Below are 57671 nucleotides of genomic sequence, written 5' to 3' on the forward strand. Positions count from 1 at the left end.
CGGCAAGGGCGAAGGCTGGGCCGAATGGACGGATCCGTGGCCCAAACCCGCCTACCTGTTTGCTCTGGTCGCCGGAGACCTGATCGCGCATCCGGGCCAGTTCACCACCATGTCCGGTCGCGATGTCGAACTGAACCTATGGGTTCGCCCCGGCGATGAAGGCAAGTGTGCCTTCGGGATGGAGGCGCTCAAGAAGTCCATGAAATGGGATGAGGACGTCTACGGCCGCGAATACGATCTGGACGTGTTCAACATCGTCGCCGTGGATGATTTCAACATGGGCGCGATGGAGAACAAGGGGCTGAACATCTTCAACTCTTCAGCCGTTTTGGCCAGCCCGGAAACCTCGACCGATGTGAATTTCGAACGGATCGAGGCGATCATCGCGCATGAGTATTTCCACAACTGGACCGGCAACCGCATCACCTGCCGCGACTGGTTTCAGCTGTGCCTCAAAGAGGGCCTGACCGTTTTCCGCGATGCGCAGTTCACCTCGGACATGCGCTCGGCTCCGGTCAAGCGCATCCACGACGCCATCGACCTGCGCGCACGGCAGTTCCCCGAGGACAATGGCCCGCTATCGCACCCTGTTCGGCCCGAGAGTTTTCAGGAAATCAACAACTTCTACACCTCAACCGTCTATGAGAAAGGTGCCGAGGTCATCGGCATGTTGAAACGTCTGGTCGGGGATGAGGCCTATGGTAAGGCACTGGACCTCTATTTTGACCGCCATGACGGGCAGGCCTGTACGATAGAGGATTGGCTGCAAGTCTTCGAGGACACAACAGGCCGCGACCTGAGCCAGTTCAAACGCTGGTACAGCCAGTCCGGCACCCCGCGCGTATCCGTGGCGGAGGAATGGGCGGATGGTACCTACACGCTGACGCTGAGCCAACGCACCGACCCGACTCCGGGACAAGAGGATAAGCAGCCTCAGGTCATTCCCGTCGCTGTCGGCTTGCTGGGCCCGAACGGCGACGAGGTTCACGCAACCCAAGTGCTGGAGCTGACCGAGGCCGAGCAGAGCTTTTCCTTCGCCGGACTTGCGACCAAACCCGTGCCCTCAATCCTACGCGATTTCTCGGCCCCTGTGATCCTTGAACATGACACGTCGAATGCTGAGCGCGCCTTTCTGCTGGCCCATGACACCGATCCATTCAACCGCTGGCAGGCCGGGCGCTCGCTGGCCGAGGACACTCTGCTGCGCATGATCACCCAAGAGGCGACGCCGGATTCCGACTATCTGGATGGCCTGTTGGCCGTGCTGCGGGACGAAACACTGGACCCGGCCTATCGGGCGCTAGTGCTGGGCCTTCCGACCCAATCCGAACTGGCCGCCGCCCTGCATGACAAGGGTGTCACGCCCGACCCGATGGCCATCTGGACTGCGGTCGAGACTCTCCGTCAAGCCACTGCGCAACACGTACAGGACCTGCTTCCCAAACTGCACAGCGAAACACTTGTGGACGCCCCCTACCAACCGGATGCGGCGCAATCCGGCAAGCGGGCATTGTGCGGAGCAGCGCTTGCTCTCACCTCGCGGCTGGACGGCGGCAGCAAGGCGGCAGACGCGTACCAAACGGCCGACAATATGACCCTGCAACTGACCGCCCTGTCCTGCCTGTTGCGTGCGGGCAAAGGTGAGGCGGAACTGAGCGCCTTCTACGACCAGTGGAAACATGACCGGCTGGTGGTCGACAAATGGTTTGGTCTGCAGGTCTCGATGGCCGCCCATCAGAGAACAGTAGAGGCCGCGCGGACCCTGACAGAGCATCCCGATTTCAATTGGAAAAACCCCAACCGATTCCGCGCCTTGATGGGATCTCTGGCCATGAATCACGCGGGTTTCCATCAGGCAGACGGAGCGGGCTATGCCCTACTTGCCGATTGGCTGATTCGGTTGGACCCGGTGAACCCGCAGACCACGGCGCGTATGTGTTCAGCGTTCCAGACGTGGAAACGATATGACGCCGACCGTCAGGCGCTGATGAGCGCGCAGCTGCGCCGGATCGCAGACACGCCCGACCTGTCACGCGACACGACCGAGATGGTCTCACGCATCCTCGGCGTATGACTTCGTTCAGCTTTACACGGCAAAACCGGAACCCGCGTGTGGTGATCTTGCTGATCTGCATCTACGCTGTGCTGATCGGTCTGATCATTTTCCTGAACGCGGCTTGGTGGTTGATGGCGTTGCTGGCGCTGGCGACGCTGCCAGCGGTCTGGGATATCGTGAAAGACACTAGCGCCGGGGTCGAACTGACCGGCGAGAAACTGCGGTGGTTCACGGGCCAACGTAGCGGTGAACTGGACCTGTCCGAGGTGGAGCGGTTCCGATTTGACACCCGCTGGGATTTCTCGGTTCGCGTTTCGGCAGTGCTGAAGTCAGACAAGCGCATCCGCCTACCGGATGAGTCGCTGCCCCCACACAAAGAGCTTGAAGACGTGTTGCAGCAGGCGGGATTTACCGTTGAGCGTCATCATTTTAGGGTTTTTTGAAACAATACCAAGCCCATCGGCTAATTGATCACACCTCGGACTTGCGCGCGCAACGACTCCTTGAAATAGACACAGTTTTTGGCAAACTGGACGCGTTACACGTTTGTTACAGTTCGAGTTTTGCCATGTTTCGGTCTTTCAGGGCGGCTGCCGCCCGTATTTTCGGCTCTTCCAGTCCCACCTCTACGCCTTTGCCCGCGTCTGTTGCGGATGCAACGGCATGGCTTGTCGCCTCGGGGCAGTTGAACATCCCTATCGCGGAAACAGATGACACCGCCGGTCATCAGGTTATTGAACGCGGACGCCATCTGGCGCGTCAGGATATGTGGGGCGAACTCTCAAAAGAGATGCGGGCCGCGGATGACGCACGCGAAACAACACCCTGCGGCCAACCGGTTGCCGACCTGTTGGGGTTCGGGGCCCGGGCAGATGTTGTGCTGGCTGCGGAACATGCCCTGTCGGATGGCAGAACTCAGTCGGACTATGATTTTCTGGCGGGCATCTCTGAACTGGAGGGTGAAATTCAGAACCACCCCGATGATCCTATGATCGCCCTTGTGGTGGCATTGGCTCATATTGATTTGGCTTGGGCATGGCGTGGGACAGCAGACCCAAAAGACCTGCCTGCCCTGCATCAATCCCGGTGCGCCGCGCATTTCGACCGCGCTTCCGATTTGCTGAAGGACTGCCGCTCTGCCATGCCGAACAGCCCAGCGATTGCCGCTGCGGATTGTGCCCTTTTGGCGGGCCATGTCAGCCCACGCACCCGTGTAGCAGACAAATACGAAGAGCTGATCACGCTTGACCCGCAAAACCATCGCCACATGCGCGCCATGGGCAGTCATCTGTTGCCACGCAGGTTTGGAACCTACGACCAGCTAGAGGTGCAGGCCCTACGCAACGCCGCGCGCACTCAGAAAACATGGGGTGCTGGCGGATATACCTGGGTCCAGTTCGATGCCATTGCATTGGATGACGAAGCCTGCGCGCGCGTGGATGTTGAGTATTTTCTGGAAGGTCTGCAAGACATCGTCGAACGCCGTCCCGACCAGCAGACGATCAACCTGTTGGCGGCCTACTGTTCGGTCACGCTGCAAAACGGGATGGGCCGCAACCCAAAGGCTGACATCGCCCGCAAACAGATTTGCGAGGCCGCAAATTGGTTGATCCGCGATCACCTGACCGAGCTGCACCCCCTGATCTGGGCCCATGCGGCGAACGGGTTCAGCAACAGCCTTCGCGTCAACTCGACCGAGCGCTTCGCCGCTCGTGGCCGCCGAGATGCGCTGCGCGCGATCGCCGATCAACTGCGCGAGGAACTGCGCGATGGTCAAAGCGTGACCTTCACGCCGACGGGGTTGCAAGTCTCAGGGAACTAACCCCTTGCCCCTTTGGCGCGCCGGGCCTAATACGCAAGCCTAGACTTCTGCGGAAATTAGAGGCGCGCCATGCTCGACCTGACATACGAAATGCCCAAAGTTAAAACCATTGCCGGGGCCAAGCACGATTGGGAACTGGTGATCGGGATGGAGGTGCACGCTCAGGTCTCGTCCAATGCCAAGCTGTTTTCCGGCGCGTCGACCCAATTCGGGGCCGAACCGAACTCGAACGTGGCCTTCGTGGACGCGGCGATGCCGGGCATGCTGCCGGTGATCAACGAATATTGCGTGGAACAGGCCGTGCGCACGGGTCTTGGCCTGAAAGCGGATATCAACCTGAAATCGGCTTTTGACCGCAAGAACTATTTCTACCCTGACCTGCCGCAAGGCTACCAGATTTCGCAGCTGTACCACCCCATCGTGGGCGAAGGTGAAGTGCTGGTTGAGATGGGCGACGGCACCGCACGCATGGTTCGGATCGAACGCATTCACATGGAGCAGGACGCGGGCAAATCGATCCACGACATGGACCCGCATATGTCCTTCGTCGATCTGAACCGGACGGGCGTTTGCTTGATGGAGATCGTCTCGCGCCCCGACATCCGCGGCCCCGAAGAAGCCGCCGCCTATATCGCCAAGCTGCGTCAGATCATGCGCTATCTGGGCACCTGTGATGGCAACATGCAAAACGGCAACCTACGGGCGGACGTGAACGTCTCGATCTGTTTGCCGGGCGCATATGAGAAGTACCAGGAAACGCAGGACTTCTCGCATCTGGGCACCCGCTGCGAGATCAAGAACATGAACTCGATGCGCTTTATTCAGCAGGCGATTGAGGTCGAAGCCCGCCGTCAGATCGCCATCGTCGAAGCTGGTGGCAAGGTCGATCAGGAAACCCGCCTGTATGACCCGGACAAGGGTGAGACCCGCTCGATGCGGTCCAAGGAAGAAGCGCATGATTACCGCTATTTCCCGGACCCCGACCTGCTGCCTTTGGAGATCGAACAGGCATGGGTCGACGACATCGCCGCCAAGCTGCCTGAGCTGCCCGACGAGAAAAAAGCGCGGTTCATTGAAGCGTTCGGCCTGACCGACTATGACGCCTCAGTGCTGACAGCCGAGGTCGAAAGCGCCGCCTATTTCGAAGAGGTCGCAAAAGGCCGCAACGGCAAACTGGCCGCGAATTGGGTCATTAACGAACTGTTTGGCCGCCTGAAAAAAGATGATCATGACATTACCGACTCGCCTGTATCTCCGGCGCAGTTGGGTGGGATTATCGATCTGATTTCCTCGGATGCCATCTCGGGCAAGATCGCCAAGGATCTGTTCGAAATCGTCTACACCGAAGGTGGTGACCCGGCGCAGATCGTCGAAGAACGCGGCATGAAGCAGGTCACCGATACCGGCGCGATCGAGGCTGCTTTGGACGAGATCATCGCCGCCAACCCGGCGCAGGTCGAAAAGGCCAAGGTAAATCCCAAGCTGGCAGGCTGGTTTGTCGGTCAGGTGATGAAAGCCACCGGCGGCAAAGCCAACCCCAAGGCCGTTAACGAGCTGGTTGCCCAAAAGCTGGGCTCATAAGCCCGTTTTCACAGTTATGCGACGGAGTCAGGCCACCTGCTTGACTCCGTTTTCTTTTGCGCCCTTTCTTTCGCGCAGGAGAGGTGCCATGACCAGAAAATTCGATCAGGAACTTGAAAACCGTCTGATGCGCTACGCGGCCATCGACAGCCAGAGCGATGAGACATCACCTTCGACCCCAAGTACGCCCATTCAGTTCGACATGCTGAACCTGCTGCAGCAGGAGCTGACTGAAATCGGTGCGCAGGATGTCGAGATGACTGGCGACAGCGTCGTTGTGGCGACCATTCCTGGCACCGCCGAAGGGCCGACCGTGGGGTTCCTCGCCCATGTCGACACCGCCCCTCAATTCAACGCAACCGGCGTCAAACCGCGCGTCATCAAAGGATTTAACGGCGGTGAGATCACCTTTCCCGACGATCCCGATTTGGTTCTGTCCCCGGAGGAACACCCTTATCTGGCCGAGAAGATTGGTCATGATCTGGTCACCGCTTCGGGCACCACTCTATTGGGGGCTGATGACAAGGCCGGCGTGTCCATCCTGATGACCATGGCGCGGCACCTGATCGAAAATCCAGACATTCCACACGGGCCCATCCGCATTGCCTTCACCCCGGACGAAGAAATCGGACGCGGCGTGACCGAGCAACTGCCCAAGGATTTAAAGGCTGACTTTGCCTATACGCTGGACGGGCAGGAAGTGGGCGAGATCGAATATGAAAGCTTCTCGGCCGACCGTGCGGTGATCAAGATCACCGGCGTTTCGATCCATCCCGGTTTAGCTAAGGAAAAGATGGTCAATGCCACCCATCTTGCCGCAAAGATCGTACAGACCCTCCCGCAGGCCACACTGACCCCCGAAGTCACCGACGGACGCGAAGGCTTCATCCATGTCACCGACATGAATGGCGGCTCGTCCGAGATGGAGATCAAGCTGATCCTGCGGGATTTCGAGATGGAAGGTCTTGAGGCCCAGCGCGATCTGGTGCGCAAGGTCTGCGACGCCGTTCAGGCCTCCGAGCCGCGCGCGACCATCACCTGCGACATCAGCCATCAATACCGCAACATGCGCTATTGGCTCGAGAATGACATGACCCCCGTCGATTTGGCGCGCGAAGCCTGTCAGGAGCTGGGGATCGAGCCGCTCTCGGTTCCGATCCGCGGCGGCACCGACGGCTCTCGCCTGACCGAATTCGGCACACCCTGCCCCAACCTGTTCACCGGCATGCAGTGCATTCATGGACCGTTGGAGTGGATTTCGGTGCAGGACATGGCGCTGGCGACCGAGCTTTGCCTCTCGGTTGTGGCCAAGGCGGCGCAGAGAACCGGCTGATTTGCGCCACTCTTGCAACGTCTCTTTCACCCGGCGACCTGCGTGATAAGTTGACGGCCAAAGGTACAAGGGAACAGTCGATGCCGCGCTACGAATACAAAGTCATTCCGGCCCCGCAAAAGGGCGCGAAGGCCAAGGGCGTCAAAACGCCCGAGGGCCGCTTTGCCACCTCGGTCGAGCAGGTGCTGAACGAGATGGGCCAACAGGGATGGGAATACCAGCGCGCCGAGTTGCTGCCCAGCGAGGAACGCTCGGGTCTGACCGGATCAACCACGAACTGGCGCAACGTGCTGGTGTTTCGTCGGGTGATTGAGGCCGAGGCCACTGAGGCAGTAGCCCCCGTGGCCACACCATCGCCAAGCGAAACGCCCGAGGGGGTGCCCTTGGCTCAGCCCGTCCCCGGGCCGGATGTGGTTCAGGCCCCGGAACCAATTTCAGCCGAAGTAGATGAGCCGCCATTGACTTTGAAGCCGAGCGAGGAGGCCAAGTAAAACTCAACAGAACTACATGGGCCAGAGGGTGTGGTCTAGAAAACACGGATTGAGCCAACGAGACTCAGGCGGTCATCCGTTACTGGGTTCTGCTCGTATCGTCCCAAGATACACTTTGTCACAGAACAGGGCCCCGGCCGCGATGAAACCTTGCACCGCTCTTCTTTTTTTCCTCTCCGCAATCGCCTGCCAGATCGCGCTGCCTGCCGCCGCACAACATCGTCTGGGTTGGGTTAGCCAGATCGACGGGCTCGCCGCATATCAGGGCAGCGCCGATCTGGATCAAGGCGGAGACTTCAGCGCGACGCGATCGTTCCTGCGGGCCACCGGACTGTACCGATTTGATAGCGATACGTCGCTTGGCATTTCGGTCAGCTACGGGCAGCTGGACTATGACTTCAGCGCGGCAGACAACCAGCCTTGGAACGACATTCGTGACATCCGCATATCGGCTCCTCTGCGGATTCAAGCTGGACAGCGGGCTAGCGTGTTCGTGTCGCCTCAGGTCAGGTGGGACTACCAAAAAGGCGCGGCATCTTCGGATGGTCGTACCTATGGTGTTTTTGCGGGCGTTGCGTGGCAGATCAGCGAAAGCCTGACCATAGGACCTGCTTTTGGAGCCTTCACGCAATTGGAGGATAGCGGTGTTGATTTCTTTCCCGCGCTTTTGGTGGATTGGGACATCAATGATCGCTGGAACCTGAACACCGGCTCCGGAATCGGCGCGACTCGCGGGCCGGGTCTGACCCTCAGCTACGCGCTGAATGACGATTTCAGCCTTTCACTGTCGGCCCGTTCCGAAAAAATTCGCTTCCGGCTGGACGACGCGGGGTTGGCTCCGAGCGGGATCGGCGAAGACAAAAGCCTCCCTGTGGTTGCGTCGCTCAGCTATAATCCCAATCCGGGCGTGTCCTTAACCGTTTTTGCCGGGGCCGAATTCGATGGCCGACTGACACTGGAGGACGAAAACGGCAACGAAATCACCCGCCAGAGCTATGACACAGCACCTTTGGTCGGCCTCGCTTTTCGACTCCGGTTTTAAACGAGATTAAACGCCAATATCCAACGTCAAAGCATGGATACGCGGCACAACGTCCCCTAGCGCTTTGTGAACCGCACGATGTCGAGCCACACGAGATTGGCCCTCGAATGCAGCGGCGCGGATGCGGACGTTGAAATGGCTCTCTCCACCTTCCTGAAACCCTGCGTGGCCCCGGTGGCTTTCACTGTCATCCACCACCTCAAGCTCACGCGGATCAAAGGCGGCCTGCAGTCGGGTTCGGATTTCGTCAGTCACAGTCATTTTTACGCTCAGCGGCAAAAAAACTTGCCGCCCCCCTCTTCTACTTTCGGCTGCTTAGACTAAACTGCTGCCTCCGAGTCGAGAAGATGCGTTCTTAAGGATCACAGCATGACGAAATCAGACCCTTTCGGATTCGATATGTCCGTCTCCAGCGCCAAGAAAAAGAACCCGCGCGGGCGTCGGGGCATGTCAGGTGCTTCTGAAACCTCGGTGCGAATCTGTGATCACCCGGGCTGTGAAGAGGCGGGCAAGTACCGCGCGCCCAAGGCCCCGGACGTTCTGGATGACTTCTACTGGTTCTGCCAGCAGCACGTGCGCGAGTACAATCAGAAGTGGAACTTCTTCGACGGCACGACCGAGGCTGAACTGAACGCACAACGCACGAAGGACAAAGTCTGGGAGCGTGAAACCAAGCCCATGGGCGACCCCGAGGCCCGTGCGTGGGCGCGTCTGGGTATCGAAGACCCACACCAGGTTCTGGGGGCAAACAGCACCCAGAACAAAGGCCGCACCTCGGGTGGCGGTGGCCGTCGCCTTCCGCCCACCGAACGGCGCGCTATCGAGATTCTGGAGGCCAATGACAGCTGGTCCAAAGCCGAAGTTCGCAAGGCCTACAAGAAGCTGATCAAGGTGCTGCACCCGGATATGAACGGCGGTGACCGGTCTCAGGAAGAGCAACTGCAAGAGGTCGTCTGGGCCTGGGATCAGATCAAGGACAGCCGGAACTTTAAGTAAAACGCTCTTGCCCTGGCAACAAATCCCGCAATACTTCTGCTTCGGGTCGCTTCAGACAACGCAAGTGTGTCCGCTGTCGTTGCGCCGAAGCCGGATTACTAAGCTCGGGAAACAAGGCACGCAATTCCTCGACGTCTTCGCGTTGGAATGATTTCAACGCAAGATCACCGAGAAACAAGCTTTCGCTTTGCAAACCATGTGACGATAGGACCACATGTCGACTACAGGCAAAGTGGAAATAAGTTACAGGTGCCACAGGCGGCATTTGACGGATCAAACCATCGTTCACCAAGTGTATTGCGGCACAAAAAACCCGTGGCTCGCCAAAAAGAAGCTCGGCCCGCCAACCTTCCAGCACAATCCGATGCTGGGGAGAAACAAATAAGTCTTGGCTGGGCAGGTCATCACCCAAAGCGCCGCGCTGAATCCGGACGGGCCTGAACTTTGGATTTTTGCGCAACGCGTTCGCGCTGAGAGTTCTTTTGCCTATCCAGATGATCGGCAGTGTTTGCCCGCCTGCCACACAGACCCGATCCCCAGCCATCAAAGAGTCTACAGGGCGTGGCCCTCCATCTGTGTCAATCAGCGTTCCAGCTACAAAACAAGGCGGGTTGACCGGGTCGAGGTCACTCACGGTGATCTCCCAATTCCCGGTGCTGAGAGACCCGGTCGGATCGACACTATTGAAAGCGTAAATCTGCCCGCCTACTTGGATAAAATCCGCGGTTTCACTGGTCCCGCGGTAATTTCCCTGACCAAGATAGGTGTAGGGCACGAAGGTCGTGCCGCCATCGAAAGAAACCGTTTGCCCTGAGATAATCGCAGGTGTCGTTGATCCCTGAACTATGAGGTTACCAGTGCCGCCGGTCTCAGTCACCGTGTAGAGGAGCGCGTCAAAAGGCATTCACTGCACCTTGCCGGTCGCCAACAGGTAACAGTTGAAGCCACCCAGACTTAACAAAGGATGTCGCGAACACCTTAACCCCCTACATATAGCCCATTACACATGCGGGCTTTGCTCATTTTACCCTTCAAATAGGCCCATTCAAAGAAATATTTAATTTCGTGAATTTAAATCCCGATTAGTCTCAGAGTGAGGCGTCCCCTGAACGGTAATTGAATGAACGGACTCTCAAACTTGTCGTTGAGCAGGAGCTCAAGCCCGAGCCCAGACCGCGACTTGCCGTAGTTGCCGCGCGAATAGAGACATCAGGTTTTCATAAGGTTGACGATTTATTGAAGAACCCAACCCAAGCCGCTTGCTCAAGGCTACTCTAACACGACCCCGCCCTTCCCGCAGATAAGGCCAGTTGATAAGAAACATCCTGTCAGCGTTTTTAGCGCGCGGCTTTCCCTTGCCCTTGGTCGGAATATGTTGCACCACACACGGGTTCAAACCCGGCAAGACGGGCCTAAGGATAAGGACAAGGCGAATGGCTGACGGATCGATTGATATCAACGCAAAACCCACCGAAGAGATCTCGGTCCGTGACGTGTTCGGCATTGATACCGACATGGCGGTCAAAGGTTTTGCGGAACGTAGCGACCGGGTGCCCGCGATTGACCCGACCTACAAGTTCGACCCAGAGACGACTTTGGCGATCCTGGCAGGGTTTGCACACAACCGCCGAGTGATGATCCAAGGCTATCACGGCACAGGTAAGTCGACCCATATCGAACAGGTTGCCGCCCGCTTAAACTGGCCCGCCGTGCGTGTGAACCTGGACAGCCACATCAGCCGGATCGACCTGATCGGTAAGGATGCGATCAAGCTGCGGGATGGCAAGCAGGTCACCGAATTCCACGAAGGCATCCTGCCTTGGGCCCTGCGCAACCCCGTCGCCATCGTGTTCGACGAATATGATGCGGGCCGCGCGGACGTGATGTTTGTGATCCAGCGCGTTCTGGAGCATGACGGCAAACTAACCCTGCTGGACCAGAACGAGATCATCACGCCGAATCCGAATTTCCGCCTGTTCGCCACAGCAAACACTGTGGGTCTGGGTGACACGACCGGCCTTTATCACGGCACGCAGCAGATCAACCAGGCTCAGATGGACCGCTGGTCGCTGGTCTCGACGCTGAACTACCTCAGCCACGATGCCGAGACGATGATCGTGCTATCGAAAGCACCGCTGTACAACACGGCTGAGGGCCGCAAGACAGTCAGCCAGATGGTCACAGTTGCCGACCTGACCCGGACCGCCTTCATGAATGGCGACTTGTCGACCGTGATGAGCCCACGGACCGTGATCAACTGGGCCCAAAACGCCGAGATTTTCCGCAATGTGGGCTATGCGTTCCGCCTGTCCTTCCTGAATAAGTGCGATGAGCTTGAGCGCCAGACCGTGGCGGAGTTCTATCAGCGCTGCTTTGACGAAGAACTGCCGGAAAGCGCGGCGAGCGTGAGCTTGGGCTAACACCGAATTGCGCCCGCCGCGGGCGCAATGCCTCCGGCGGAGGTATTTTCAGCCAGATGAAGGCGGATCCGGATTCCTGTTTGGTGGAAATCGGGACGGCAATGTGAAAGGCTTGGGGACATGGCACAAAAGAACGACAACCCTGCTGATCCGTTCAAGAAAGCTCTGGCTGAGGCCACCAAAGTCATGGCCGATGATCCGGAACTTTCCGTAAGCTATACCGTCGATCCCTCGGGCCTTTCAGGCGAGGCCATGCGATTGCCTCAGGTATCCCGCAGGATGACGCGCGAAGAGGTTTTGCTGGCACGCGGAACTGCCGATGCCTTGGCCTTGCAGCGCCGGTATCACGATGACGCGACCCATATGCGCTATGCCCCGCCCGGAGATATGGCGCGGGACCTCTATGAAGCGATGGAAACCGCCCGATGCGAGGCGATGGGCGCGCGGGATATGCCCGGTACGGCTTCCAACATTGATGTTAAGATCAGCCATGAGGCCCTGCGGCGCGGTTATGACCAGTGCAAGCAGCCCGCCGATGCCCCTTTGTCGGTTGCTGCGGGCTATCTGATCCGACATCTGGCCACCGGGCGTGATCTGCCGCCGGCTGCCAACAATGTCATGAACCTCTGGCGTGGATACATTGAGGAACAGGCAGGCGGCACGCTTGAGAAGCTCGACGAAATCCTCTCGGATCAGGCAGAGTTTGCCAAGTTCACCCGTCAGGTGATCAAAGATCTAGGCTATGGTGACCAGCTGGGCGATGATCCTGATGAGCTGGACGAAGAACAGGAAGATCAGGCCGAGGAAAACGCCGAAGAGCAGCCCGATCCCGACAGCACCGGGCAGGATGATCAGGAGGAACAGGATCCTGACGCCACGCCCGAGCAGTCGCAAGAAGAACAACAGGATCAATCTCAGGCCCAAGTCTCGATGGACGAGATGGCCGAGGATGAGATGGGTGATGAGGCCGAGATGCCAGAGGGAGAGGCTCCGCTGGAGCCACCTGCCCCTCCGCCTGCATCCGAGGCTGACCCAGAGTATAAGGTTTACCTGAACACCCATGACGAGGAGATCGCGGCCGAGGATTTGGCCGAGCCTGCTGAACTGGAGCGGTTGCGTGCTTATCTGGATCAGCAGCTTGAACCGTTGAAGGGTGCGGTCAGCCGCTTGGCCAACAAATTGCAGCGCCGCTTGCAGGCGCAACAGAATCGGTCGTGGGAATTTGACCGTGAGGAAGGCATCCTCGATGCCGGTCGTCTGGCGCGCGTGGTTGCCAACCCGACCACTCCGCTGAGCTTCAAGGTCGAAAAGGACACCGAGTTCCGCGATACCGTAGTGACCCTGCTTCTGGACAACTCGGGATCGATGCGCGGGCGTCCGATTTCGATTGCGGCCATTTGCGCGGATGTTCTGGCCCGGACGCTGGAACGTTGCAACGTGAAGGTCGAAATCCTGGGCTTTACGACCCGCGCCTGGAAAGGCGGTCAGGCCCGTGAGGCTTGGTTGAATGCAGGCCGCCCGCAGCAGCCGGGACGTCTGAACGATCTGCGCCATATCATCTATAAAGGTGCCGATGCCCCGTGGCGGCGGGCGCGGCCCAATTTGGGTCTGATGATGAAAGAAGGCCTGCTGAAAGAAAACATTGACGGTGAGGCTCTGGAATGGGCCCATCGCCGGATGCTGGCGCGGCGCGAGGCGCGTAAGATTTTGATGGTGATTTCCGACGGTGCCCCGGTCGATGATTCCACGCTGAGTGTGAACCCAGCGAACTATCTGGAGAAACACCTGCGCGACGTGATCGCCATGGTCGAAAAGCGCAAGATGGTGGAATTGCTGGCCATTGGGATCGGGCATGATGTGACCCGTTACTATGACCGCGCAGTTACGATCACCGATGTGGAACAGCTGGCTGGTGCCATGACCGAACAGTTGGCGGCATTGTTCGACAGTGACCCGCGCGCGCGGGCCCGAGTGATGGGGATGAAAAGAGCCAGCTGAGGCTGGCCTTGCCTCCGCCGGGAATATTTTCAAAAAGATAAAGAGGTGGCTTGAAACCACACTTTGGCTTGAGGGAGGCAGGTATGTTTCAGTCTTTTGAGGTTACAGCACGGCCCGAACAGGGACCTCCGCGATTGGCTGCATTGCGGCAGGAACTAGAGCGCGAAGGTTTGGACGGGTTTCTGGTGCCGCGCGCGGATGCGCATCAGGGTGAGTATGTGGCCCCTCGGGACGAACGGCTGGCTTGGCTGACCGGGTTCACCGGCTCGGCCGGGTTTTGCGCCGCGCTGCTAGACGTGGCCGGGGTGTTCATTGACGGGCGCTACCGGACGCAGGTCAAGGCGCAGGTTGCCGATGACTACACTCCGGTGCCTTGGCCCGATGTGAGCCTGAGCAGCTGGTTGAAACAGCAGTTGCCGAACGGGGGACCGGTCGGATTTGATCCATGGCTACATGCCGCCGGTCAGATCAAAGCCGCGCAGAAAGATCTTGAGGGGAGCGGGATTGAGTTGGTGCGCTGTGCCAATCTGGTGGACCGGATATGGCGGGATCAGCCTGCTCCTCCGATGAACCCAGTCAAGGTACATCCGATTGAGTTTGCAGGGGAAACCGCTGAAAGCAAAATCACCCGACTGGCTGATGGCCTGCGTGACGGCGGGCGAAGCGCGGCGGTGATCACCCTGCCCGACTCGATCATGTGGTTGTTGAACATTCGCGGCTCGGACATTGCTTACAACCCGGTCGCCCATGGCTTTGCCATTCTGCATGCGGACGGGCGTGTTGATCTGTTCATGGCTGCAGCAAAACTAGGCGAAGTGTGGGAACATCTGGGCCCTCAGGTTTCGGTTCATGAGCCTGATGGATTTTTGGACGCCGTTGCTACCCTAGAAGGTAAGGTTCAGGTCGATCCAGGCACAGTGCCTCAGATTGTGGCGGATGCGCTTGGGGACCGGATGGTTGATGGTGGCGACCCTTGCGCCCTGCCCAAAGCGCGCAAGAACCCGGCCGAAATCGCAGGCAGCGCCGAGGCACACCTGCGCGATGCCGTTGCCGTTGTCGAAACGCTGTTCTGGCTGGATCAGCAAACGCCGGGTCAGATCAGCGAAACGCAGGTCGTGACCCGTTTGGAAGAGGCCCGTCGGCGGGACAACGCGCTGCAAGATATCTCATTCGACACGATCGCCGGAACCGGCCCGAACGGGGCGATCATGCATTACCGCGTGACGGAAGAGACCGACAGCACCTTGCAGGACGGTCATTTGTTGGTGCTGGACAGCGGCGGGCAGTATCTGGACGGCACCACCGACATCACGCGTACCATCGCAATAGGTGAGGTTGGCGAGACCGAGAAGGCCTGCTTTACCCGCGTGTTGAAAGGCATGATCGCAATGTCGATGCTGCGCTGGCCGATCGGTCTGGCCGGGCGCGATATCGAATGCGTGGCGCGCGCGCCTCTGTGGCAAGCGGGGCAGGACTTCAACCACGGGGTCGGGCACGGGGTCGGCGCGTATCTGAGCGTGCATGAAGGCCCGCAACGCCTGTCGCGTGTCAGCCATGTACCGTTTGAGCCCGGCATGATCCTATCTAACGAACCCGGCTACTACCGCGAGGGCGCGTTTGGCATCCGGATCGAAAACTTGATTGTCGTGGAGGAAGCACCGTCGCTGCCCGACGGCGATGCGGAACGGGCCATGTTGCAGTGGCGCACGCTGACCTATGTGCCCATAGACCGCCGCCTGATCCTGGTCGACATGCTGACCGCGCAGGAACGGGATTGGCTGAACAGTTATCACCGCGACGTTGCGGAAAAAATCAGGCCAAGGCTGGGCGAGGACGCTCAACTGTGGTTGGATGCCGCAACTGCGCCAGTTTGACATCAGACTGTCACATAAAGTGGGCAAAGGAGAGGCCCTGACAAGAACGAGGGAAAAGACATGGTTGAAATCACGATCACCGAAGCACCCGGCAAATGGAGCGTCCGCTCTGGTGGGGCCATTCTGGGCGAAAGCTCGAATGCGCTAGAGCTGCGCGAAGGTGATCTGGAACCCGTGATCTACTTTCCCCGTTCTGACATCGCGATGGCCTTCCTGGACCGTACGGATAAGGTGATTCACTGCCCACACAAAGGCGATGCCACGCATTTCTCGATCGTGAACAAATCCTCGGTCACCGAAAACGCGGCCTGGAGCTTTGAGGCCCCCGGCAAGGATACGGCCGGCCTCAAAGACTATCTGGCTTTCTACCCGGTGGACTCGATCAAGGTCGAACAGATTTGAGGGCCTGAGTTACCTAGGTAAGTCTGTCAGAAACTGTAGCTGTACCCAAGAATGAGCGAGTGCGACGAGTAGCGGCCATCCGTGAGATCTGTCGGGATGAACACTTGGGTCGTGGTGAAATCTAGATCGCCGGTCGTCTTGTAGCGGTACCCTATGTCGAAGTTTCCGCGTTCCCCTACTTGGAAGCGGCCACCAAACCCCAATTGCCCTGCGATAGCGGTGTCACTGTCATCGACCAATGTGACGCCAGCACCGGACTGACCGTCGTGGGAAACCCGCGCAAACCCAAGCCCGCCGCCAACATAGGGCTTGAACCTGCCCTGCACCGGGATGTCATACCAGAGGTTTACCATCCCGAATGTCGCATCAAAGCTTCCGTCGTACTGGGTAAACGGGCGGCCGATTTCCTTTGTATCATTCGAGGCGTGTGAAAGTTCGAATTCGGCCCGCAGATTTGGCGCGACCTTCGTTCCGACGGCCAGTCCGTAGGAGATTCCAGTGTCGGTTGTGATGGTGCCTTGACCGACCACGATTGAAGGAACCGTTTGAAAGAAATCAAAATCATAGTCGCCCATATCGGTAACACCGAGAAAGCCAGTGACATACGGCGCCTCCTGCGCGCGAGATGGGGCAGCACCAATCATCGAGATCGCAACCGCCGCTATCAGCCAAGAAAATCGTTCGTAAGACATGTCCAAACCTCAATCAGAGTGACTTTCATGAGAAGTTCGTCAATTAGGCTAGGAGACACCGCACTTTCAGACAACGTGTTCAATTCAAAGAGAAGCCCATAGTGGCCCGGCCGCCACCAAAACCTCATGAGTGTTCCTCAGCCGCTGTCCCCGCCAGTAAACAGGTCGCGATCAAAATCGAGCGCATAGCCGGGAAGTCCGACTTCTTGCACATAGAAAATGGGCAAAGCGGTGAAGGTCAGGGAATGCGCGAAGGCAGGCAAAACACAAAACCCGCCGCCAGCCAGAGCGCGCGTGATACGGCTGACCACCCAGCATCGCATTGGTCATGGGAAATCTGTTCTGAAAATACCCTCTCTGTTTTTCAGACCTAGCCCCTCAAATCAACGACCGCGGGTGATCACGCGCCAATCACGCAGCTGTTTCATGCAAGGCGGTGCGTTTGCCCTCATACTAAGCGCGAAAAAGGATCGGAGGGTGCCATGTCTGTTTCTCGTCGCCAATTTGTAGGAATGGTCGGAGCCAGCGCGCTGGCACCTGCCGCAAGTTGGGCGCAAGAAGACCCTGTGTTGGACGCGCTGCACAGTACGCTGCGCGGCGGTCGCACGGATTTCGAGGCCAAGATGGCCTTTCTGGTTCAGCGCGGAAACCCGGATGTGGTCCCTGCTCTGTTGACCGCCATGCGCTTCACCGACCGGCGGCGGGACGACATCGTCGAGGTGATGGAGACTCTGACCGGCGAGCAACTTGGCACCGACTGGTTCGACTGGATGCTGTGGCAAGAGCAGAACCCTCAGATCGTCCCACACCCCTCATTGATCCCGTTCAAGCGCGAGGTCCTGCTGCGGATCGACGACAATTTCGACCTGTTCCTGCGTCCCGAATACCTGCAGCGCGAGCGGATGAAGATCCGGCTGGAGGAGATCACTTGGGGCGGCGTGCGCAAGGATGGCATCCCTTCGCTGGACAATCCGAAGCTGATTTCGGCCTCCGACGCCGACTATCTGAAAGATGACGACCTGGTCTTTGGGGTTTCGATCAACGGCGACGTGCGCGCTTACCCGCTGCGGATCATGGGCTGGCACGAGATGTTCAACGAGGTGATCGGTGGCGTGCCGGTAGCGCTGGCCTATTGCACCCTCTGCGGGTCCGGCATCTTGTTTGAGACGCAGGTGCCGGGGCGGCGCAAACCGTTTGTCTTCGGTTCCTCGGGGTTCCTGTATCGCTCGAACAAGCTGATGTTCGACCGCGAGACGCATTCGCTGTGGAACCAGTATACCGGCAAACCAGTGGTGGGCCCCCTGGTTGACAGCGGGATCGAGCTGAAGCAGCGCCCCGTGGTGATCACGACCTGGGACAACTGGAAGACCTCTCACCCCGATACGCGCGTCTTGTCGCTCAGCACCGGGCATCGTCGCAACTATGGCTCGGGTGTCGTGTATCGCGAGTATTTCGCCTCACCTGAGTTGATGTTCCCGGCTTTGGTGGATCAGTCCGAGCATCGCCAGAAAGACTACATCTTCACCATCCGCCAGTTCGGCGCCGCGCGGGCCTGGCCGCTGGACGCCTTCGACCGGACCCGAGTGATCAACGACGCGATTGCGGATCGGCCTTTGGTTCTGATCGGCAACTCAGACCGCCGGACAGTGCGCGCCTACGAGCGTGCGGGCCACCGGTTCAAAGCATCAGGCGGAGGTCTGGTCGATGAGAGCGGTCGCAAATGGACCTTGTCCGAAGAGATGCTGATCGGACCGGATGGCACACAATTGCCGCGCGTGGCCGGGCATATCTCTTATTGGTTCGCGTGGGACAACTACCTGGGCGACGCGGCGAGCGTGTATAACGGCTAGGAGTGTTCCTCGGCCGCTGTCGCAGCCAGCGCCCGGTTATAGGCCTTTAGAACGTCGATGTGATAGAGCGCGCCAACCGGCGTCTCTGTCCCGTTTTCGTCCATGACGATCACGGGGATACAAGGAATATCATCGCGGTCAAAATAGGGCATCGCCGCCTCGAGTGTCGCGCTTGCCTTGACGCAGAGGCCTTTTTCGATCAGCGCCCGCGCTTCCTTCTTGGTGATCGAGCGCGCATCGCCAATCGGTCGCATTACCGCTCCAGCACGCAGCATCGCCAACAGATAGGCCTGTGGTCCCGCCGCCAGATGCACATTACGACGTTCCAGCTGGGTAAGGAAGAACGACCGGTCCACAAGGCGTGAGGCCAAAGCCGTGGACATCGACACTGATACCATCACCGCTAGACCGATCTGCCAGTCTCCGGTCAATTCGAACACAATCAAAGTGGTCGAGATCGGAGCGCCCAGAACCGCAGCGGCCACGGCCCCCATACCAGCGAAAGCGTAAAGGGTATGTGTGCCCGATACATCCGGCAGCAATCCAGTGGCGATCAGCCCAAAGGCCAGTCCGGTCAACGCTCCGATCATCAGAGAAGGCGAAAACACCCCTCCGCCCATGCGCCCGCCCATGGTTATAGCCACAGCCACTGTCTTGAGGACCGCGAAGAGGATCGCCGTGGTCAGCACCAGATCACCGGTCAGGGCACGGATCGTCGTTTCATACCCAACGCCAATAATGTGCGGGAACCAGATCGCGAGAAGGCCCAGCATCGCGCCCGAAACCGCAGGGCGCAGCCATCCGGGCAGGGAAAGTCGGGCTTGAACATGATTGCCGAAATCCTCGGCGAAAAAGATCGAACGCATAAGAAGCAAGGATACCAACCCGCAGATCAGCCCAAGGATTAGGAAAGCGGGCAGTTCGACGTAGAATTGCAATGAACCGGGCGTATCCAGCGTGAACTCGGTGACGTCGCCATATTCCAGCCGGTTGATCACCGTCCCCGCGACCGAGGCAATGACGATGGGCGCAAAGGCGTGGACGGCGAAGTGGCGCAAAACGACCTCAAGCGCAAACAGCGCGCCCGCAATGGGCGCATTAAAGCTGGCCGAGACCGCCGCGGCCACAGCGCAGCCCAACAGGTCTCGCCCGGTGATTCCGTCTGCATGAATGCGGTCGCTGACCCAGGTCGAGATGACCCCGGCCATATGGACTACAGGCCCTTCCCGCCCTGTGGAGCCGCCTGTACTGAGTGTGATCAGCGAGGCGAACAACGAAGCGACGCCAGCCTTGGTTTCAACCCGCCCATCGCTGACCGCCGCCCCTTCGATCACATCCGCGACCGAACGGACACGGCCATCGTCGGTAAAACGCGTGAGGATCAGGCCCACGATCACCCCGCCGATTATCGGAATGATCAGCACAATGAACCAAGGCAGCTTCTCGGCATGACTGTGCAACAGCAGGATATCCTCGGTATCGTAAATATAGGCCTGCAAGCCGCGGATCGCCTTGCGGAACCCAAGCGCCATGAACCCTGCCGCAATCCCGATCGCCAGAGCGATAAACCAGAACTGGATTTGACTTGGCCCCCGGCGACGCATCACCCGCAACGCATCCTTGATCGCGGCCAGAGCCTGATTGAGCTGGTTGCGCAGAACGGTGCGGGTTGATTGGGTCATTGGCTCTCGGGGATCAAAACTTAACCCTTAGTAAGCCACGGCGGGGTCTGAGAAAAGTAAGTTAGCGACGGTCAGGCCAGCAGATTGCGCCAAAGACGCATTAAGCCTCCAACAAAGCGCGAGCAGCCGCGCGGGCCTCCTCTGTGATCGTATCGCCCGAGACCATGCGGGCAATTTCGTCCACGCGATCTATTTCGGCCAGCGGCACTACGGTCGAAAGCGTCTGGCCATCGGTAACCTGCTTCTGCACACGCCAGTGATGGGCTGCGCGCGCCGCGACCTGAGGGGAATGCGTGACGACCAGAACCTGCCCGCCTTGCGCCAGAGACGCCAGCCTGCGGCCCACCGCATCGGCCGTTGCACCGCCCACACCCCGGTCGATCTCATCAAAGATCATGGTCCGGGCGCTGTCGTCGCCGGACAGGCAAACCTTCAACGCCAGCAGAAAACGGCTGAGTTCTCCACCCGAGGCGATCTTGTTCAACGGCCCGGACGGTGCGCCGGGATTGGTGGCGACGGTAAAGGCCACCGCGTCGGTGCCCTCGGGGCCCGGATCACACGCGGTAAGCTCTGTCCGAAACACCGCGCGTTCCATTTTAAGCGGAGCAAGCTCGGCCATGACGGCCTGATCCAACTGCCCAGCCGCCGTTAGACGCGCAGCACTAAGGTCTGCCGCAGCCACATCATAGGTCACCTGTGCCGCCTCGACTGCGGCACGCTGATCCGCCAGATCGGCATCGCCCGCATCAAGCTTGCCCAGACGATCACGCAGCGTATCAGCAAATGTGCCCAATTCATCTGGGGCCACATCATGTTTGCGAGCCAGCGCGCGGATGGCGAACAAACGTTCCTCGGCGGCTTCCAGTTCGGCGGGGTTAAAGTCCAACGCCTGAAGGCAGGCGTTCACACCGTCCTGCGCCTCGCCCAATTCGATCATGGCCCGGCCAAGCGCTGCAATCGGCTCCTCCAACTGGCCACCTGCCGAGTCCGACACGCCCTCGAGCCAGCGTGTCGCATCCGACATCGCGCCTTCGGCCCCGTCACCACCCAGCAGATCAAATGCGCGGGCGACATCGTCGCGGATACGCTCTGCCCCTTGCATCATGCGGCGGCGGGCATCGAGATCAGCGTCTTCTCCGGGTTGCGGATCGAGCTTGTCCAACTCGGCCACGGAATGGCGCAGGAATTCCTCTTCAGCGCGCATGGCTGCCAAAGCGGCCTCGGTCTCGGCCAGCGCTTTGCGGCTGCGCGACATCTCCGACCACGCCTGACGGACCTTGGCAAATAGTTCCGAGACCTGAGCATAGTCATCCAGCAGAACACGGTGCCCACGAGGGTTCAGCAATCCCCGGTCATCATGCTGCCCATGCAATTCGATCAGTGTTTCCGACAAAGCCCGCAGAACCTCACCTGAACAGCGGCGATCATTGACCCAAGCGGTTTTTCGGCCCTCTGCCGTGTTGACGCGGCGCAGGATCAATTCTTCACCACCCGGCAAACCAGCCTCAGACAGAACAGCATGGGCAGGGTGGCCCTCGGGCAATTCGAACTCGGCCACAACCTCGCCCTGTGCCGCGCCTTGGCGCACCAGCTCAGCCCGTCCACGCCATCCAAGAACGAAGCCCAGCGAGTCCAGAAGGATCGACTTGCCCGCGCCGGTTTCACCGGTCAACGCGTTCAGGCCCGGCTGAAAACTCAGTTCCAGCCGGTCAATGATCAGCATGTCGCGAATATCGAGGGCGCGCAGCATCGGGTCTTTAACGTCCCAAGCCAGATGACATGGCGATTACAACCACTCACCTTTGATCGTCTGGCGATAGATCGTGCTGAGCCAGTTGTTACCACGGCTCTTCAGATCCAACCCACGCGAGGTCAGCAGCTTGTACCCGTCATCATACCATTCCGAGGACTGGTAGTTGTAGCCCAGGATCGCACCTGCTGTCTGCGCCTCATCGAACAGGCCAAGCGACAGGTACGCCTCGATCAGGCGATAGAGCGCCTCGGCTGTGTGAGAGGTGGTTTGAAAATCCTCGACCACGACACGGAACCGGTTGATGGCCGCGACGTAGTGATCCTGACGCAGGTAATAGCGCCCGATCTCCATTTCCTTGCCAGCCAGATGGTCGAAGGCCAGATCGAATTTCAGCACGGCCGAGGTGGTGTATTCGCTGTCCGGATAAACCTCGATCACGGTGCGCAGCGCTTGCAGGGCCTGAAACGTCAGACCCTGATCGCGGCCAACTTCGTCAATCTGGTCATAGTAGCTGAGCGCCAGAAGATACTGCGCGTAGGCCGCATCTTCGTCGGTTGGGTAAAAATCGATATAGCGCTGTGCCGCAGCACGGCTTTCCTCGTAATTCTTGTCGGCGTGGAATGAAAACGCCTGCATGATCAGCGCACGTTTGGCCCAATCAGAATAGGGATACAGACGCTCGACTTCCGAGAAATACCACGCCGCGTCGTCCGAGCGATTCTGCGACAGCTCATATTCACCGCGCGTATAGATCTGTTCCGGCGTGAACCCCTCAAGGTTCTGATCCCGATCCGCGCCTTTGCTACCGAACAGGCCTCCCCCGTTGCCGCAGGCGCTCAAAACTGCTGCCAGAAGAATCGCACTTGCGAATCTGACTGCCGCTTTGTTGCCAACCATACCGCTCATCCTTAGTCGTCTTACTTACAGGATCCCAACCGGATCGAGCCTCGGTCTAGCACAGAAAATTCTGGTGCAAAACGCATTATCCACTTCCTGGCGGAAATGTCGTAAGAGTTGATCAGATCAGGCGACAGCAGGGATTTCGGCGGCAATAAGGCCCTGACCGGGCAGACGGGCGGCCTGCTCGGGGGTACAAAGGATCGGACGAACCGCGCCGGGCGTTTCGAACAATGTACGCAACAGCGTGTTGGTCATGGAATGGCCCGACTTGTCGCCGGTGAAGTGACCCAGAATCGGACCACCAGCCAGATAGAGATCACCCAGCGCGTCGAGCATCTTATGGCGCACAGCTTCATCCGCGTGGCGGAAACCGCCCGGTGTAAGAATCTCGGTGCCTTGAACGACCACAGCGTTTTCCAGCGTCCCGCCCAAAGCCAAGCCGTTCTCACGCATGGTTTCGACATCGATCCGACGGCAGAAGGTGCGGCTATCGCTGAGCTCGCGCACGAATGACCCGTTTCGCATATCCAGCGTTTTCGTCTGGTTGCCGATGGCCGCATCTTCGAAATCGATGTGGAAGTCGATGATCAGCCCGTCCGCAGGCTTGATCGAAGCACTGGCCCCTTCACGAGACGCCGTTACAGGCTTCAGCACTTCGTAGGCCAGAACCGGGCTGGCCTGGCGGCGAACGCCTTTCGCCATGATGCCGCGTACAAAGTCGATCGAGGATCCATCCATGATCGGAACCTCGGGCCCATCAATTTCGATCAGGGCGTTGTGGACCCCACACCCGGCAAGCGCCGCCATGATATGTTCAATGGTCGAGACGGAAACACCGGCGTCATTCACCAGACGGGTGCAAAGCGGTGTACGCTCGACCATGTCGTAAACTGCAGGGATCAACGCATTGCCCAGCTCAATATCCGTCCGTTTGAACCAGATCCCGTGACCGGCAGCTGCCGGTTTCAGAACCATGATTGCAGGCTGACCGCCATGCAGTCCAACGCCTTTAAACGTAACCGGAGATTTGAGCGTATGTTGCAAAATGGGCCTCAGAGCGTGGTGTCCAGCCTATGCGGGCTGTGTTGGACACTGAGTTAAGGAAGAGGCCTCTCAGGCTCAACTCACTCTTTGCAACTGAATGAAACATGAATGTGACAGATCGGCAAAACCCTGCTCAGGGCTATTTAAGATCCTGTAAATCATGAAGAAAGGGCCGCCTTTTGGCGACCCTTTACGATGATTTTGTTACCGCGATTAGTTCGCTTGACGGCGCAGGAAGGCCGGAATTTCGATACGATCCTGATCCGGATCAGCCTCGTCCTGGATAGGTGCCGTAGCGTCAGCCTGGCGCATTTGCGGCTGATGACGCGGCGGTTGCGCGGGCGTATCTGCCGCGTGACCGGTCATCCGGTCGATCAGACGATTGAACCCGAAGCGGGGGCGCTCTTCGTGTTCTGCCTGCGGCTGAGGGGCCGGTTCCTGTGGCCGAGTGGCCGTCAGGCGCTGCGCCGCTGAGGGGACATTCTGAACGGCGGCCTGAAGGCGCTGCAGCGCCTCGGGCGAGGGGGTGCCAGCAGAATGCTGATGTGGCGCAGCGTAGGTTTCGGGGGTCTCTTCAACCGGTTCCGGCTGCGGCTCGAACTCGGCCACGCGCGGTTGGTAGGCCGGGGGCGGAAGACCATCATCATCCTGCTCAACCTGCGGCTGGAACTGGCTTGGGGCCGGCTCTTCCGCCGCTTCGAACAACGACGGTTCGCGGTTTTCGGTCTGAACCGGCGCGGCCTCGGCTGCGACGGGTGCCTCTTCTTGGACCGGCTCTTCAGCGGAAACAGTGCGCGTCAAAGGCTCGGACATCGAACGGCGCGCGACCGGAACTTCCGAGGTCTTCTCGCTGGCGTCGATGCCGGTTGCGACGACCGAAACGCGCATGCCGCCTTCCATTGCGGTATCAAGCGTCGACCCGACGATGATGTTTGCCTCGGGGTCCACTTCCTCACGGATGCGGTTGGCGGCTTCGTCCAGTTCGAACAGCGTCAGGTCGTGCGAACCGGTGATGTTGATCAGCACGCCCTTCGCGCCCTTGAGGCTGATTTCGTCCAACAGCGGGTTGGCAATCGCCTTTTCGGCGGCCTGAATGGCGCGATCTTCGCCAGTGGCTTCGCCTGTGCCCATCATCGCCTTGCCCATCTCGTCCATCACGGCGCGCACGTCCGCGAAATCGAGGTTGATCAGGCCCGGACGGACCATCAGATCGGTTACACCTTTAACGCCCTGATACAGAACGTCGTCCGCCATCGAGAACGCCTCGGTGAAGGTGGTCTTCTCGTTGGCCAAACGGAACAGGTTTTGATTGGGGATAATGATCAGCGTGTCGACGACCCTTTGCAGCGACTCAACGCCGTCTTCGGCCTGACGCATGCGCTTGGCCCCTTCAAACTGGAAGGGCTTGGTGACGACACCAACCGTGAGCACGCCCAGCTCACGCGCGGCCTGCGCGATGATCGGAGCCGCGCCCGTACCGGTACCACCGCCCATACCGGCGGTGATGAAGCACATATGTGCGCCCGCGAGATGGTCGACAATCTGTTCAATGCTTTCTTCTGCGGCAGCAGCCCCAACGGTCGGACGGGCCCCTGCCCCCAAACCTTCGGTGACCTTCACGCCCAGCTGCACCCGCGCCGAGGACTGGCTTTGCTGCAGCGCCTGCGCGTCGGTGTTTGCAACGACGAAATCCACGCCGTCCAGCTGCTTTTCAATCATATTGTTGACTGCGTTACCGCCTGCGCCGCCAACGCCAAATACTGTAATCCGAGGCTTCAGTTCGTCGTGCCCGGGCATCGAAAGATTCAATGTCATGCTCTGTCCGCCTGTATTTTTGTTCCGCCAAAGCGGTGTTTTTCTTTACCTATCCATCTTCGATTCTAGCGATGTGATGCGTAAAGGTCACGTCAAAAATCACGCGATTCCACAAAATATGGACGAAATAAGGCAGCAAGCGGCGGCATTTCGCAGGCTTTGCCAAATATAGCGGAAACAACGCGGACCACTACAAGACACAGAGCATCCGAGCAGTGAACGACCTATGCGTCACGCCTCGGATTCGAACCAAAACTACTGCGGAAAACTGCTCAATGTCCTGCCGCAAGACCTCTGACGGGTCCTGTGGATATCTTGAGGGATAAATCAGGCCTCCGCAAGGTGTTTTTCAACTGATTGGGGCACTTGGACAATTCAGGCTGTGATTGGTCATGTTGCGCACTTCCTGGATTTCACCATTGCCCAACTCTGCCAACCGAACCATCAAACGGCCCTGATATTCGAATGGCCACCAGCAGACGGGAATGCCGTCTGTATCATCGTCATAGAGAAAACAGATCTGCCCATTCGGTGTTGTGATCTGACCGTAGACGCATCCCCCACCCTCGACCCGCCAGACCGAGGTCTTGCGGTTCAGGAACTGCTCGGTTCCCACCAGATCACCGCTACGGATTTCGTGGAACTGCACCGTTTTGCCTAGCACAGCGTCCAGAAACGTCTCAGACGAAATGACGGACTGCGCCGAAGCGAGGCCGGGCGCAAGCGCCACGCACAAGGCGCGGCGCAGAGTTCTACCAATTGTCACGGAACCACCGAACGGCGCGCTTGAACGGGCGCGCGGCATAGGTGTCGACGGGGATCTCGAAATCCCACCACTCATCCTGCGGATGCGCCGCAAACAGGCTGAGACCAACGGCCGAGGAAAAGCCCGGGCCGGTGGCGGATTGCGGCAGGCCGTGAACGCGCAGCGGGCGGCCCAGACGGACGCGCTGGCCAAGGATACGAGTCGCGAGGCCGTCGAGCCCCATGATCTGACTGCCCCCACCAGTCAACACGATCTGCTGGCTGGGCATATGTTCGAATCCGGCGGCATCGAGGCGGACGCGCACCTCTTCCAGAATCTCTTCGACCCGAGGGCGCATTATCCCGATCAGCTCGGCCCGGCTGACGGTGCGGCGATCATGCTCCCAATCGCCGGTATCGCCGCCAATATCGATCAGGTCGCGATCATCGGCTCCGGTCGCGTGAACACCGCCATTGAAGGTCTTGATCCGCTCGGCCACGGCGGTTGGCACGCCAAGGCCCATCGAGATATCCTGTGTGACGTGATCACCACCCATGCGCACGCAATCGGCGTAGATCATGTGTTTCTTCATGAAGATCGACACGCTGGTGGTCCCGCCACCCATGTCGATGCAGGCCGCGCCCAACTCCTGCTCATCCTCGACCAGAGCCGAGATACCCGACACATAGGCCGAATTTGCAATCCCTGCGAGTTCCAGATCGCACCGCTTGATACAGCGGACGATGTTCTGGATCGCAATCGCGTCTACGGTCAGCATATGCATGTCGACGGCCAGAGATTGCCCCATCTGCCCGCGCGGGTCGATCAGGCCTGAGCGGTTGTCCAATGCGAAATTCACCGGTTGGGCATGCAGAACCTCACGCCCGGCCCCGTAGTCGGGCACGTCGCAGGCGTTTAGAACACGTCCAACCTCGGCCTCGGTCACAAGTTGGCCTTCCAGATCGACCTGCGCATCCAAACCGTAGGAACGTGGGTTCGCACCCGAGAAACAGGCAATCACGTGATCGACACGGATATCGGCCATCTTTTGCGCCGCCTGAAGCGCGGTGCGAATGGCGCGCTCGGTTTCCTGCATGGCTGTGACTTCGCCGAATTGTACACCGCGCGAGCGGGTGGTCGCCGCACCAATGACCCGGAACCCGGTCTGCCCGGCCATTGAACCGATGGTGTTATCCTCACTTAACCGCCCGGTGCCATCAAACCGCAGCACGAGGCACGATATTTTCGAGCTACCCACATCCAGAATGGCGATAACGCCCCGCTGCATCGCTTGTCTGCGCATTTGCCGCATGGCGCGTTGGGACTGATAAAGATCGGTCATCATGGTCGTTACTGCCCGTTACCCACTGTCACTTTTGTATTCCACCAGTCTTCGCTGGCGGCTTTGGTCATTCTGATTGTTGGCCGCTGTCCGAGGCGCATATCCACAACGGCCACGTCACGCTCCAACAGGTCCTGTACTTCGTTCACAGCCAGCACCCGTTCGAGCGCGCGCACTGGGCGATCCGTCGGCAGCATGATGCGCTGGCCGCGATCCAGCACCAGATCCCAGCGCCGCTCACCAATGCGCACAAGACCCCGAACGCGGGTGCCAAGGCTGCGCGAGGTGCGGAAAATCTCAAGCGCTTCGGCGACATGCTCATCCGCGCCCTTGCCCGCGATCAAAGGCAGATCGCTGTGATCCTTGCGCGACGCGATCAGGTCCACATGAACGCCGGTCTCATCCAAAAGCTCGATAGACTCTCGGGTGCGCCATACGATGACAGGCTGACGCTCGACAACGTCCACCTGCAGGATGCCACCGGGCCGAATACGCACTGTGGCCGATTTCACCGGATCAAGCCCGGTAATCGTGTCGCGCATCTGTTCGACATCCAAATCCCAAGAGCTGATCGGGAAATCCAAAGGCACCACTTCGCGAATGTCGCCCGACAGGCCGGGACCTGCACCATCAATGGCCATCAGATTGACCATGAACTCAGGACGCTCCTGAATCGAGGTGCGTATGTCGGCGATATAGGTATTGAGCGCCTCGCGCCGCTCCTCTGACGCGAAGTAAAGACCAACGGCAGCCGCAACAGCGCAGATCGGCAGACCCAGCTTGACGCCCATGCGGATGCCCGGCGTCAGCATCCAACGCTGGAACCGGTAGCTGAGGCGCGAGGGCGCCGGGTCAGACCGGCGCGCGGTGCGGTTGAACAGCTTCACCCCGCCCAAGCGCAGAACGGGCTGCGTATCATGGGATTCGTTATCAGCGGATTCGAAATCGGCATCTGGCCCAGCCAGAGGTTTGGCCCGATGGATCACTGGCGCGCGGGAGGCTCTTAGCGGTCGCATGAGGCATCCTCCACCATCCAGGCACAGAGCTGTCCGAAACTCATCCCGCAGTGTTCCGCCTGTTCCGGCACCAGAGAGGTTGGCGTCATACCGGGCTGGGTGTTGGTTTCCAGAAGGAACAAACCATCCGCGCCCATAGTGTCGTCCCACCGGTAGTCGGTGCGGGTCACGCCGCGACAGCCCAAAGCGTTATGCGCTTTCAAAGCGTAGTCCATGCAGCGGTCAAAGATATCCTGCGGGATGTCCGCGGGCAGCACATGCCATGAGCCGCCGGGCTTGTATTTGGCGTCGTAATCATACCAGCCGCCATCCGTCATGATCTCGGTCACGGTCAGGGCGCGATCACCCATCACGGTCACCGTCAACTCACGTCCCGCAACGTATTTTTCGACCATGATGTGATCGGGCATATCCTCCGACAACTGCGGAGGACCGTTCGACCCTTCGTGGACGATGTAGATGCCGACGCTCGACCCTTCGTTGTTGGGCTTGGCGACGTAAGGCGGCTCCATCACGTGAACCTCAACCACCTCGACCTTGGGCACGATCACGCTGGGAACAATGGGCAGTCCTTCGACCTGATAGACCTCTTTGCTGCGCTGCTTGTCCATTGCAAGCGCCGAGGCCAAAACACCCGAATGGGTGTAGGGAATACGCATCCACTCCAACAGACCCTGCACGCAGCCATCCTCGCCCCATCGGCCATGCAGAGCGTTGAAAACCACATCTGGGTTGATATCCAAAAGGCGCGCGTAGAGGTCGGGACCTGCGTCCAGCTCAACCACTTCAAAGCCTTCTCCCACAAGGGCGGCTGCGCATTCGCGCCCAGAGCTGAGAGACACCTCGCGTTCCGCCGAGGGGCCACCCATCAATACCGCCACTTTGGGGTTTGTCCTGCTCGACATACCCAACGTGCGCCTCAATGTCCCCGGACCTTATGTGGTGGTCCGTACTGCGTTTATGCCTTTGATCCGTCGCCGTTAATTGCCTGTTATGGTCTGACGGTTGGGGCTTTATTCTTCCAGCGGATCACCGACCCGCATGATTTCCCACTCTAGCGTGATGCCGCTTGTTTCGTAAACCTTTTTTCGCACCTCTTCGCCCAGACCTTCGAGGTCCGCGGCGGTCGCCTCGCCCGTATTGATCAGGAAATTCGAGTGCTTGGGGCTCATCAGCGCACCGCCTTTCGTGGCCCCACGCATGCCCGCGTCGTCGATCACTTTCCATGCCTTAAGGTCATGCACATCATCCGCCTTCCCCGTCGAGGAGAACCCGGCCGGATTGCGGAAGGTCGAACCGGCGCTGCGGTCTTTGGTGGGCTGGGTCTCGTCGCGCTTTTGCAACTGCGCAGTCATTCGGGCATGAAGCGCTTCGGGTTCACCTTCAGGGCCTTCGAAGGTTGCCGAGATCAGCACCGCGCCATCAGGCAGATCGGATTGACGGTAGCGAAAGTTCAAGTCCTCGGGGCCAAGCTCAATCACTTCACCCCGCCGTGTGACGACAGTGGCCCTTTTCAGAACATCCGCCGTGTAGCTGCCATAACACCCTGCGTTCATGCGCACAGCACCACCGATAGAACCCGGTATTGTGCGCAAGAAGGTCAGATCCACACCGGCATCCGCCGCTTTGCGCGCCACATGCGCATCCAAAGCCGCCGCGCCAGCGGTGATCGTAGTGCCCTCGATCTCAATCCCATTGAAGCCCCGGCCCAGCCGGATCACCACTGCACGCAATCCGCCGTCGCGCACGATGAGGTTCGACCCGACCCCCATCGGGAACGTCACGACATCGTCAGGAAGTTCGCGCAAAAAGCCCTGCAGATCTTCAACATCCGCAGGTTGGAACAAATAGTCTGCCGGACCGCCGACACGCAGCCATGTCAGGTCGCTGAGACTTCGGTTTTCGGACAGTTTGCCACGAGGCACAGGAAGAACAGTCATGGCTGCTAACTCGCGGATTCAGAGGGAGTTGGCAACCTGTATCCGCAGTGAAGCGGTCAAATCCGCCGACGCAGCCACCGCCCCAGATAGATCACCGGCCAGCGCAGGATCGACATACCCATCACCAGAACGATCAGCCCGACCCATGGGCCATTCTCATAGGTGACATATCCAAGCAGAGGGATCCCGACCGCGATCAGGATATAGGCGCGGGTCCAGTGGTTGTCCTTGCTGGGGATCATCGCCAGAAGGTTCGCGACAAGGCCCCACAGGGCCGCGAGACCAAGAGAGAGGGTCACTCCATCACCTCCCCGCGCACCCACTTGCGCCAGTAATAGCGGATCGGGTTGCGGAACATTGAGACGAAACCTCCAAAGGCCAGAACCGACCAGACCCATCCATGGTCATAACCCAGCCAGATGATCATCACCGGCGCGCAGAGCAACAGGATAATCCCCGGAGGGAATTGCAGCCGCATCGGCAGCAAGGCCACGACGGTGGCGCTGATCACCCACAGGGCGGCAAAGATGGTCGAATAGTCCATTGTCCCCTCCTGGGACGTGGTCTTGGCTTTAGGCCACACACCCTCAGGTTGTGCAGCAAATTAGATCAGCCGTCAAACAGCCTGTTTTCGTTGCAACCGCTCCGGCAACCCGTTCGCCCATGCACTGATTGTCCCGGCGCCGAGACACACGACCATGTCGCCTGGGCGGGCTTGTTCGCGGACCAGACGCTCCAGATCGTTTTCGTCCAGCAAGGCCCGCGCATGGCGGTGGCCGTGACGGATGAGGCCCTGCACCAGATCATCGCGCGAGGCGCCCTCGATCGGGTCTTCTCCGGCGGCGAAGATATCGGCGATGGCGACCACGTCAGCGTCGTTGAAGCAGGTGCAGAAGTCATCGAACAGGTTGGACAGGCGCGAATAGCGGTGCGGCTGGTGAACGGCGATCACGCGGCCCTCGGTCGCTTGGCGGGCGGCTTTCAGGACGGCGGCGATTTCGACCGGGTGGTGGCCGTAATCGTCGATGATGGTGACGCCGTCGATCTCTCCGACCTTGGTGAATCGGCGGTTGACGCCGCCGAAATTGGCCAGAGCCTCGCGGATTTCCGCAGCTTTCATGCCCAGATGGCGGGCGACGGCGACAGCGCTCAGCGCATTCGAGACATTGTGGTCGCCGGGCATCGGCAGGGTGCAGCCCTCGATCACCTTGTCTTCATATTGCAGGTGAATGTCGAAATGCGCGACGCCGCCCTTGTAGGTCAGGTTCTCGGCCCGCACATCGGCCTGCGCGTTGAACCCGTAGGTGCGCACGCGGCGGTCGGTGATGCGCCCGACCAAAGCCTGCACCTCGGCATGATCGGTGCAGCAGACGGCCAGACCGTAGAAGGGCAGGTTCGAGACGAACTCATAGAACCCATCGCGCAGCGTGTCGAAATCGCCCCAATGCTCCATATGCTCGGGGTCGATATTGGTGACGATGGCAATGGTTGCAGGCAGACGGTTGAACGAGCCGTCGGACTCGTCGGCCTCGACCACCATCCATTCGCCCTGCCCCATCCGCGCGTTCGAGCCATAGGCGTGGATGATGCCGCCATTGATGACGGTGGGGTCGAAATCTCCGGCCACCATCAGCTCTGCCATCATCGTGGTCGTGGTGGTTTTGCCGTGGGTTCCGGCAATGGCGATGTTTGAGCGCAGGCGCATCAGTTCGGCCAGCATATCCGCCCGGCGGACAACGGGCAGGCCTTGCGCGCGCGCCTCATCCAGTTCCGGGTTGCCCGGCTTGATCGCGGTCGAGGTGACGACGACCGCCGCGCTTTGGAGGTTCTCGGCCTTTTGCCCCACAAAGATCTCAGCCCCCAACGAGGCCAGACGGTCGGTAATCTTCGACGCTTTCAAATCCGATCCCTGCACCCGGTAGCCCAGGTTCAGTAACACCTCGGCGATCCCCGACATCCCGATCCCTCCGATCCCAACGAAATGGATCGGTCCTACGTCCTGCGGCAGTTTGGTTGCGGGGTTCATGTGGTCTCCTTCTGCGCCAGTTGCTCGACAAGTGCGACCAGACGCTCGGTGGCGTCGGGGGCTCCGGTCGAGAGGGCGGCATGGGCCATTTTCTGTGCGGCTTCGGGGTTGGTCAAAACCGTAGTCATTTGCGCGGCCAGTGAGGGAACGTCAAGCGCCTTTTCGGGGATCATGATCGCCCCGCCCGCCTGCACCAGCCCTCGGGCATTGGCGGTTTGGTGATCCCCTGCAGCAGCGGCAAACGGGATCAGGATCGACGGGCGACCGATGACCGAGATGTCGGCAACGCTCGACGCGCCCGAGCGGCTGACGACAAGCTGCGCATCCGACATGCGGCGCGGAACATCTTCAAAGAAAGGCTGAACATCGGCGCGAATGCCATGATCCGCGTAGAAGGCCGTAACCCTCTCACCATCCTCGTCGCGGGCTTGATGCGAGACGCGGATGAACCCGCGCAGGAATTCGGGCAAAGCGGCAATTGCCTCAGGCACCACATCGCTGAGGATACGCGCACCTTGACTGCCGCCCATCACAAGCACCGACATCGGATACTCACCGGGCGGGATATAGGGCGCACCGGCCCGCTCCAGCACTGAGGCCCGGACTGGGTTGCCGGTATGAATACCGCTGGACCCTTCGGGCAGATCGGTAGGCCAAACACCGCAGGCCACTTGGGCAACGCGTTTGGCGAAGAGCTGGTTCACACGCCCTAAAACGCCGTTTTGCTCATGAATCATACGCGGCAGTTTCAGCAGCGTTGCCGCGCCCAGCGCCGGGATCGACGGGTAGCCACCAAAGCCCACAACCACATCCGGACGGTCGCGCAACATCTGCATCGCCATGCTGGTCACACCGCCCGCAATCTTCGGCCCCACCAGCGCTTTTGCAGCCAGACCGCCGCGTGCGAAAGTGGCCGAGGACGCCTCGACAATCTCGGTCGTGTGCGGGAAGCCCCCGGTGTAGCGGGCACCCCGAGGATCGGTCGACAGGCGCACGCGCCAGCCTTTTTGCAGCATCGCCTCAGCCAAGGCCTGCGCCGGGAACATGTGGCCCCCGGTGCCGCCAGCCGCAATCAACAGGTAAGGTTTGCCCATCAGCCTCGTCCGCGCAAGATATCACCGAGCTCACCCTGTGGACGCGAGCGTGTGAAGGCTAGCAACATGCCGACCGCAATACCGCCCGCGATTAGGGATGAGCCGCCATAGCTGACAAAGGGCAGCGTCATGCCCTTTGCGGGCAACAGGCGCACCGCCACACCCATATTGATCATCGCCTGAACGCCAAACATGCAGGCCAGCCCGGTGCCAGCCAGACGGATGAACATATCCCGCTCACGCATCAGGCGCATTAGCGAGCGCACAACGATGATCGAATAAAGCGCGATGATGATCAGCACCAGGATCAGCCCATATTCCTCGGCCGCCACAGCGATGATGAAATCCGTATGCGCATCAGGCAGAGACCATTTGACCTGCCCCTCACCTACGCCAACACCAAACAAACCGCCCTCACGGATGGCGTTGGTGGCATAGCCAAGCTGAGTGGTCGGATCGACCTCCTGGTTCAGAAATCCGTCGATGCGGCGGGCAAAGTGGTCCGAGTTGGAATAAGCGAACATCCCGCCCAAAACGACCACGCCGGCCATGCCAACCAGCAAAAGCATCGGCGCACCGGCCACGAAATACATCACGCCCCAGCCAAAGAGGATCAGGCAGGCTTGCCCGAAATCAGGCTGCATCACCAGCATGCCAACAATCGCTATACACAGCGCAAAAGACCACAACCGCCCCGGAGGGCCGTTGATCTCTTGCGAGGCTGCCAGCAGCCACGCCGCAACGACCACAAATCCGGGCTTGAGAAACTCGGACGGTTGCAATGAGGCGAACCCCAGCGAGTACCAGCGCACCGCACCTTTTCCGAAATCCGTCCCGAAGACCGGCAGGAACGCCAGCGCCACAAAGGCGCCAAGGAAGCCCAGCACCGCCAAACGCCGCACCAATGTCGGCGACAACATCGAGGTCAGCAGCATCGCGATCAGCGCCAATCCGCCGAAGAGCGCCTGTCGTTCGACATAGTGGAACGGATCAAACCCGTTGCGCCCGGCCAGAGGCGGCGATGAGGCCAGCCCCAGCAACAATCCGATGACAAACAGAATCAGCACGCAGGACATCGTCCAGCGATCAATTGTCCGCCACCACTTTGGTAGAATCGGTTCCCCGCGCTGGTCCTGGACCGCGCCATACACCATCTCAGTCATGAGATACCGCCACTTACTGCCTCACTCGCGTCCCGTTTTCGGGATCTGCTTGAGAGTCTACAGGGAAATTGGCGTTTGGGCTAGGGAAATGAGCTTTGCAAACAAAAAACGGAGACCAAGTAGCGAGTTCAACCGCCGCTATTAGCCTGAGCCTTTCTCTGAACCATTGGCTTGCCGTTTTTCACGTGACGCTGAACCAGATTGCGCATTTGGCGCCCACGTCTAGGGACCAGACGTGCGGGTTCTGGTTGGTAACTACTCACAAAGAGTTGCGGGAGTATTTGCCGCAACTCTTCAACTCCGTCCTTTCCGATCGCCCTAAGTGCTTCGGGACCGGTGAACAGGCTTTCCGTCGGCGCGCCCTCGGCAAAGATGACCTCATGGCGGTCGAGCAGAAGATGGATATACGTAACCGTCGCGCCTCCCGTCTGAACTGAAACACCGGGCAGATCGAGCAGTTTGCAAGCCGGAACAAAGACCTCATCTTTGGCAAACATGCGCTCAGCAATGGCTGACCTGACCAGCATGCGGTGTTGTGGCGAGACACACAGATCACGCGCAGGAACGCCCTGTCCCAAAGCACCCTGCGCGATATGGATTGGCCTTAGCTTGGGTTTCAGCGTCAGATCTATTTTGTCGAGGTCCTGCGTGCTGATCCAACGGATCGGTTGAGCACCGTTATCCTGAGTGAGAACCAAATCACCTGGGTTCAGATCGTCAATCAATCGTGGGCCATCAGGTGTTTCGATCAAAGTGCCCGAAACGAAACACGGCACAACCGTATCAACATCAATATCGGGGCCGTTATCGATAACCCCGTTGACCGTCAGAGGTGTGTTCAGCGGTGGAACAGAGCCATCAAGAAACCCAATGAAGAAACCGGATTCCGCATTGATGACGTTCGAGTTTCCATTGCCGTCGATGTCATAGTCGAAAATACCGATCTGGTACGTATTGGTGCCGTCAGTGACTTCGATGGTAAAGTCCCAGAAGATCACATTGCCGTTGAAGGTCTGCGTTGGATCGTTTGGAAACTCGTTGTTCTGGTCATCACCATCGATGATTGTAGCGTCGGCCCCATCCTCGATGGTGATCTGGCTGTAGGCCGAAATCTCGAAGACAACGCCTGTTGGATCGAAGGTAACGTCATTCGCAGACAGATTTGTATCGGTTCGGAACGCACCGAAAACATTGGTCGGCATAGTGAATACACTCCGCAAAACGGGAAACAGCTCGGAACTTGGCACTTTTTTATCGTCACTCAGGCCAAGGTAACAGGTGGTAGGCCTCACAACGGTTCAAAATACATTAATCTGTTGCTGTTCAGGCGCTCTCGGCTGCGGAAACTGTGCCTTTCGCCTGATAGAAGCTGGCCTTTGGACACGCTCTGTTTTTGAGCGGGTGTCTTACCAGCGCTTGCCATCCGGGCCAATCCGCGCCATTCGCAGCGCATGACCTATGACACGATCATCCTCGGGGCCGGTGCTGCCGGTATGATGTGCGCGGCGCATTGCGGCGGGCGGGTTCTGGTGATCGATCACGCAAAAGCCCCCGGCGAGAAGATCCGCATCTCGGGCGGCGGGCGTTGCAACTTCACCAATATGTATGCGGGGCCTGCCAATTTCCAGTCGCATAACCCGCATTTCTGCAAATCCGCGTTGGCGCGCTATACGCAATGGGATTTCATCGATCTGGTCGGGCGTCACGGCATCGCATGGCATGAGAAAACGCTGGGGCAGTTGTTCTGCGACGACACCTCGAAGCAAATCGTGCAGATGCTGCTGGATGAGATGACCCGGGCCGGGGCTGACCTGTGGCTGAGGACCGAGGTCAAAGCGCTGCGCAAGACCGAAGCCGGGTTCGCGCTGGAGGTCGACCGCGAAGGTGCGCGGCACAGCCTGACCTGTCGCAACCTTGTGCTGGCAACCGGCGGCAAGTCGATCCCCAAAATGGGTGCAACCGGTCTCGCCTATGACATCGCGCAGCAATTCAATCTGCGCGTCACAGATACCCGCGCTGCGCTGGTTCCGTTCACCTTCTCGGACGGGAGGTTCAAGGAGCTGTCTGGCGTCTCTCTGCCCGCACGCCTGTCCAACGATCGCACCAGTTTTGACGAAGCACTTCTGTTCACTCATCGTGGCCTCAGCGGACCATCGGTGCTGCAACTGTCCTCATATTGGCATGAGGGAAAAGCGATCCGCGTCAATCTGATTCCGGACCTGCCTTTGTTCGATCTTTTGCGCGATCAGCGACAGACCGGAGGGCGCAAGGCTCTGACCACCGAACTCGCCCGGCACTTGCCATCGCGGTTGGTGGATCACCTCGCCCAACATATCCCGATGAAGGGCAACCTTGCCGATCAGTCGGACGCGGCGCTGCACGACCTGATCTTGGCTCTCTCGGATTGGCATCTCACGCCTTCGGGGACCGAAGGATACCGCACCGCAGAGGTCACTCTGGGTGGGATTGACACTGATGACCTGTCGTCAAAAACGATGGAGGCCAGGGATGTCCCCGGCCTCTATGCGATTGGTGAAGCGATGGATGTCACCGGTTGGCTTGGCGGCTATAACTTTCAGTGGGCTTGGTCCTCGGGCCACGCCGCCGGAAAGGCCATTTCCGCGCGTTAGCCGACGCGATCGATTGCGCGGCCCTAGCCGACGACGTTATAGCCGCGTCCGCGCATGCAGTTGCGCACGATGACTTCCTTGTTCTGGTTCTTCGCGATCACGTCTGCCCCGGCCCCGATCAGAGCACCTGCCGCGGCAGCGCGACCCAGATTGTCGCTGCTGTCCTGAATGATGGCAGTGGTCGCCGCAGCACCGGCCGCACCAATCGCCGCGTTACCCGCGGTCGATCCATCGACCGCTGCCTGAGACGCCGCCAGTTGCTGACATTGCAGCAGGTCCGACTGGTAGTTGGGGCCAACCGGGCCATCAATAACGGGCACGTAGTTTGCGCCTGTATTCGTGCAAGCCCCAGCCAGCAGCAGAGCCGGGACGATCAGAAGGGATTTCGGGTTAGGCATATTCATGACCTCTTTTTGAATTTACGAGCAGAAAAGCAAATCCTTAAACGGCTTCAAGCCGATACCCGCAAACTGTCGCCCAATCGGCAAGGAATTGCAAACGGGCTAGGCGTTTAGGCACTTTTGAACCTGCGCTGCGAAGTCATCCCCGCGCTGCTCAAAATTGTCATATTGGTCAAAACTGGCGGCTGCTGGGGCCAGCAAGACGGTCTCCCCTGCCTCGCTGTCGGCTATGGCCTGCTCAACGGCAGCGGCCATTGTGGTACAGACCTGCGCCTCGACCTTTAGCTGCATGGCGAAACCCGCCGCCTCGCGCCCGATCACATAGGCCTTGATCACCTGATCCGAGGCAACGTTCAGGGAGTCGATACCGCCTTCTTTCTCCAACCCACCGCAAATCCAGCGGATTTTCTTGAACGCACTCAGAGCTTTCACGGCACTGTCCACATTCGTTGCCTTGGAGTCGTTCACAAAGGTCACCCCACCCGCTTCGGCGATGATCTGACTGCGATGCGGCAGGCCCGGATAGCTGTGCAAGGCATCCTCGATCACGCGCGGCGCCAGACCCAGAGACCGGCAAGCGGCATAGGCGGCACAGGCGTTCTGGTGATTATGCGCGCCCGGCAACCCCTTGATACCGCGCAGATCAATCGAGCCGGTCTGCCGCCCTTTGCGATACTCCGAAAGGAAGCCTTTGCGGGCAAAGACCTGCCATCCCGGACCGGTCAGTTTGCGCTCAACCGAGATGCGGATCACCCGATCATCCGCCGGACCCTCGGCCAATTGTCCGGCCAGGAATGCGCCTTCGGCTTCATCAATGCCAATCACGGCACGGTCTGGCCCGCCCTCGGCAAAGAGGCGTCTCTTGGCGGCGAAATACCCACCCATTCCACCGTGGCGATCCAGATGGTCCGGCGACAGGTTCGTGAAAACAGCTACATCAGGCGTCAATGCGCGGGCCAGCTCGGTCTGATAGCTCGATAGCTCCAGCACGACGACCGATCCATCGCCGCCGGGGTCGATATCCAACACGCCGCGCCCGATATTGCCCGCCAACTGCGCCTCACGCCCAGTTTCAGTTAGGATGTGATGGATCAGGGCCGCCGTGGTCGATTTGCCGTTCGACCCGGTCACCGCGATCACGCGCGGCGGCATGTCGTAGTTGTTCCACTCAGACCCCGCAAAGGATCTAAAGAACAGGCCGATATCGTTGTCCACTGGTACCCCGGCCTCCAACGCGGCTGCGACAATCGGGTTCGGTTGAGGGTAAAGATGCGGAATACCGGGCGAGACGATCAGCGTGGCGATATCATCAAACGCCCCGTGGCGCCGCAGATCGAGGCATTGAAACCCCTCCCCTTCAGCAGTCTCGCGCGCGGCAGGATTGTCATCCCAGCAGATCGCCTCCGCCCCACCGGCACGCAACGCACGCGCGGTCGCCAAACCCGACCGACCAAGGCCTAAAACGGCGACCTTCTGCCCTGAGAAACCTTTGACCGGGATCATGCCGCCCCCCTTCTTTCAACTTGAATGCGAGCCACACTGCACCGAAGAAAATCCATATGGCAAGGGCGCTTTCAGGCTCGCGCGCCAGCGCGAGCCGGGCCCAACAGGTGGCAAGAGGGCCGCAGGCCCTCTGAACCTGGCGGGAGGGCTATCGGACTTTCAGTGTCGCCAAACCGATCATCGCGAGGATCAGCGAAATGATCCAGAACCGGATCACGATGGTGGGTTCCGCCCAGCCTTTCTTCTCATAGTGATGATGGATCGGAGCCATCAGGAACACGCGCTTACCGGTGCGCTTGAAATAGAGAACCTGAATGATCACACTCAGCGCCTCGACCACAAACAGGCCGCCAACCACGGCCAGCACCAACTCGTGCTTGGTCGCCACGGCAATCGCGCCCAGTGCACCGCCCAAGGCCAGCGACCCGGTATCGCCCATGAACACAGCCGCAGGCGGTGCGTTATACCACAGGAACCCAAGACCACCGCCAAACAGCGCCGAAGTGAAGATCAAAATCTCGCCCGTTCCGGGTACGTAGTGCACATCCAGATACTCGGTGAAGTCGACACGACCCACCGCATAAGCGATGATTCCCAGAGTCGTAGCGGCAATCATCGCGGGCATGATCGCCAAACCGTCAAGCCCATCGGTCAGGTTCACGGCATTGGCAGAACCCACAATCACGATAACGGCAAACGGGATGTAGAGGATTCCTAGATTGACAAGCGTATCCTTGAAAATCGGTACCGCCAGTTGGTTCTGCAAAGCCTCTGGATGATGCAAAGACGCCCAGAAGGCGGCCAACACGGCGATGATGATACCCAGTGCCAAGCGCATTTTACCCGATACGCCTTTGGTGTTCTGCTTGGACACCTTGGCATAGTCATCGGCGAACCCGATCGCCGCGTAAGCCAGCGTCACGAACAGCACCATCCAAACGTAAGGATTGTCCCAGCGCGCCCAAAGCAGCGTTGACGTCACCAGCGCGCCTACGATCAGCAAGCCACCCATGGTGGGCGTTCCGGCTTTGGAGAAATGCCCCTCGGGACCGTCATCACGGATCGGCTGACCTTTGCCCTGCTTGCGGCGCAACACGTTGATCAGAGGTTTGCCAAACAAAAACCCAAAGATCAGCGCCGTCAAAAAGGCCCCACCCGCGCGGAACGTGATATAGCGGAAGAGGTTCCAGAAATCCCCTCCGTCCGACAGGGCGGTCAACCAATACAGCATTACAGTACCTTTCTCACACGAGGCGCACGGGCGCGTTACCCGTCAAGCGCGCCCCCTTGCCCCATTTTCCGCAGACCGTCAACAATCCGGGCCAAAGCCATGCTGAGCGAGCCTTTCGCCAGCACGGTATCGCCACTTTCGATCAATTCCGGCAGGTGTTCCGCCATCTCGGCGCTGGTTTCGAACCACAGGCCCCTCTTTGTATCCGGCAAAGCCTCGTGCATTGCTTTCATCAACGGCCCAATACAGTGAACCTGATCGACCTGCGCCATCGCGCTGACCTCGGCCATGCCTGCATGCATTGCCACCTTTTGCGCGCCCAACTCCTTCATGTCGCCCAAAAAGGCGATACGGCGCGTTCCGTTCGAAGCGGCCAAGACGTCCAGCGCAGCCTCCATCGAGGTTGGGTTCGCATTGTAGCTGTCATCCAGCAGCTCGATCTGACCGCCACTCGCCAGCGGCAGAGTCTCCCGAACCCCGCGCCCTTTGACTGGAGACCATTGGCGCAGGCCGTCTATTGCCTGATCCAGGTCGACACCCATCTCCACACAGGCAGCCAACGCGCCCAGCGCATTCATTGCAAAATGCATGCCTGCCGATTGGACGTCGAAGGCAAACACAGTGTCACCAACTTCAGCCCGTGCTTGAACGGTTTCGGACCCGGCAGTCACTTCGGTCAGCTTGTAATCTGCAGCTTGCCGACCGAACTCAACGATTCCAGCGCCAAGGTTTTGTGCTGCCTGGCGCAAAATACCCGCATGTTCGATATCAGCGTTCACGATGGCTGCACCACCGGGCTCCAACCCCTCAAAGATCGCCGCTTTCTCATGGGCGATACCGGCAACGGACTCGAACGCTTCGAGGTGCACAGCTGCAACCGTTGTCACCAAGCCCACATGCGGGCGCGCCTGACGGGCTAGAGGGGCAATCTCGCCCGGATGGTTCATCCCGATCTCAATCACCGCGAATTCAGTGTCTTGCGGCATCCGCGCGAGCGTCAGTGGAACACCCCAATGATTGTTATAGCTGGCGACACTGGCATGGGTTTTGCCCTGCGTTTCCAGAATGGTGGCCAACATCTCTTTGGTCGAGGTCTTGCCAACACTCCCTGTCACGCCCACAACGCGTGCCTCGGTCCGGGCGCGGGCGGCCTGTCCGAGTGCTTCCAGCCCGGATTGCACATCGTCCACAATCAGCAAAGGCGCATCTTCGGACACCCCTTCAGGGATATACGACACCAAGGCGGCGCCAGCGCCCTCCTCCAGCGCCTGAGCTACAAAATCATGGCCGTCGCGCGCGGCCTTCAACGCGACAAACAGGTCGCCCGGTTGCAAAGTCCGCGTATCAATCGACACGCCATCCACAGCCCAATCACTGGTGGCGCGCCCTCCGGTCGCGGCGGCGGCCTCTGCCGCAGTCCAGAGTGTCATGCGACCCTCCCGTCTAGGGCAGCCACGGAAATGCTCGCTTGTTCCACATCATCAAAAGGTAGCACCTGATCACCTACGATCTGACCTGTTTCATGGCCTTTGCCTGCAATCAGCAGCGCGTCGCCGGGTTGCAAAGCGTCAATACCCCGCAGAATAGCCTCGGCGCGATCACCTACTTCGGTCGCCTCTGGCGCACCGTCCATCACGGCGGCGCGGATAGAGGCCGGGTCTTCGCTGCGCGGGTTGTCGTCAGTGACAAAGACGATATCCGCGTGGTTGGCGGCGGCCTTTCCCATCAGCGGGCGCTTGGTTGCGTCGCGATCTCCGCCTGCACCAACGATCGCGATCAGACGTCCCATCACATGCGGGCGCAGCGCTTTCAAAGCCGTTGCGACTGCATCCGGCGTGTGGGCATAGTCCACAAAAACCGCCGCGCCATTGTCGCGGGTTGCGGCCAGTTGCATGCGGCCCCGGACCGTTGTCAGATGCGGCAGGGTCTCGAACACCCGCTCAGGGTCGTCACCTGCAGCGATAACCAGCCCACAGGCCAGCAGGATGTTTTCGGCCTGGAACCCTCCGATCAAGTTCAGGCGCGTCTGGAAGGTCTTGCCCTGCCACGAGAACCGCAAATCCTGCCCGGTCGAGTCAAACCGCTGGTTCATCAGACACAGGTCGGCCTCGCCCAGCCCGACGGTCAGCACAGACTGCCCCCGCGCTTCAGCAATCTTGCGCACCTGCGCACCCTTCGGGTCGCTCAGGTTGATGACTGCGGTGCCGTCCTCAGGCAATACCCGGTCGAACAAACCCATTTTGGCTGCGAAATAGGCCTCGAACGTCTCGTGATAGTCCAGATGATCCTGCGTGAAGTTCGAGAAACCCGCAGCGGCAAGATACACTCCGTCAAGACGACGCTGTTCCAATCCATGCGAGGACGCCTCCATCGCCGCATGGGTTGCGCCATTCTCGGCGGCCTCGGACAGACAGCGATGCAGAGTGATCGGTTCGGGCGTGGTATGGGCCAGCGGCGCCGTCCATGCGCCTTCGACCCCGGTGGTGCCGAGATTGACGGCAGCGTGGCCGAGCTCAGCCCAGATCTGGCGGACAAATGTGGCGACCGAGGTTTTGCCATTGGTCCCAGTGACCGCAACAATCGTCTGCGGTTGCGCACCGAACCAAAGCGCGGCTGACCCGGCCAGTGCCTGACGCGGGTCTTCAACCACGATCAACGCGGCGTCGGATGCGGCCAGTTCGGCCTCGGCGATCTGCGCGCCTTCGGCATCGGTCAGAATGGCGGCGGCCCCCATGCGCAGGGCGAATTGGATAAACTCACCGCCATGGACGCGCGTACCGGGAAGCGCTGCGAATAGGAAACCGTCTTTGACCTCGCGGCTATCGACGGCCAATCCGGTGATGTCGGGATTCGCCCCTCCGCGTGCTGTCAGGGCCAGTTGGCTGAGTTTCTTTGTTCTTGCGCCCATGACCCACCTGTTCTCTGGCACCCTAATTCGAGGTCAGGGTTATAGCAGCGCTCGCCTCAGGCTCAAGCCGGGGTCGCAGGCCCAACAAGGGCGCGACACGGCCGATCAACTCAGCCGCAACGGGCACCGCAGTCCAACCTGCCGTGCGACGCTTTTCGCCATAGGCCAGAATGGAGGGTTCGTCCAAAGTGACGATCAGCACATATTTCGGGTCGTAAGCCGGGAAGATGGTGGCGAAGGTGGCGATCACCTTGTCATCATAGTACCCGCCACGCGGTTTGGGCTTATCGGCAGTGCCGGTCTTGCCCGCCACATCATAACCTTTGACCTCAGCAAAGCTCGCCGTGCCGTCCGTCACCACTTTGCGCAGCATCTTCTGCGCCTGTTGCGCGGTGTTTTCCGACATCACACGGGGCCCGTATTGAGGGCCATTGCGGCGCAGGATCGTGGGGCTGACATAGTGCCCGCCATTGGCAATCGCCGCATACCCTGCCGCCAGATGCATCGGGCTGGTCGACAGACCGTGGCCGTAAGAGATGGTGACTGTGCTCAACTCACCCCATTTCTTGGGCTTGAGGGGTGCACCGCCTGCGGCTTCGACAATCTCGAACGGGGTGGGTTCGAACATGCCCAGCGTTTCCAGAAAGCTTTGCTGGCGTTTCGAACCGATTTGCAAAGCCAACCGTCCAGTCCCGCGGTTCGAGCTGTGGACGATCACATCCGCTACGCTGATCTTACCATAGTTCTTGCCGTTGAACTCACCAATTGGGAAACGGCCGATCTTCATCGGACCGGAGGTGTCGATGATGGTATCGGAGTTCACCAATCCAAGCTGCACAGCCTGTGCGGCGGTAAAGATTTTGAAGACCGATCCAAGCTCATAGACACCCTGCACATAGCGATTGAACAGAGGGCTATCAGATGGATCAAAGCCCGAGGTCGGCGGGCGCGGACGGTCGTTGGGGTCAAACGACGGCAGAGACGCGGCCGAGATCACCTCGCCCGTATGCGCATTCATCAGAACCGCCGAGGCGCCCTTGGCGTTCATGATCTTCATCCCGCCATACAGCACCTGCTCGACCGCTGCCTGAATGGTCAGGTCCAGCGATAGTTGCAGCGGTTTGTTACCGTTAGCCGGGTCGCGCAAGTAGTCGTCGAACTCCTTCTCGACACCAGCGACGCCGATCACCTCGGCTGCACTCACACCTTCGCGGCCAAAACCCGAACCACCAAGAATATGCGCCGCCAGCTTGCCATTCGGATAGAGGCGCATTTCACGAGGGCCGAACAGGATGCCGGGATCGCCTATGTCATGCACTGCCTGTTTCTGCTCGGGCGAGATGCGTTTCTTGATCCACAGGAACTTGCGCTTGCCGGTGAAGTCCTTGACCAGACGCTCTTTGTCGAGATCCGGGAAAATCGCGACCAGCTGATCAGCTACCGCAATCGGATCAATCATCAAAGGCGGTTGGGCGTAGACTGAGTAGGTATCCAGATTGGTCGCCAGTATACGCCCTTCGCGATCAACGATATTAGCACGCTGCATGGCAATCGAAGCACCGGGTGCACTGGCCAGCGGCTCTTGCGCCTCGGATGTGGCCAGCATGCCCATGCGGACACCCACAACCGAGAAGGCGCAAAAGAAGAACAGGCCCAAAACCAAAAGACGCCCCTCGGCACGAGCACGAGCGCGGTCTTTCATCTTTTCATGGCGTTGGCGGATATTCTCGCGCTCGATGACCTTTGGGTTTTCGCCCTTCGCGCGGGCATCCAGAACGCGGGCCAGAGGGCGCAGGGGTGTACGGGTCATGGAATCTGCACCTCACCCAAAGCCTGAATATCCGTGATCGCCTGCAGCTCGATCGGGTCAACCACGGGCAGGTCGGGGTCCTCGGCATAGGCGATTTGATCCGCACGTCCGAATTGCTCGGCCCGCAAAGGCAGCAGGCCCATGCGTTCGAAGTTCAAATCAGCCAGCTCACGCAGACGATCGGGGCGGTTCAGATAGGCCCATTCGGCATTCAGTACCGCCAGCTTAACCTGCGCCAAGCCGATCTCACCCTGAAGGGCCTGCATTTCTTTAACAACTTGCTGGGTCCGGTAATTCTCCTGATAGGCCCACAAGGCCAATCCGAACACGGACAGAGCTGTCAACACATACAGAATACTCTTCATCTTGCCCTTCCCCCAAGTTGCGGCATCCCAATGGCGCGAGCCTCAATTTCCCCCGCCGGAGCCTCGGTACGGATCGCGACACGCAGCTTGGCCGAGCGCGCACGCGGGTTTTCCTGCAATTCCTGCTCATCCGGCCCGACGGCCTTGCGTGTTTTGAGCGTAAATTGCGGCAGTTCCTGTTCCATTTCGGGCGCATAGCGGTTAGCGCGACCCGTCTTACCAGCCCGAGACTGGAAGAACCGTTTAACCATGCGGTCTTCGATGGAATGGAAGGTCACAACAGCCAGTTGCCCACCAGGCTTCAAGGCCCGCTCGGCGGCCATAAGGCCCTGAAACAGCTCATCATATTCGGCGTTCACCGCAATCCGCAGGCCCTGAAAACTGCGCGTCGCAGGATGCGATTGCCCCGGCTTGGGGCGCGGCAGACAGGATTCGATAATCTCGGCCAGACGCAAGGTCGTGGTGATGGGTTCCTCGGCGCGCGCTTTGACAATTGCCTTGGCGATACGCCGACTTGCACGCTCCTCACCGTAGTGGAACAGGATGTCAGCCAATTGCGCCTCGGTCGCGGTGTTGACCAGATCGGCGGCGCTTTCGCCCTCCTGGCTCATGCGCATGTCGAGCGGGCCGTCTTTCATGAAAGAAAAGCCGCGCTCAGCCAGATCCAGCTGCATGGACGAAACCCCGAGGTCCAGCACAACCCCATCAAGATCCTGCGCATATTCATCCATGCGAGAGAATACACCGGGCTGCATCACCAGCCGGTCGCCATAGTCGCCTGCCCAGTCTGCGGCCATTTCAAACGCCAGCGGATCGCGATCCACGCCGATCACTTTCTCGGCCCCGGCCTCAAGAAGACCCCTTGTATAGCCGCCCGCGCCGAACGTGCCGTCCAGCCAAGTACCCGCCGCCGGAGACACCGCCGCCAGCAAAGGGCGCAGCAGGACAGGAATATGTGGGTTAGAAGATGAGGAGATCGCGCCGGACATGCCGTTACGCGTCCCCAACGCCATCGAGATAGACCATCGGGTCGAAATCATCCGGCAGATCGTCCATCCATTCCTCGGCCTTGGCCAGTTCCTCGACCTCATAGGTCTCGGGCTTCCAGATCTGGAAGGTGTCACCGGCGGCTATGAAGAAGGCCTCATTCTCCAGGTCGATCTTGTTGCGCAGCTTGGCTGGCAAAACCAAACGCCCGGTTTCATCCACATTGGTGGGAAAGGACTGGCCGTGGAACATACGCTGAAGCATCTTACGCTCCATCGAGCCACGCGGCAGAGCGTCGATCTTGTCGTCGACCTCATCAATCGCCTGCATAGTATAGCATTCAAGGTATTTGCGGCGGTGGTCACCATAGACAATCACAAGCTCAGGATTGTCACCGGGCTGCCAATTGGGGTCAGACGATTCAAGCACACGGCGAAAAGAGGCCGGGATCGAGACCCTGCCCTTCGTGTCCACCTTATGGTGGCTTTCACCTCTAAACCTGCGCGCCAAGACGACTGTCCCTTTCGCTTGCGCCCCACTTGAATTTCACGTTCCCCCCGGATGAAAAACGGCGGGTTGATCTGCTGCCACTGATCAACCCGCCGCATTGGCCCGCTTTGCGGGATGTCCAGCTGCACGCGCCACCTGGGGGGATGTCTGCTCGCCCGCGCGCCGGATCTCTTGAGTGATGAAAGCGAGATGCCTGTATGAAACCTGATTATTTTTGGTTGGGGTCGTTTGCTGCCCCTGCTGCCTCGTCCTCATCGGATGCATTAGGGATGACATGGGAATTCATGGAAATCAACAGGAATTTTTGGGCGCTGCCTAATACGGGTTATAAAAACAAGGTGAATTTTGAGCCAATTTCAGAACCAATACACTTCATATCGACATCAAAAGTCATTCAATCGCTAGATATGGTGAACTCATGAACCTCCCGCGATCACCCATGATTTCCCAAAAAAAATTTCGAGTTCTTGGATTAAATGCCGGCTGAGACCCGTCAGCAACGCAAAAAGCAAAGAATCACACAAAAGGAAACCGCGTGGAATTTGGCCGCTTTGATCTGCTCCCACGAATTCCCAAGCCACGATCTAAGATCGCTTTCCCGTGATCGAGTTGAAACAAAGCGTCCATCAAACGCACAAACTTTCGCAGCTGCGCTCAAACTCCGGGCAAGTCGAATGATGAGACGGAATCTTTGCTCGACCAAGACTTGGCGCCCAAGGTACCGCAAACCCCAAAAAATCATGGGTGATTTCAAACCGCGACTGACAAGGCTCTGATATCCATGCATTTGCTGCATAGCAGCATTGACGTTGCGGGCTATTGTGCAATCGCAGCATTCACTTATTTTCATCCTCAAGCAAACGCTGGCACCGGTCAGCAAGACAAGAATGAACGGAATAACAAGATGGCAATGGCAACAAACACACCGGCACTTAAAGGCACTCAATTTGGCGGTATCACCACCATGATCGAGGCCGCAAAGACACGTTTTGCCCGCTACCGCCTGTACCGCCAGACGGTAAGTGAGCTGTCCGCGCTGTCGAACCGCGAGCTGGCCGATCTCGGCCTGAGCCGTGCAATGATCCGCGGCCTGGCCCGTCAGGCGGCAAACGACTTCACAGCGCGCTAAGCGCACAGGAATACACGAGATCAGACCCTTCCTCCTCCCTTTAGGGTCTGTAATCAGCGGCGGCGTCTCTCCTCCTCCCTGACGTCGCCGCACCAAATACCGGCCTCGCAACGCCGGACCAAGACACACCGGGCTCTCCTCCTCCCTGCCCGGTGTTGAAAGCGCGCGGTGACGTCTTCCTCCTCCCTGACGTCGCCGCGTCTTCCTCATACCGGGCTCAAACCCGGGTTCGGATACATCGGGGCTCTCCTCCTCCCTGCCCTGATGTAGAAAAGAACGGCGGTTTCCCTTCCTCCTCCCTGGGAAACCGCCGTTTTTGCTTTTTGGGCAAACGGAATAAGATCGGCGCAGTTACGATTATTCAGGAGTGCGTCATGGCCGCCTATTTCATCGCTCAGATTTCCATTCATGACCCGGACGGGTATCAGAAATATCTTGAAGGCTTCATGCCCATCTTTGACCGGCACGGTGGGCGCCTGCTGACCATTTCTTCAAAACCCGTAGAGATTGTCGAAGGCAGTTGGGCCGAAGAAGGCATCGTGCTGATGGAGTTTCCGGACATGGCCGCGGCCCGGGCGTGGAAAGACGACCCGGACTATATCGAGTTGGCCAAGATCAGACGCAAGACAGCGACGGCCAATCTGGTGCTGGTCGAAGGCCTCTAAATGTCAGAACGGAACGTCGTCTTTGGCGGTCAGGAAACGGGAAACAACCTTTTTCACGCCTGCTTTGTCGAAATCGACCTCGACCTTGTCGCCTTCGATGCCGGTAACCGCGCCATAGCCGAATTTCTGGTGAAACACCCGCTCACCCAAGGTGAAGCTGGCAATGGCCGTGGCATCAATCACCGTATTCCGGCTTTCTTTCGGCTGGGACATCCCATACTGGCCCTGCCGCGCCTGCATCCGCTTCCAGCCCGGGGAGTTATAGACATTCGCCTCAGCCGCGCGGGTTTCGATTGTCGCGGCTGGTTGCCCGCCGCCATACAGCCCCGGAGGCGTCAGAACTTCCACATGGTCCTCAGGCAATTCGTCGATGAACCGTGATGGCATCGCGTTTTGCCATTGCCCGAACACCCGTCGATTGGCTGCGAAAGAAATCGTGCAGACCTCCTCAGCGCGGGTAATGCCCACATATGCTAGACGCCGCTCTTCCTCGAGGCCTTTGAGGCCCGATTCGTCCATGGAGCGTTGCGAAGGGAACAAACCGTCCTCCCACCCCGGCAGGAACACGGCAGGAAACTCCAACCCCTTGGCCGCGTGCAAGGTCATGATCGAAACCTTCGCCCCGTCGCCCTCTTGTTCATTGTCCATCACCAGACTGACATGCTCCAAAAACCCTTGCAGATTCTCGAAATTGTCCAGCTGATTCACCAGTTCCTTGAGGTTTTCCAACCGGCCCGGCGCTTCAGGCGTCTTGTCGTTCTGCCAGTGCCCGGTATAGCCGGATTCGTCCAAGATGATCTGCGCCAGCTCGATATGCGTGTGCTCCGGCGCACCATAGCGAATGGGCGACACCCCATCGTCAATGACCGAGTCGTCATCGACCTCGATCCGAGGCCCCCGCGTCAGCGCATTCCACCGCGCCAAACCGTCGATCAATTCGCGCAGAGCCTTGCCACCCTTACCCTTGATCAACTGGTTCTCAACCGCAATCCGCGCCCCTTCGACCAGAGATACCCCGTTCTGACGCGCCACAACCTGAATCGTCTGCTGCGCCTTGTCGCCAAGACCGCGTTTGGGTGTGTTCACGATCCGCTCGAACGCCAGATCGTCCTCAGGGCTGACCACCAACCGGAAATAGGCCATGGCATCGCGAATCTCCATCCGCTCGTAGAACCGAGGGCCGCCGATCACCTTGTAAGGCAAACCAATCGTCAGAAACCGATCCTCAAACGCGCGCATCTGGTGTGAGGCGCGGACCAGAATGGCGATCTCGTCGAGGTTAAACTTTTGGAAAGGAACTTCCAAAGACAGCCCTTCTTGCTGCCTCATTGATAGTTCCCAAACTAGGTCCTGGTTGCGTTTTTTTGCCCAAAAACCTTCTTCCGCAAAGTAGCTTTCGTGCTCCTTTAACTGGTCAAGCACTTGCTCTCTGCTATTAAGCCCACGTAGTGCACCCAATTCGTCAAGACGCTCTACCTCACTCATCATCTGATCGGATCGAGAGTCTCGCCTTCGCTTAGCAACAGGCGAACTGCCATCAACAAGGTCTTCGATCTGCTCACCGATCCAACGCGCCTCCTCTTCTCCGTCCCAGTGGCCAATTAGTCGGACCTCTTCGCCTTCTAGCGCGGCTGTCCAAAGCTCCTTGCCCAGACGGCCTTCATTGCCACGGATCACATTTGACGCAGCCGCCAGAATGTGAGGCGTCGAGCGGTAATTCTGCTCTAACCGCACCACAAAGGCGCCGGGAAAGTCCTTTTCGAACCGCAGGATGTTGCCCACCTCGGCGCCGCGCCAGCCATAGATCGACTGGTCATCATCGCCCACGCAACAGATGTTCTTGTGCCCTCCGGCCAGCAGACGCAACCAGAGGTACTGGGCGACGTTGGTATCCTGATACTCATCCACGAGGATGTAGCGGAACCAGCGCTGGTATTGCTCCAACACGTCCTGATGGGTTTGGAAAATCGTGACCATGTGCAGCAGCAGGTCACCGAAATCCACCGCATTCAACTCGCGCAGGCGGGTCTGGTACTGGGCGTATAGCTCCACACCCTTGTTGTTATAGGCCCCGGCATCCGCGACCGGCACTTTGTCAGGCGTCAAAGCGCGGTTCTTCCAGTCGTCGATGATTCCGGCCAGCATCCGCGCAGGCCAGCGCTTGTCATCTATGTTCGCAGCCTGCACCAGTTGCTTGAGCAAACGCAGCTGATCATCACTGTCCAAAATGGTGAAATTTGACTTCAGATCGACTAGCTCCGCGTGGCGACGCAGCAGCTTTACGCAGATCGCGTGGAAGGTTCCCAACCATGGCATCCCTTCGGCGGGCTGACCAAGAAGACGGCCCACCCGCTCTTTCATCTCGCGCGCGGCCTTGTTGGTAAAGGTCACAGCTAGAATCTCATTCGGACGCGCATTAGCAGTGGTCAGAAGATGCGCAATGCGCGTGGTCAGAGCCTTGGTCTTGCCTGTTCCGGCCCCGGCCAACATCAGCACCGGACCGTCTAGCTTCTCAACAGCTTCGCGCTGCGCGGAATTGAGGTCGTCCAGATAAGACAAGGACCGCGCGGGGATAGGTCGCCCTGGCATGGCCCGTGCTGATAGCGATGCGCCCTCGAAGGCGTCCATTTCGTCAAAACTGCTCATATCGACAAACTACGCTGGATGGGCCAAAAGGAAAAGGGTTTGTTCACGGCTTGTTCGCGTGAATTTTCCTGCGGGATCATACAAATCTTAATCATTTTCACACCCCCACATGCAAGGAAGTTAACACTCTGTCAAAACCTCTTGCCGATGCTGCTCTGCACTTTGTGGGAGAACGCGGGTATGGAACAGACAGCAAAAGCACGCCTTATGGGCAAGCTGAAGGTCTTTGTCAGCACGGCAACGCTGATCGCTCTGACAGCTTTGGCTTGTTGGGGGATATATACACTGCCCGCCCCTCTTGTGGACCGCATGCTGGAATCGGATCTGCGCCATCACGCCCTACGCCTTGAAAAGAAGGTGGAAAGCCAGCTTTTTGACGTCAAGACCAGTTTCGAACGGCATATCCTCAGCCAACATGATGAGGCTTTTCTAAGCTTGCTGCCTGAAACCTCGGATATCTATCGCTTCAAACTGTTCGATTCCTCGGGTGAGGTTTTCTGGTCCACGCGGGACGGCGATGTCGGCTCGGTGAATACCAAACCGTATTTCAAGGACGTGGTGGCCATGGGCAACCTGTTCTACAAGCATGAGGAAAAGCCCATCGCCGAGGTGGACTCGCTAAACGCCGACCAGTTGGAGAATCTGGACAGCAACACCCGCCACGTGGCCGAAATATATACGCCTGTGATTCAAAGCGGAAAATTCCTCGGCGCGATTGAGTTCTATTCCGACATCACGGATGTGAGGAACCTGTTCATTGATCGGGTTCAAATGTCGCTGATTGCGATCAGTGCGGTGGTCCTGCTGGCGTTGACGGCAGTGATCCTGATCGTGCATCGCAATAATCGTCGGCAATTGGGCGTGCTGCGCGTGCGTGCGCAGAAAGAACGAGAGCTGATGGACGACCAACTGCGCCTCGCGCGCGAAGTGCGGCTGCTAGGCGAGTTGAATGAATGGCTGCAATCCAGCCGCTCGCTGGACGAGCTGTTCGACATGGTCTCACGTTTCATGACGCATATCCTGCCCGAGGCTGAGGGCAGCGTTTATGTCTATTCCAACTCGCGCGATGTTCTGGACGGATGCGCCAGCTGGAATGGCGGCACCCACAAGGCGCATATTCACCCCGAGGGGTGCTGGGGCCTGCGCCGCGGACGGACCTATGAATTCGGGGCGTCGGAGATTGATTTTGTCTGCGAGCATGCCGAACCCCATGACGGGCGGGCCTATTTCTGTTTTCCGATTCTCGCTCATGGCGAAACGGTCGGTCTGTTGCACCTGCGCGCGCACGAGGGGAAGTGTGAGGCCTTTCACGCCAGCAAGAAACTGGCGCAGCTTTGTGCGGAACAGATCAGCATGGCGATTGCCAATGTGCGGATGCGCGATCAATTGCATGACCAGTCCGTGCGCGATCCTCTGACAGGATTGTTCAATCGACGCCACATGACCGACGGCCTCCGCCGGGAAATCAGTCGCAGCCAGCAGACCGGTGCGCCGCTCAGCCTGATCGCGGTGGATGTGGATCATTTCAAGAAGTTCAACGACACGCATGGGCATGACGCGGGTGACATGGTTCTGCGCGCCGTGGGCGCCGCCTTGGAACAGGGGTGCGACAGGGACGAAATCGCCTGTCGTATCGGTGGCGAGGAATTCATGCTAATTCTCCCCGACAACACGCCGGATGATGCCGTGACGCGGGCTGAAACTCTGCGTCAGGCAGTCGAGGCGGTGTCGGTCAGATATGGCGACAAGTCCCTGCCGCGGATTACGATCTCGGTCGGGGTAGCGCATTACCCTGCACATGGGACGATGCCGCAAGACCTGATGCGAGCGGCCGATGATGCCCTCTATTCAGCCAAGGATAACGGCCGAAATCAGGTGCGCATGGCAAGTGGTCCTGCCGACTCGACGGCTGAACGTCCGGGGCCAAAATCGCTCAAACAGAAGCCTGATGCGGCGTGATCCCCTTGCCGAATCGCAGTGCAGGTCGGATCAAACGCCATGGACCTGCACAGCAACTATCCCGGCATCGCCGACCTGAAGCGCCGCGCCCGACGACGGCTTCCGCATTTTGTTTGGGAGTATACCGAAAGCGGAACAGGGACCGAAACGGCCATGCTTCGAAACCGAACGGCACTGGACTCGGTGCGACTACGCCCCGCGATTCTAAAAGGTGAACTGGAATACGACACAAGCAAGCGCTTTCTGGGGCAGGACTGCCCACTTCCGTTCGGAATCGCGCCTATCGGCATGTCGGGTCTGATCTGGCCGGACGCAGAAGGCATTTTGGCGCGTGCGGCTGCGCAGGCCTCTCTGCCCTACACATTGTCAACGGTGGCCAGCCAATCCCCCGAAGATCTGGCCCCTCACCTGGGTCTAAACGCCTGGTTCCAGCTTTACCCGCCTAGGGATCCGGAGATTCGGGCAGATTTTCTGGCCCGCGCCCGAAAGGCAGGATTTAAAACGTTGGTCCTGACGGCCGATGTTCCTGTCGCGTCCCGCAGAGAGCGTCAGACACGCTCAGGGCTGACCCATCCGCCAAGGCTGACGCCGAGATTGCTGGCCCAAGTCGCGCGACGCCCCGCTTGGGCGTTTGGGATGCTGCGACAGGGCATGCCCAAAATGCGCATGTTGGACAAGTACATCGACAACACAAAATCGATGCCGCTAACAGCCCATGTCGGATACTTGCTGCGGACGTCACCGGACATGGAGTACGTCAAACGGTTGCGCGATCAATGGGATGGGCCCTTCGTGATAAAGGGAATCATGCGCCCCGACGATGCCGAAATGCTTGAACAAGCCGGGGTGGATGCGCTTTGGGTCTCGAACCACGGCGGGCGTCAATTTGACGGTGCCCCCGCCAGCATTGAAGTTCTACCGGAGATTCGCAGGGTCACCAGCCTGCCTCTGATCTTCGACAGCGGCATCGAAGGCGGGTTGGACATCCTTCGCGCTTTGTCCAAAGGGGCCGATTTCGTCATGCTTGGACGGGCCTTTTTGTATGGGCTAGCAGCACTTGGCTCCAAAGGGCCAGCTCATGTGATTGACCTGTTACGGCAGGATATGCTCGCAAATATGGGGCAGATGGGCCTTGCCGAGCTGACGCAAATCAAGACGATTCATCACGAAGATTGATGCTGCGGCGCAGCAACGCTACAAGAAACGCGCGAACAATGGCCGTTTGCGAGCGTTAACATGCCGGTTATACCCAGAACCACTGATACACCTGCGCGTATTCTCCGCCTATGAACACGGCCGAAACACCAAGACCGGGACCCAAGATGACCGATTTCAAGAAGATCCTGATCGCCAATCGCGGCGAGATTGCCATTCGCGTGATGCGCGCAGCCAACGAGATGGGTAAACGCACCGTTGCGGTCTTTGCCGAAGAAGACAAGTTAGGCCTGCACCGCTTCAAGGCGGACGAAGCTTATCGCATTGGCGAAGGTCTTGGCCCCGTCGCGGCATATCTGTCGATTGACGAGATCATCCGCGTCGCCAAGGAATCGGGGGCCGACGCGATCCACCCCGGTTACGGCCTGCTGTCCGAGAACCCGGACTTCGTGGATGCCTGCGTTCAGAACGGCATCACTTTCATCGGCCCCAAGGCCGAAACCATGCGCGCCCTCGGCGACAAGGCCAGTGCCCGCAAGGTTGCCATTGCCGCCGACGTGCCGGTTATTCCCGCCACCGAAGTTCTGGGCGATGACATGGCCGCGATCAAGAAAGAGGCGGCCGAGATCGGCTACCCATTGATGCTGAAGGCCAGCTGGGGCGGCGGTGGACGCGGCATGCGCCCGATCCTGTCCGAGGATGAGCTGGAAGAGAAGGTTTTGGAAGGCCGCCGCGAAGCCGAGGCCGCATTCGGCAATGGCGAAGGCTATCTGGAAAAGATGATCACCCGTGCCCGTCACGTCGAGGTTCAGATCCTTGGCGACAAGCATGGTGAGATCTACCACCTGTATGAACGTGACTGCTCGGTCCAACGCCGGAACCAGAAGGTCGTTGAACGCGCCCCTGCCCCGTATCTGACCGAAGATCAACGCGCCGAGATTTGTGAGCTGGGCCGCCGCATCTGCGCCCATGTGAACTATGAGTGCGCGGGCACCGTCGAGTTCCTGATGGATATGAACACCGGCAAGTTCTACTTCATCGAGGTGAACCCGCGCGTTCAGGTAGAGCACACGGTCACCGAAGAGGTCACCGGCATCGACATCGTGCAGGCTCAAATCCTGATCGCCGAGGGTAAGACGCTGGCCGAGGCAACTGGCAAAGCCAACCAGGATGAGATCCGCCTGAACGGCCACGCGTTGCAGACCCGTGTGACCACCGAAGACCCGCTGAACAACTTCATCCCGGACTATGGCCGCATCACCGCCTATCGCTCGGCCACAGGTATGGGCATCCGTCTGGACGGCGGCACCGCCTATGCGGGCGGCGTAATCACGCGCTACTACGACTCGCTGCTGACCAAGGTCACTGCTTGGGCGCCGACACCGGAAAAGGCGATTGCCCGGATGGATCGCGCCCTGCGTGAATTCCGCGTGCGCGGCGTCTCTACCAACATCGCTTTCGTGGAAAACCTACTAAAGCACCCGACCTTCCTGTCGAATGAATACACCACCAAGTTCATCGACGAGACGCCGGACCTGTTCGCCTTTAAAAAGCGCCGCGACCGGGGCACCAAGGTTCTGACCTATATCGCGGATATCACCGTCAACGGCCATCCCGAAACTAAGGATCGCCCCGAGCCGCGTGCCGATCTGAAAGAAGCCAAGGCTCCTGCCCAGAAAGCCGAACCCCAGATGGGGACCCGCAACCTGCTGGAGCAAAAGGGCCCGCAGGCCGTGGCCGACTGGATGAAAGCCCAGCGCCAGCTACTGATCACCGACACCACCATGCGGGATGGTCACCAGTCGTTGCTGGCGACACGGATGCGCTCGATCGACATGATCAAGGTCGCGCCCAGCTATGCCGCAAACCTGCCGCAGCTGTTCTCGGTGGAATGCTGGGGCGGCGCGACGTTCGACGTCGCTTACCGCTTCCTGCAGGAATGCCCGTGGCAGCGCCTGCGTGACCTGCGCGAGGGGATGCCGAACCTGATGACGCAGATGCTGCTTCGCGGGGCTAACGGCGTTGGCTATACCAACTACCCAGACAATGTGGTGCAGGAGTTCGTGCGCCAGGCCTCGCAAGGGATTGATGTGTTCCGCGTGTTCGACTCGCTCAACTGGGTTGAAAACATGCGCGTGGCGATGGATGCGGTCGTTGAAAGCGGCAAGATCTGTGAAGGCACTGTTTGCTATACTGGCGATATTCTGGACCCGGATCGCTCGAAATACGATCTGAAATACTATGTCGGCATGGCGAAAGAGCTGCGCGATGCAGGGGCGCATATTCTTGGCCTGAAAGACATGGCAGGTCTGTTGAAACCTGCCTCGGCCAAGATTCTGATCCGCGCGCTGAAGGAAGAGGTCGGCCTGCCGATCCACTTCCACACGCATGACACCGCAGGCATCGCCAGCGCCACCATTCTGGCGGCGTCCGAGGCGGGCGTCGACGCGGTAGATTGCGCGATGGACAGCTTCTCGGGCAACACGTCTCAGGCGACGCTGGGCACCGTGGTCGAAGCGCTTCGCCATACCGAGCGGGATACCGGCCTGGACATCAAGTCGATCCGTGAGATCAGCGATTACTTCGAGGCTGTGCGTGGCCAGTACGCGGCCTTTGAATCCAGCCTGCAGGCCCCGGCCTCTGAGGTGTATCTGCACGAGATGCCCGGCGGTCAGTTCACCAACCTCAAGGCGCA

General features: G+C 59.1%; 49 protein-coding genes (2 of these 49 running past the window's edge). 19 read left to right on the top strand and 30 right to left on the bottom strand.

Features of this window, described 5'->3' with window-relative positions; translation table 11 throughout:
* The 7 genes from pepN to ACR0J4_RS10610 form a co-directional block, all read left to right on the top strand.
* On the top strand, nucleotides 1–2074 hold the 3' portion of the coding sequence (gene pepN, locus ACR0J4_RS10580) for an aminopeptidase N (protein WP_170747313.1). 479 nt of this gene lie to the left of the window's left edge; 2074 of the gene's 2553 nt are visible here — the last part of the coding sequence; its start codon lies beyond the left edge, outside the window; it ends in the stop codon at nucleotides 2072–2074.
* Nucleotides 2071–2499, top strand: coding sequence for a hypothetical protein (locus tag ACR0J4_RS10585; protein WP_170643021.1), 429 nt, complete (start codon nucleotides 2071–2073; stop codon nucleotides 2497–2499). The genes pepN and ACR0J4_RS10585 overlap by 4 nt, the downstream gene beginning before the upstream one ends.
* Before the next feature lie 125 nt (nucleotides 2500–2624).
* Complete coding sequence (locus ACR0J4_RS10590; RefSeq protein WP_170643022.1) at nucleotides 2625–3878, top strand: hypothetical protein; 1254 nt, start codon at nucleotides 2625–2627, stop codon at nucleotides 3876–3878.
* Nucleotides 3879–3947: 69 nt separating this feature from the next.
* The gene (gatB, locus tag ACR0J4_RS10595) at nucleotides 3948–5459 is read left to right on the top strand and encodes an Asp-tRNA(Asn)/Glu-tRNA(Gln) amidotransferase subunit GatB (RefSeq protein ID WP_170643023.1); all 1512 of its coding nucleotides are present in this window, start codon (nucleotides 3948–3950) and stop codon (nucleotides 5457–5459) included.
* Between the two features lie 88 nt (nucleotides 5460–5547).
* Nucleotides 5548–6792: a peptidase T gene (gene pepT, locus ACR0J4_RS10600; protein WP_170643024.1), complete on the top strand. Its 1245-nt coding sequence runs from the start codon at nucleotides 5548–5550 to the stop codon at nucleotides 6790–6792.
* A gap of 80 nt (nucleotides 6793–6872) precedes the next feature.
* Nucleotides 6873–7283, top strand: a complete 411-nt coding sequence (locus ACR0J4_RS10605) for a DUF4177 domain-containing protein (RefSeq protein WP_170643025.1) — start codon at nucleotides 6873–6875, stop codon at nucleotides 7281–7283.
* Nucleotides 7284–7425: 142 nt separating this feature from the next.
* Entirely contained in the window at nucleotides 7426–8325 is a 900-nt protein-coding gene (locus tag ACR0J4_RS10610; RefSeq protein ID WP_480668508.1) for a TonB-dependent receptor, read from the top strand.
* 6 nt (nucleotides 8326–8331) lie between these two features.
* Here ACR0J4_RS10610 and ACR0J4_RS10615 read toward each other — a convergent pair whose 3' ends face one another.
* Nucleotides 8332–8586 (bottom strand): BolA family protein, encoded by a 255-nt coding sequence (locus ACR0J4_RS10615; RefSeq protein WP_170643026.1) that lies wholly within the window; start codon nucleotides 8584–8586, stop codon nucleotides 8332–8334.
* Between the two features lie 108 nt (nucleotides 8587–8694).
* On the opposite strand from ACR0J4_RS10615, the gene ACR0J4_RS10620 reads away from it, so the two are divergent.
* Nucleotides 8695–9321: a J domain-containing protein gene (locus ACR0J4_RS10620; RefSeq protein WP_170375034.1), complete on the top strand. Its 627-nt coding sequence runs from the start codon at nucleotides 8695–8697 to the stop codon at nucleotides 9319–9321.
* On the opposite strand, the gene ACR0J4_RS10625 is transcribed toward ACR0J4_RS10620, so the two are convergent.
* On the bottom strand, nucleotides 9314–10225 hold the full coding sequence (locus ACR0J4_RS10625; RefSeq protein ID WP_170643027.1) for a Hint domain-containing protein: 912 nt from the start codon (nucleotides 10223–10225) through the stop codon (nucleotides 9314–9316). The two genes, ACR0J4_RS10620 and ACR0J4_RS10625, sit on opposite strands and share 8 nt — an antisense overlap.
* 529 nt (nucleotides 10226–10754) lie before the next feature.
* Here ACR0J4_RS10625 and cobS point away from each other — a divergent pair.
* The 4 genes from cobS (at nucleotide 10755) to ACR0J4_RS10645 (ending at nucleotide 16015) form a co-directional block, all read left to right on the top strand.
* A complete protein-coding gene (cobS, locus tag ACR0J4_RS10630) occupies nucleotides 10755–11741 on the top strand; it encodes a cobaltochelatase subunit CobS (protein WP_170375030.1) in 987 nt (328 codons plus the stop codon).
* A 120-nt stretch (nucleotides 11742–11861) separates the two neighbouring features.
* Nucleotides 11862–13739 carry a cobaltochelatase subunit CobT gene (gene cobT, locus ACR0J4_RS10635; protein WP_170643028.1) on the top strand — a complete coding sequence of 626 codons (1878 nt, stop codon included), beginning with the start codon at nucleotides 11862–11864 and terminating at the stop codon, nucleotides 13737–13739.
* 83 nt (nucleotides 13740–13822) lie between these two features.
* Nucleotides 13823–15613 (top strand): aminopeptidase P family protein, encoded by a 1791-nt coding sequence (locus ACR0J4_RS10640; RefSeq protein WP_170554236.1) that lies wholly within the window; start codon nucleotides 13823–13825, stop codon nucleotides 15611–15613.
* A 60-nt stretch (nucleotides 15614–15673) separates the two neighbouring features.
* Nucleotides 15674–16015 (top strand): DUF427 domain-containing protein, encoded by a 342-nt coding sequence (locus ACR0J4_RS10645; RefSeq protein WP_170460962.1) that lies wholly within the window; start codon nucleotides 15674–15676, stop codon nucleotides 16013–16015.
* A 26-nt stretch (nucleotides 16016–16041) separates the two neighbouring features.
* Here the strand turns inward: ACR0J4_RS10645 and ACR0J4_RS10650 are convergent, their stop codons facing one another.
* Both ACR0J4_RS10650 and ACR0J4_RS10655 read right to left on the bottom strand, forming a co-directional pair.
* On the bottom strand, nucleotides 16042–16707 hold the full coding sequence (locus ACR0J4_RS10650) for an outer membrane beta-barrel protein (protein WP_170554233.1): 666 nt from the start codon (nucleotides 16705–16707) through the stop codon (nucleotides 16042–16044).
* Between the two features lie 137 nt (nucleotides 16708–16844).
* Complete coding sequence (locus ACR0J4_RS10655) at nucleotides 16845–17018, bottom strand: hypothetical protein (RefSeq protein WP_480668513.1); 174 nt, start codon at nucleotides 17016–17018, stop codon at nucleotides 16845–16847.
* A gap of 171 nt (nucleotides 17019–17189) precedes the next feature.
* On the opposite strand from ACR0J4_RS10655, the gene ACR0J4_RS10660 reads away from it, so the two are divergent.
* Nucleotides 17190–18557, top strand: a complete 1368-nt coding sequence (locus ACR0J4_RS10660; RefSeq protein ID WP_170747312.1) for a DUF3179 domain-containing protein — start codon at nucleotides 17190–17192, stop codon at nucleotides 18555–18557.
* On the opposite strand, the gene ACR0J4_RS10665 is transcribed toward ACR0J4_RS10660, so the two are convergent.
* From ACR0J4_RS10665 to ACR0J4_RS10740, 16 genes are all read right to left on the bottom strand, one after another.
* Nucleotides 18554–20239: a chloride channel protein gene (locus tag ACR0J4_RS10665; protein ID WP_170747311.1), complete on the bottom strand. Its 1686-nt coding sequence runs from the start codon at nucleotides 20237–20239 to the stop codon at nucleotides 18554–18556. The genes ACR0J4_RS10660 and ACR0J4_RS10665 overlap by 4 nt on opposite strands.
* A gap of 100 nt (nucleotides 20240–20339) precedes the next feature.
* Nucleotides 20340–21989, bottom strand: coding sequence for a DNA repair protein RecN (gene recN / locus ACR0J4_RS10670; protein WP_170643031.1), 1650 nt, complete (start codon nucleotides 21987–21989; stop codon nucleotides 20340–20342).
* Nucleotides 21990–22025: 36 nt separating this feature from the next.
* A complete protein-coding gene (locus ACR0J4_RS10675) occupies nucleotides 22026–22889 on the bottom strand; it encodes an outer membrane protein assembly factor BamD (protein ID WP_170468611.1) in 864 nt (287 codons plus the stop codon).
* A 126-nt stretch (nucleotides 22890–23015) separates the two neighbouring features.
* On the bottom strand, nucleotides 23016–23936 hold the full coding sequence (gene lpxC, locus ACR0J4_RS10680; RefSeq protein ID WP_170643032.1) for a UDP-3-O-acyl-N-acetylglucosamine deacetylase: 921 nt from the start codon (nucleotides 23934–23936) through the stop codon (nucleotides 23016–23018).
* Nucleotides 23937–24149: 213 nt separating this feature from the next.
* On the bottom strand, nucleotides 24150–25751 hold the full coding sequence (ftsZ, locus tag ACR0J4_RS10685; protein ID WP_170643033.1) for a cell division protein FtsZ: 1602 nt from the start codon (nucleotides 25749–25751) through the stop codon (nucleotides 24150–24152).
* Between the two features lie 349 nt (nucleotides 25752–26100).
* Nucleotides 26101–26517, bottom strand: a complete 417-nt coding sequence (locus ACR0J4_RS10690; protein WP_170643034.1) for a hypothetical protein — start codon at nucleotides 26515–26517, stop codon at nucleotides 26101–26103.
* Nucleotides 26504–27838 carry a cell division protein FtsA gene (gene ftsA / locus ACR0J4_RS10695; protein WP_170375007.1) on the bottom strand — a complete coding sequence of 445 codons (1335 nt, stop codon included), beginning with the start codon at nucleotides 27836–27838 and terminating at the stop codon, nucleotides 26504–26506. The genes ACR0J4_RS10690 and ftsA overlap by 14 nt, the downstream gene beginning before the upstream one ends.
* Nucleotides 27839–27846: 8 nt before the next feature.
* On the bottom strand, nucleotides 27847–28854 hold the full coding sequence (locus ACR0J4_RS10700) for a cell division protein FtsQ/DivIB (RefSeq protein WP_170554221.1): 1008 nt from the start codon (nucleotides 28852–28854) through the stop codon (nucleotides 27847–27849).
* Complete coding sequence (locus tag ACR0J4_RS10705; RefSeq protein WP_170643035.1) at nucleotides 28842–29759, bottom strand: D-alanine--D-alanine ligase; 918 nt, start codon at nucleotides 29757–29759, stop codon at nucleotides 28842–28844. Before ACR0J4_RS10705 ends, ACR0J4_RS10700 begins: the two co-directional genes overlap by 13 nt.
* Nucleotides 29760–29867: 108 nt before the next feature.
* On the bottom strand, nucleotides 29868–30794 hold the full coding sequence (gene murB / locus ACR0J4_RS10710) for a UDP-N-acetylmuramate dehydrogenase (RefSeq protein WP_170643036.1): 927 nt from the start codon (nucleotides 30792–30794) through the stop codon (nucleotides 29868–29870).
* A gap of 56 nt (nucleotides 30795–30850) precedes the next feature.
* Entirely contained in the window at nucleotides 30851–31093 is a 243-nt protein-coding gene (locus ACR0J4_RS10715; RefSeq protein ID WP_170643037.1) for a DUF2484 family protein, read from the bottom strand.
* Nucleotides 31090–31338: a DUF2484 family protein gene (locus ACR0J4_RS10720; protein WP_170643038.1), complete on the bottom strand. Its 249-nt coding sequence runs from the start codon at nucleotides 31336–31338 to the stop codon at nucleotides 31090–31092. Before ACR0J4_RS10720 ends, ACR0J4_RS10715 begins: the two co-directional genes overlap by 4 nt.
* A 72-nt stretch (nucleotides 31339–31410) precedes the next feature.
* Complete coding sequence (murC, locus tag ACR0J4_RS10725) at nucleotides 31411–32820, bottom strand: UDP-N-acetylmuramate--L-alanine ligase (RefSeq protein WP_170643039.1); 1410 nt, start codon at nucleotides 32818–32820, stop codon at nucleotides 31411–31413.
* Entirely contained in the window at nucleotides 32817–33914 is a 1098-nt protein-coding gene (locus ACR0J4_RS10730) for a UDP-N-acetylglucosamine--N-acetylmuramyl-(pentapeptide) pyrophosphoryl-undecaprenol N-acetylglucosamine transferase (RefSeq protein ID WP_170643040.1), read from the bottom strand. Before ACR0J4_RS10730 ends, murC begins: the two co-directional genes overlap by 4 nt.
* Entirely contained in the window at nucleotides 33914–35077 is a 1164-nt protein-coding gene (ftsW, locus tag ACR0J4_RS10735) for a putative lipid II flippase FtsW (RefSeq protein ID WP_170643041.1), read from the bottom strand. The genes ACR0J4_RS10730 and ftsW overlap by 1 nt, the downstream gene beginning before the upstream one ends.
* A gap of 128 nt (nucleotides 35078–35205) precedes the next feature.
* Nucleotides 35206–36279: a Hint domain-containing protein gene (locus ACR0J4_RS10740; RefSeq protein ID WP_170643042.1), complete on the bottom strand. Its 1074-nt coding sequence runs from the start codon at nucleotides 36277–36279 to the stop codon at nucleotides 35206–35208.
* A 249-nt stretch (nucleotides 36280–36528) separates the two neighbouring features.
* On the opposite strand from ACR0J4_RS10740, the gene ACR0J4_RS10745 reads away from it, so the two are divergent.
* Nucleotides 36529–37707 carry a BaiN/RdsA family NAD(P)/FAD-dependent oxidoreductase gene (locus tag ACR0J4_RS10745; RefSeq protein ID WP_170643043.1) on the top strand — a complete coding sequence of 393 codons (1179 nt, stop codon included), beginning with the start codon at nucleotides 36529–36531 and terminating at the stop codon, nucleotides 37705–37707.
* 23 nt (nucleotides 37708–37730) lie between these two features.
* Here ACR0J4_RS10745 and ACR0J4_RS10750 read toward each other — a convergent pair whose 3' ends face one another.
* The 9 genes from ACR0J4_RS10750 to mraZ all read right to left on the bottom strand — a co-directional run bounded on the left by ACR0J4_RS10750 (nucleotide 37731) and on the right by mraZ (nucleotide 47386).
* The gene (locus tag ACR0J4_RS10750) at nucleotides 37731–38111 is read right to left on the bottom strand and encodes a glycine zipper family protein (RefSeq protein ID WP_170374988.1); all 381 of its coding nucleotides are present in this window, start codon (nucleotides 38109–38111) and stop codon (nucleotides 37731–37733) included.
* 99 nt (nucleotides 38112–38210) lie between these two features.
* Nucleotides 38211–39611, bottom strand: coding sequence for a UDP-N-acetylmuramoyl-L-alanine--D-glutamate ligase (gene murD, locus ACR0J4_RS10755; protein ID WP_170747310.1), 1401 nt, complete (start codon nucleotides 39609–39611; stop codon nucleotides 38211–38213).
* A gap of 148 nt (nucleotides 39612–39759) precedes the next feature.
* Nucleotides 39760–40842, bottom strand: coding sequence for a phospho-N-acetylmuramoyl-pentapeptide-transferase (gene mraY, locus ACR0J4_RS10760; protein ID WP_170643045.1), 1083 nt, complete (start codon nucleotides 40840–40842; stop codon nucleotides 39760–39762).
* Between the two features lie 35 nt (nucleotides 40843–40877).
* Nucleotides 40878–42272 (bottom strand): UDP-N-acetylmuramoyl-tripeptide--D-alanyl-D-alanine ligase, encoded by a 1395-nt coding sequence (locus tag ACR0J4_RS10765; protein ID WP_170643046.1) that lies wholly within the window; start codon nucleotides 42270–42272, stop codon nucleotides 40878–40880.
* Nucleotides 42269–43750 (bottom strand): UDP-N-acetylmuramoyl-L-alanyl-D-glutamate--2,6-diaminopimelate ligase, encoded by a 1482-nt coding sequence (locus tag ACR0J4_RS10770; RefSeq protein WP_170643047.1) that lies wholly within the window; start codon nucleotides 43748–43750, stop codon nucleotides 42269–42271. The genes ACR0J4_RS10765 and ACR0J4_RS10770 overlap by 4 nt, the downstream gene beginning before the upstream one ends.
* Before the next feature lie 22 nt (nucleotides 43751–43772).
* Complete coding sequence (locus ACR0J4_RS10775) at nucleotides 43773–45560, bottom strand: peptidoglycan D,D-transpeptidase FtsI family protein (RefSeq protein WP_170643048.1); 1788 nt, start codon at nucleotides 45558–45560, stop codon at nucleotides 43773–43775.
* Nucleotides 45557–45925, bottom strand: a complete 369-nt coding sequence (gene ftsL / locus ACR0J4_RS10780; RefSeq protein WP_170468027.1) for a cell division protein FtsL — start codon at nucleotides 45923–45925, stop codon at nucleotides 45557–45559. Before ftsL ends, ACR0J4_RS10775 begins: the two co-directional genes overlap by 4 nt.
* Nucleotides 45922–46914 carry a 16S rRNA (cytosine(1402)-N(4))-methyltransferase RsmH gene (gene rsmH / locus ACR0J4_RS10785; protein ID WP_170643057.1) on the bottom strand — a complete coding sequence of 331 codons (993 nt, stop codon included), beginning with the start codon at nucleotides 46912–46914 and terminating at the stop codon, nucleotides 45922–45924. The genes ftsL and rsmH overlap by 4 nt, the downstream gene beginning before the upstream one ends.
* Nucleotides 46915–46918: 4 nt before the next feature.
* Nucleotides 46919–47386, bottom strand: coding sequence for a division/cell wall cluster transcriptional repressor MraZ (gene mraZ / locus ACR0J4_RS10790; protein ID WP_480565824.1), 468 nt, complete (start codon nucleotides 47384–47386; stop codon nucleotides 46919–46921).
* 940 nt (nucleotides 47387–48326) lie between these two features.
* Between mraZ and ACR0J4_RS10795 the strand changes: the two genes are divergently transcribed.
* Both ACR0J4_RS10795 and ACR0J4_RS10800 read left to right on the top strand, forming a co-directional pair.
* Nucleotides 48327–48551 carry a DUF1127 domain-containing protein gene (locus ACR0J4_RS10795; protein WP_170643058.1) on the top strand — a complete coding sequence of 75 codons (225 nt, stop codon included), beginning with the start codon at nucleotides 48327–48329 and terminating at the stop codon, nucleotides 48549–48551.
* Nucleotides 48552–48925: 374 nt separating this feature from the next.
* On the top strand, nucleotides 48926–49216 hold the full coding sequence (locus tag ACR0J4_RS10800; protein WP_170643049.1) for a DUF1330 domain-containing protein: 291 nt from the start codon (nucleotides 48926–48928) through the stop codon (nucleotides 49214–49216).
* A 3-nt stretch (nucleotides 49217–49219) separates the two neighbouring features.
* Here the strand turns inward: ACR0J4_RS10800 and ACR0J4_RS10805 are convergent, their stop codons facing one another.
* Nucleotides 49220–51862, bottom strand: a complete 2643-nt coding sequence (locus ACR0J4_RS10805; protein ID WP_170643050.1) for a UvrD-helicase domain-containing protein — start codon at nucleotides 51860–51862, stop codon at nucleotides 49220–49222.
* A gap of 180 nt (nucleotides 51863–52042) precedes the next feature.
* On the opposite strand from ACR0J4_RS10805, the gene ACR0J4_RS10810 reads away from it, so the two are divergent.
* From ACR0J4_RS10810 to ACR0J4_RS10820, 3 genes are all read left to right on the top strand, one after another.
* A complete protein-coding gene (locus ACR0J4_RS10810) occupies nucleotides 52043–53821 on the top strand; it encodes a sensor domain-containing diguanylate cyclase (protein ID WP_480668523.1) in 1779 nt (592 codons plus the stop codon).
* A 39-nt stretch (nucleotides 53822–53860) separates the two neighbouring features.
* Entirely contained in the window at nucleotides 53861–54997 is a 1137-nt protein-coding gene (locus ACR0J4_RS10815; protein WP_170643051.1) for an alpha-hydroxy acid oxidase, read from the top strand.
* 146 nt (nucleotides 54998–55143) lie between these two features.
* A protein-coding gene (locus ACR0J4_RS10820; protein ID WP_170554182.1) for a pyruvate carboxylase crosses the window boundary here: on the top strand, nucleotides 55144–57671 show its 5' portion. It continues 910 nt past the right edge of the window; 2528 of the gene's 3438 nt are visible here — the first part of the coding sequence; it begins with the start codon at nucleotides 55144–55146; the stop codon falls past the right edge of the window.

Source organism: Ruegeria sp. B10 (assembly GCF_056539825.1).

Excerpts from the sequence above, each read along its gene's own strand:
- ACR0J4_RS10585 (WP_170643021.1), top strand. The coding sequence starts at position 2,071 with ATGACTTCGTTCAGCTTTACACGGCAAAACCGGAACCCGCGTGTGGTG.
- ACR0J4_RS10590 (WP_170643022.1), top strand. The coding sequence starts at position 2,625 with ATGTTTCGGTCTTTCAGGGCGGCTGCCGCCCGTATTTTCGGCTCTTCC.
- gatB (WP_170643023.1), top strand. The coding sequence starts at position 3,948 with ATGCTCGACCTGACATACGAAATGCCCAAAGTTAAAACCATTGCCGGG.
- pepT (WP_170643024.1), top strand. The coding sequence starts at position 5,548 with ATGACCAGAAAATTCGATCAGGAACTTGAAAACCGTCTGATGCGCTAC.
- ACR0J4_RS10605 (WP_170643025.1), top strand. The coding sequence starts at position 6,873 with ATGCCGCGCTACGAATACAAAGTCATTCCGGCCCCGCAAAAGGGCGCG.
- ACR0J4_RS10610 (WP_480668508.1), top strand. The coding sequence starts at position 7,426 with ATGAAACCTTGCACCGCTCTTCTTTTTTTCCTCTCCGCAATCGCCTGC.
- ACR0J4_RS10615 (WP_170643026.1), bottom strand. The coding sequence starts at position 8,586 with ATGACTGTGACTGACGAAATCCGAACCCGACTGCAGGCCGCCTTTGAT.
- ACR0J4_RS10620 (WP_170375034.1), top strand. The coding sequence starts at position 8,695 with ATGACGAAATCAGACCCTTTCGGATTCGATATGTCCGTCTCCAGCGCC.
- ACR0J4_RS10625 (WP_170643027.1), bottom strand. The coding sequence starts at position 10,225 with ATGCCTTTTGACGCGCTCCTCTACACGGTGACTGAGACCGGCGGCACT.
- cobS (WP_170375030.1), top strand. The coding sequence starts at position 10,755 with ATGGCTGACGGATCGATTGATATCAACGCAAAACCCACCGAAGAGATC.
- cobT (WP_170643028.1), top strand. The coding sequence starts at position 11,862 with ATGGCACAAAAGAACGACAACCCTGCTGATCCGTTCAAGAAAGCTCTG.
- ACR0J4_RS10640 (WP_170554236.1), top strand. The coding sequence starts at position 13,823 with ATGTTTCAGTCTTTTGAGGTTACAGCACGGCCCGAACAGGGACCTCCG.
- ACR0J4_RS10645 (WP_170460962.1), top strand. The coding sequence starts at position 15,674 with ATGGTTGAAATCACGATCACCGAAGCACCCGGCAAATGGAGCGTCCGC.
- ACR0J4_RS10650 (WP_170554233.1), bottom strand. The coding sequence starts at position 16,707 with ATGTCTTACGAACGATTTTCTTGGCTGATAGCGGCGGTTGCGATCTCG.
- ACR0J4_RS10660 (WP_170747312.1), top strand. The coding sequence starts at position 17,190 with ATGTCTGTTTCTCGTCGCCAATTTGTAGGAATGGTCGGAGCCAGCGCG.
- ACR0J4_RS10665 (WP_170747311.1), bottom strand. The coding sequence starts at position 20,239 with ATGACCCAATCAACCCGCACCGTTCTGCGCAACCAGCTCAATCAGGCT.
- recN (WP_170643031.1), bottom strand. The coding sequence starts at position 21,989 with ATGCTGCGCGCCCTCGATATTCGCGACATGCTGATCATTGACCGGCTG.
- ACR0J4_RS10675 (WP_170468611.1), bottom strand. The coding sequence starts at position 22,889 with ATGGTTGGCAACAAAGCGGCAGTCAGATTCGCAAGTGCGATTCTTCTG.
- ftsZ (WP_170643033.1), bottom strand. The coding sequence starts at position 25,751 with ATGACATTGAATCTTTCGATGCCCGGGCACGACGAACTGAAGCCTCGG.
- ftsA (WP_170375007.1), bottom strand. The coding sequence starts at position 27,838 with ATGACCGATCTTTATCAGTCCCAACGCGCCATGCGGCAAATGCGCAGA.
- ACR0J4_RS10700 (WP_170554221.1), bottom strand. The coding sequence starts at position 28,854 with ATGCGACCGCTAAGAGCCTCCCGCGCGCCAGTGATCCATCGGGCCAAA.
- ACR0J4_RS10705 (WP_170643035.1), bottom strand. The coding sequence starts at position 29,759 with ATGTCGAGCAGGACAAACCCCAAAGTGGCGGTATTGATGGGTGGCCCC.
- murB (WP_170643036.1), bottom strand. The coding sequence starts at position 30,794 with ATGACTGTTCTTCCTGTGCCTCGTGGCAAACTGTCCGAAAACCGAAGT.
- ACR0J4_RS10720 (WP_170643038.1), bottom strand. The coding sequence starts at position 31,338 with ATGGACTATTCGACCATCTTTGCCGCCCTGTGGGTGATCAGCGCCACC.
- murC (WP_170643039.1), bottom strand. The coding sequence starts at position 32,820 with ATGAACCCCGCAACCAAACTGCCGCAGGACGTAGGACCGATCCATTTC.
- ACR0J4_RS10730 (WP_170643040.1), bottom strand. The coding sequence starts at position 33,914 with ATGGGCAAACCTTACCTGTTGATTGCGGCTGGCGGCACCGGGGGCCAC.
- ftsW (WP_170643041.1), bottom strand. The coding sequence starts at position 35,077 with ATGACTGAGATGGTGTATGGCGCGGTCCAGGACCAGCGCGGGGAACCG.
- ACR0J4_RS10740 (WP_170643042.1), bottom strand. The coding sequence starts at position 36,279 with ATGCCGACCAATGTTTTCGGTGCGTTCCGAACCGATACAAATCTGTCT.
- ACR0J4_RS10745 (WP_170643043.1), top strand. The coding sequence starts at position 36,529 with ATGACCTATGACACGATCATCCTCGGGGCCGGTGCTGCCGGTATGATG.
- ACR0J4_RS10750 (WP_170374988.1), bottom strand. The coding sequence starts at position 38,111 with ATGAATATGCCTAACCCGAAATCCCTTCTGATCGTCCCGGCTCTGCTG.
- murD (WP_170747310.1), bottom strand. The coding sequence starts at position 39,611 with ATGATCCCGGTCAAAGGTTTCTCAGGGCAGAAGGTCGCCGTTTTAGGC.
- mraY (WP_170643045.1), bottom strand. The coding sequence starts at position 40,842 with ATGCTGTATTGGTTGACCGCCCTGTCGGACGGAGGGGATTTCTGGAAC.
- ACR0J4_RS10765 (WP_170643046.1), bottom strand. The coding sequence starts at position 42,272 with ATGACACTCTGGACTGCGGCAGAGGCCGCCGCCGCGACCGGAGGGCGC.
- ACR0J4_RS10770 (WP_170643047.1), bottom strand. The coding sequence starts at position 43,750 with ATGGGCGCAAGAACAAAGAAACTCAGCCAACTGGCCCTGACAGCACGC.
- ACR0J4_RS10775 (WP_170643048.1), bottom strand. The coding sequence starts at position 45,560 with ATGACCCGTACACCCCTGCGCCCTCTGGCCCGCGTTCTGGATGCCCGC.
- ftsL (WP_170468027.1), bottom strand. The coding sequence starts at position 45,925 with ATGAAGAGTATTCTGTATGTGTTGACAGCTCTGTCCGTGTTCGGATTG.
- rsmH (WP_170643057.1), bottom strand. The coding sequence starts at position 46,914 with ATGTCCGGCGCGATCTCCTCATCTTCTAACCCACATATTCCTGTCCTG.
- ACR0J4_RS10795 (WP_170643058.1), top strand. The coding sequence starts at position 48,327 with ATGGCAATGGCAACAAACACACCGGCACTTAAAGGCACTCAATTTGGC.
- ACR0J4_RS10800 (WP_170643049.1), top strand. The coding sequence starts at position 48,926 with ATGGCCGCCTATTTCATCGCTCAGATTTCCATTCATGACCCGGACGGG.
- ACR0J4_RS10805 (WP_170643050.1), bottom strand. The coding sequence starts at position 51,862 with ATGAGCAGTTTTGACGAAATGGACGCCTTCGAGGGCGCATCGCTATCA.
- ACR0J4_RS10810 (WP_480668523.1), top strand. The coding sequence starts at position 52,043 with ATGGAACAGACAGCAAAAGCACGCCTTATGGGCAAGCTGAAGGTCTTT.
- ACR0J4_RS10815 (WP_170643051.1), top strand. The coding sequence starts at position 53,861 with ATGGACCTGCACAGCAACTATCCCGGCATCGCCGACCTGAAGCGCCGC.